At 53.1% G+C, this 57,671-nt stretch carries 24 protein-coding genes (2 of these 24 cut by a window edge); 7 read left to right on the forward strand and 17 right to left on the reverse strand.

The window, feature by feature from the left end:
- A protein-coding gene (locus P8N76_24060; GenBank protein MDG2384765.1) for a hypothetical protein crosses the window boundary here: on the forward strand, positions 1-45 show its 3' portion. 693 nt of this gene lie to the left of the window's left edge; 45 of the gene's 738 nt are visible here — the last part of the coding sequence; its start codon lies off the left edge, out of view; the stop codon is at positions 43-45.
- A 59-nt stretch (positions 46-104) separates the two neighbouring features.
- Here the strand turns inward: P8N76_24060 and P8N76_24065 are convergent, their stop codons facing one another.
- The 4 genes from P8N76_24065 to P8N76_24080 are packed head-to-tail and all read right to left on the reverse strand — an operon-like array spanning position 105 to position 1,655.
- Positions 105-482 carry a GMC family oxidoreductase gene (locus P8N76_24065; protein ID MDG2384766.1) on the reverse strand — a complete coding sequence of 126 codons (378 nt, stop codon included), beginning with the start codon at positions 480-482 and terminating at the stop codon, positions 105-107.
- Positions 483-490: 8 nt separating this feature from the next.
- A complete protein-coding gene (locus P8N76_24070) occupies positions 491-964 on the reverse strand; it encodes a GMC family oxidoreductase N-terminal domain-containing protein (protein ID MDG2384767.1) in 474 nt (157 codons plus the stop codon).
- Complete coding sequence (locus tag P8N76_24075; protein ID MDG2384768.1) at positions 955-1,344, reverse strand: GMC family oxidoreductase N-terminal domain-containing protein; 390 nt, start codon at positions 1,342-1,344, stop codon at positions 955-957. The genes P8N76_24070 and P8N76_24075 overlap by 10 nt, the downstream gene beginning before the upstream one ends.
- Complete coding sequence (locus P8N76_24080) at positions 1,344-1,655, reverse strand: GMC family oxidoreductase N-terminal domain-containing protein (GenBank protein MDG2384769.1); 312 nt, start codon at positions 1,653-1,655, stop codon at positions 1,344-1,346. The genes P8N76_24075 and P8N76_24080 overlap by 1 nt, the downstream gene beginning before the upstream one ends.
- Before the next feature lie 253 nt (positions 1,656-1,908).
- Between P8N76_24080 and P8N76_24085 the strand changes: the two genes are divergently transcribed.
- Complete coding sequence (locus tag P8N76_24085) at positions 1,909-3,780, forward strand: Xaa-Pro dipeptidyl-peptidase (GenBank protein ID MDG2384770.1); 1,872 nt, start codon at positions 1,909-1,911, stop codon at positions 3,778-3,780.
- A gap of 1,559 nt (positions 3,781-5,339) precedes the next feature.
- Positions 5,340-6,245 carry a DUF6174 domain-containing protein gene (locus P8N76_24090; protein ID MDG2384771.1) on the forward strand — a complete coding sequence of 302 codons (906 nt, stop codon included), beginning with the start codon at positions 5,340-5,342 and terminating at the stop codon, positions 6,243-6,245.
- 190 nt (positions 6,246-6,435) lie between these two features.
- Here P8N76_24090 and P8N76_24095 read toward each other — a convergent pair whose 3' ends face one another.
- From P8N76_24095 to P8N76_24105, 3 genes are all read right to left on the reverse strand, one after another.
- Complete coding sequence (locus P8N76_24095) at positions 6,436-7,956, reverse strand: hypothetical protein (GenBank protein MDG2384772.1); 1,521 nt, start codon at positions 7,954-7,956, stop codon at positions 6,436-6,438.
- Between the two features lie 345 nt (positions 7,957-8,301).
- Complete coding sequence (locus P8N76_24100; protein ID MDG2384773.1) at positions 8,302-9,324, reverse strand: PEP-CTERM sorting domain-containing protein; 1,023 nt, start codon at positions 9,322-9,324, stop codon at positions 8,302-8,304.
- A gap of 984 nt (positions 9,325-10,308) precedes the next feature.
- Complete coding sequence (locus P8N76_24105; GenBank protein ID MDG2384774.1) at positions 10,309-10,587, reverse strand: hypothetical protein; 279 nt, start codon at positions 10,585-10,587, stop codon at positions 10,309-10,311.
- A gap of 19 nt (positions 10,588-10,606) precedes the next feature.
- On the opposite strand from P8N76_24105, the gene P8N76_24110 reads away from it, so the two are divergent.
- Together P8N76_24110 and P8N76_24115 are read left to right on the forward strand one after the other, a co-directional pair.
- Entirely contained in the window at positions 10,607-35,959 is a 25,353-nt protein-coding gene (locus tag P8N76_24110; protein ID MDG2384775.1) for an SdrD B-like domain-containing protein, read from the forward strand.
- 259 nt (positions 35,960-36,218) lie between these two features.
- Complete coding sequence (locus tag P8N76_24115) at positions 36,219-38,258, forward strand: alginate lyase family protein (protein ID MDG2384776.1); 2,040 nt, start codon at positions 36,219-36,221, stop codon at positions 38,256-38,258.
- A 95-nt stretch (positions 38,259-38,353) separates the two neighbouring features.
- Here the strand turns inward: P8N76_24115 and P8N76_24120 are convergent, their stop codons facing one another.
- The 5 genes from P8N76_24120 to P8N76_24140 form a co-directional block, all read right to left on the reverse strand.
- Positions 38,354-39,706 carry a Gfo/Idh/MocA family oxidoreductase gene (locus P8N76_24120; protein ID MDG2384777.1) on the reverse strand — a complete coding sequence of 451 codons (1,353 nt, stop codon included), beginning with the start codon at positions 39,704-39,706 and terminating at the stop codon, positions 38,354-38,356.
- A gap of 179 nt (positions 39,707-39,885) precedes the next feature.
- Positions 39,886-41,058 (reverse strand): dockerin type I domain-containing protein, encoded by a 1,173-nt coding sequence (locus P8N76_24125; GenBank protein MDG2384778.1) that lies wholly within the window; start codon positions 41,056-41,058, stop codon positions 39,886-39,888.
- A gap of 2 nt (positions 41,059-41,060) precedes the next feature.
- Complete coding sequence (locus P8N76_24130) at positions 41,061-41,207, reverse strand: hypothetical protein (GenBank protein ID MDG2384779.1); 147 nt, start codon at positions 41,205-41,207, stop codon at positions 41,061-41,063.
- 439 nt (positions 41,208-41,646) lie between these two features.
- Positions 41,647-43,458, reverse strand: a complete 1,812-nt coding sequence (locus P8N76_24135) for a carbon-nitrogen hydrolase family protein (GenBank protein MDG2384780.1) — start codon at positions 43,456-43,458, stop codon at positions 41,647-41,649.
- Between the two features lie 136 nt (positions 43,459-43,594).
- Positions 43,595-44,899: a Gfo/Idh/MocA family oxidoreductase gene (locus tag P8N76_24140; protein ID MDG2384781.1), complete on the reverse strand. Its 1,305-nt coding sequence runs from the start codon at positions 44,897-44,899 to the stop codon at positions 43,595-43,597.
- Positions 44,900-45,578: 679 nt separating this feature from the next.
- On the opposite strand from P8N76_24140, the gene P8N76_24145 reads away from it, so the two are divergent.
- Entirely contained in the window at positions 45,579-46,706 is a 1,128-nt protein-coding gene (locus tag P8N76_24145; GenBank protein MDG2384782.1) for an FAD-dependent monooxygenase, read from the forward strand.
- 135 nt (positions 46,707-46,841) lie between these two features.
- Here P8N76_24145 and P8N76_24150 read toward each other — a convergent pair whose 3' ends face one another.
- The 5 genes from P8N76_24150 to P8N76_24170 all read right to left on the reverse strand — a co-directional run bounded on the left by P8N76_24150 (position 46,842) and on the right by P8N76_24170 (position 56,200).
- Positions 46,842-47,951: an arginine deiminase-related protein gene (locus tag P8N76_24150; GenBank protein ID MDG2384783.1), complete on the reverse strand. Its 1,110-nt coding sequence runs from the start codon at positions 47,949-47,951 to the stop codon at positions 46,842-46,844.
- Positions 47,952-48,431: 480 nt separating this feature from the next.
- Entirely contained in the window at positions 48,432-51,629 is a 3,198-nt protein-coding gene (locus tag P8N76_24155; protein MDG2384784.1) for an efflux RND transporter permease subunit, read from the reverse strand.
- A complete protein-coding gene (locus P8N76_24160) occupies positions 51,626-52,855 on the reverse strand; it encodes an efflux RND transporter periplasmic adaptor subunit (protein MDG2384785.1) in 1,230 nt (409 codons plus the stop codon). Before P8N76_24160 ends, P8N76_24155 begins: the two co-directional genes overlap by 4 nt.
- On the reverse strand, positions 52,848-54,413 hold the full coding sequence (locus P8N76_24165; GenBank protein ID MDG2384786.1) for a TolC family protein: 1,566 nt from the start codon (positions 54,411-54,413) through the stop codon (positions 52,848-52,850). Before P8N76_24165 ends, P8N76_24160 begins: the two co-directional genes overlap by 8 nt.
- Positions 54,414-55,015: 602 nt before the next feature.
- Entirely contained in the window at positions 55,016-56,200 is a 1,185-nt protein-coding gene (locus tag P8N76_24170) for a PEP-CTERM sorting domain-containing protein (protein ID MDG2384787.1), read from the reverse strand.
- Between the two features lie 486 nt (positions 56,201-56,686).
- Between P8N76_24170 and P8N76_24175 the strand changes: the two genes are divergently transcribed.
- On the forward strand, positions 56,687-57,671 hold the 5' portion of the coding sequence (locus P8N76_24175) for a DNA repair exonuclease (protein ID MDG2384788.1). The gene runs 353 nt beyond the window's last position; 985 of the gene's 1,338 nt are visible here — the first part of the coding sequence; its start codon is at positions 56,687-56,689; the stop codon falls past the right edge of the window.

A 57,671-nucleotide genomic window follows, 5' to 3' on the forward strand; every position in this document is an offset into this window, starting at 1 on the left:
GAAAACTCGCAGGTGTTGGATGCAGCGGCCAGCACTGAGATTTAGACGCCACTCGACTCGCTCGGAATCAAATCGCTCGCTCGTTCACCAATCATCAAAGCGAGTCACGCCGTGTGGCCTGGACTGATACTGGGAGCAATCGAGTTGTCAGCAACCCATAATCGCTCAACACCGTGAACCCGCAATCCAGCATCCACGACTGCCAGTTCATTCTTCCCCATACAACATCCTCCCACCGGATGGTTGAATGTCGTCCCAGTGGCGGAAATAAGTTCGTGATCGGATATCCCACTAATACGCTTTTCCCGCAGGGCAAAACGCTGCAGAGCAGGGCGTTGAGCGATGTCTCTTGCCCGTTGCGCCCCTTTCATCAAGTATTCCGCGTCAATCGATTTTGAAAGGTAATTCGAATCAATCCAAGGCGCTCCCCATGGATCTTTCGGATTTAAGCAAATCGAGCCACGGCTTTCAGGTTGAGACAAGACGCATATCAATTCCACAGCTCGGGATTGCATGATGTTTGAAACATCGCAATTATTTCAACGATCCCGTTCCGAGACGCTTTGTCGACAGAGATGAAACAGCCAGCCTCACCACAAGTCGACACCATCGGGCCATCGCGATTGCGCGCATATTGCCATGCGGCCGCTAACCAGCGAGATTTTTTGCCCGGAGTTGCCTGATCCGTCCGAAACACCAGCGGTACCCCCAGATGATCTTGAAAGTTCTTTCCAACGCCTGGCAGATCTACCAAAGATTTTATCCCTACTCGACTGAGCACTTCAGTTGGCCCAACTCCCGAGCAAAGCAGCAACTTGGGTGACATCAAGGCCCCTGCAGAAAGAACGACACCTTGGCTGGCACTCGCCTGAACTAGATTTCCCCCCTGAATAAATTCGACACCCGTTGCTTGGGAGTTCTTCAACAAGACACGCCGCGCACTGACTTTTGTGATCAGTCGCAAGCGAGGATCATTTTTTTTGAGGCAAGATAGGCCCGAGCGACACTTTCGAGTTTTCCATTGCGTTGATAAACAGGGAACCAACCACATGTCTCGACTGCGTCCCCATACATCAGAGCAGTTTGCTTCAGCCCTGACTCAACACAAGCCTCCAGAAAGCTCTTCGAGAAAGAAGCCCGATGCCGAGGTTCAGAGATCATCATTGGCGCAGTGTCGTCGGCAGAAGCCGCTCGTGCAAAGGCCTGCATCATCTCCGCGCCACTCCATCCCGATTCACCCCAGTTGTCAAAGGCTTCCCGCGGCCCGGGCACGCTGAGCATCGCATTTACCGACGAGCTGCCACTCACGACTCGGCCCATCGGATATTCGACAGAGCGTCCCATCAAATTCGATTGCTCAACCGTGCGAAACGACCAGGATCACCCCCGCGCAACCGCAATCCTGCCATCGGCACATCCAGAGGCAATCCCGGATGTGCCGCACCTGCCTCAATCAATAAAACGCTCACACCGGGCCGATCCAACAATCGTCGAGCGACAACGCATCCGCTGGTCCCGGCGTCAACAACGACGTAATCTGCATTTAACGGGGTCAACAGGTTACCCTCGAACACAACACGATTGCCACGTTTCGATTCCCCATTTAGTGAACCGGGACATTGAGCACCGCACATCGAATGTTGCGGTCGAAACACTCCCATTCAACAAAACAACTCACAAGTTTTGTCTGCTTGCCGACGATTCAGGCCACGCAATCACACCGACGTGCCTCCGGCAGATGGGCGCGAAATCCAACAATTCTTTCATCGACCGCAAAAATTCGTCTTCGCCACTTTCCTTATCAGCAGACAACAATTTTTACCCAGACAACGGTTGAAAGGGCAGAATTCCAGCACATCTGCAGTTAAGATGGAGGGCTCCCAATTCCATCTTGACTCTGGTTCCGCCATGAAACAACTCAAACATTTTTTTTTCCTAATCATTCTCCTGATCCGCTTTTCACCTGTCGCGTTGAGCGATGAGTCAACCGACGGCGCAACGGTTCCTATCTTTAAAGATGGCGAGGCCCAAGTCGTTGACGGGTTCAAGGATCCGGACTACTGGATCCGACAGGACCTTTGGGTGCAAACAGAATTCGACTCCGACAACGACGGCCGCCTTGATCGAATGCACGTAAGCGTGACAAGGCCACGTCAAACAGAAACCGAAGGATTAAAACTACCGGTGGTTTACGTTTCCAGCCCGTATTTTGCCGGCACAGGAACGGCGGGCTCGGAATACTTCTGGGACCCCCATCAAGAACTTGGCAAACAACCACCGCACCGCACCTTTCAGCCGCCGGTCAAGAGAACCGGCATGCGGCCCATCATTTCCAAGTCACACGCAAAGCAATGGGTACCGCGAGGATACGTCGTTGTCCATTCTTCGTCGCCGGGCACCGGTTTATCTCAAGGATGCCCCACCGTGGGAGGTGACAACGAATCCCTGGCACCCAAGGCCGTCATTGACTGGCTTTGCGGACGCGCCGATGGTTTCACGACGGCTGACGGCTTTGACCGCGTCTACGCTGGCTGGTCCACAAAACATGTGGGCATGACGGGAACCTCTTACAACGGAACGATCCCGTTGGCAGCAGCAACCACTGGCGTGGATGGACTAAAGGCCATCATTCCCATTGCCCCCAATACATCCTACTACCACTACTACCGATCAAATGGCCTCATACGACATCCATACGGATACATGGGCGAAGACATTGACTGTTTGTATGAGTTCATTCACAGCGGTCCAGACGAGACGCGAACATTGTGCGACCTCAATGTTCGCGATGAAACAATGCATAAAAACTTTGATCGCGTAACCGGCGACTACAACGACTTTTGGGCCGGAAGAGACTATTTGAATGATATGAAACCGATGAAAGCAGCCCTCCTAATGGCACATGCCTTCAACGATTGGAATGTGGTTCCTGAACACAGCGTCCGGATTTTGGAGGCCGCAAAAAAGAAGGGCCTTGACCACCAAGCATTCTTTCACCAGGGTGGTCACGGCGGTCCACCACCGATGAAACTGATGAATCGATGGTTCACCCGATATTTACATGGCGTGGAAAACGACGTCGAGAAAGACCCGCGTGCTTGGATTGTTCGCGAACGTGACGACCGTGAAAAGCCAACCGCGTATGAAGACTACCCCAACCCAAAGGCCAAATCCGTCGTTTTTCAGCTCCAGGGAGCATCGCCCCAACGTGGGGAATTGAAGATCAAGGTTCGAGAATCGCAAGATAACGAATCGCTCATCGACAACTACTCTTTTAATGGAGAAGCGTTGGCAAGAGCTGAATCGACGAAGCATCGCTTGATCTACGTGACCCCCAAACTCAAAACAGATGTCCACCTTTCCGGAACGCCGCGTATCAACATCTCGCTGGCATGCGACCGAGAAGCTGCCAATCTATCGGTCTGGCTCGTCTCACTCCCCTGGAATACGCGAAATAATGCCAAGATCACTGACAACATCATCACCCGAGGCTGGGCTGACCCTCAAAATCATCAGTCGATTTCAAAAAGCGAACCGCTGGTCCCCGGCGAGTTCTATCAACTCAGCTTCGATTTACAACCGGATGACCAGATCATTCCCAAGGGGCAACAAATTGCACTCATGATTTTCTCCAGTGACCAGGATTTCACGCTTTGGCCCACCCCCGGCACTGAGCTAACCATCAATGTTAATGAGACCTCGCTCGAACTACCCATCGTTGGCGGCAAGCGTGCCTGGAAAAAAGCGATCCGAGAAAAAAAGAAACAAACAGCCCCATGATAGTCGGATACCTACCAATATCCTTTGTCGCGGCTGCATCAAATCCGACAACTGAGGCTCCGCGAACCCCACCTGCTCGCCTTCCATCAGAAAGGTAATCACCGCGCCGCTGGCATCCTTGCCCCTGACATCCTTGCCAGTTTCGGCAGCGGTCATCACCTGGCTCTCGCTTGAAAGTCCAATGACGAAGTCTCCTACGAAGGGTCGAGCGCCATACCAAGCCTCAAGCCAAAACCAATCTTCGGGTCGAAACACCAGCTTCCGTTCGTGAATTCAGGAATGTGTCATCTCCTTCGACATCCCCTCACGTTCCGACCTCCACCCCATCATTCATACATTCCATGACCGCAGAAAAAATGTCGACAACCACATGTCAATTCGCCCGCTCTTGAGATGCCTCGCACTCCTTCCAGCAAGCGAGAAACCACGGAACAAGGCACGTCGTCGACAAATAAATCCTACAGCACTCATGAGCAACGCGGCACCAAGCAACCATCAACTGCATCGCAATCACTTCGGCCGGCCCCGCACAGAAAAAAACTGCCTCACAGCAACAATCACCGTGGAAACAATAGCACGATCTCCGTACAAGCCTGAATGTGGCATTTCCCCCCCCGGGAAATATCGTCTTCCCCCCAAGAATCAACAATGGCAAGCATCTCTTACCGTCGCTCTCACACATCCTTACAGAAATCGATCGTTTTGTCACGCGTATCTCCAAAACTTTTTTGGGTGATCGGGAGAATACCTTTCCGCTTCACTTTTGAGCAACCAACCCCTTCCTTCTTTTTGGGGTTGGTTAAAATAGGTCCGCTGGAATCCCGTTCCTAATCGGCAAGGCGACGCGGCCAGTTTTTACTGTGCCGATCGGTTGTTGCGTCTCGGACCTTCCATGTCGTGCGACACGCCACTCATTCCGCTAAAAGATTGCGCCCGACACAACCGAGACCGAAATTTCCCCGCCTCAAGCTTTAGCGAACACCTCGCCGATTTTCCATGAGAAAGCCGCATGCCCCACAACCGGTCGCTTGTGCGCAAATCACCGCTGACGAACCCGCCGGTGCAACCCCAAGGCTGGATAAATCCATCACAGGATCGATCTGGAGTCGTTACTCGCAGGCAACATCGCCCGAGAACACCGTCATTCAATTTACGGAGCCGTTTCGGATTACGAAATGCATTCAAGGCGTTCTGCGACCACGATCGCGACCAACCCCACAAGCCGATCTTGTGTCCCCTCACGTTCAACCCGCGAGGGAAACCCCATTAAGCTGTGCGCCCGATCAATATTTCCAATGCATGCCCCGACGACATTCAAAACTCTCGAGATTTAGCTAAGTTTACGGTACATCTTCCGAAGTCAATTAACCTGAGCCGAAATCAGGATCTCCGAGTGACGAGTAAGCCTTTTAAATCTGCAAAGAACGTCCTTTCTGTTAAACAAATTTGCTTGCGGAATTCTGTTACCAGGAAGTTTCGTTGATCGATGGAAGATTTTTTCGCAAAAGTTATACTGAATCACGGAACGTCTGAAACTGTTACGCCAAGAGGTCTGAACCATGTCGAGAGCCTTGCATTTGTTGAAGCTCACATTCATTCTCTGCATGCTATCCGCATCGCAAGCTCAGGCTCTTGAGCAAGGCGAACTCGATAACTGGCGATCACTCTGGGACAGCCAAGCGCTATCCGATTATGGATTTCGTTTCCAACGATCCTGCCATTGCTTTGGGGAATACATTCGAGAGGTCATCGTCCGAGTCGAAAACGACGTGGTGGTATCCGCCACTGACACCGAGACGCACCTTGCGTTTGACCCGTCAATGTTTCCTTCCGTGATTGACATGTTCGATCAATTGCAATCGTCGATTGATTACCCTGCGGCATTTATGCTGACAGAATTTGATCAAACACTCGGCTACCCAACAAAGATTTCGGTCGACCTGGACGAACGAATCGCCGACGAAGAAATTTACATGGACGCGGCTGACTTATCGACGGATTTAATTCTACCGGGCTGTGAACTCGAAACAGATCGAACTTGTGCAGCACCGGTCATTGATGCTTTCGCAACACCCAGTTGGAACGCTTCGTTCCTCGACTTTAATGAAGACTTTTCAGTTGATTCGGCAGATCGCGATTACCTAATCACCAACATTTTGAACACCACCTATGGTGACTCCAATCTGGATGGGTACTTCAATACCAGTGATCTGGTCGCTGTGTTCCAAGCAAATGAATTCGAAGATCGACTCGTCGGTAACTCAGGATGGTCAACGGGCGACTGGAATGGCGACATGGATTTCACATCAACGGATCTTGTGACGGCATTTCAGACAGGTTCTTACGAACGCACAGCGATTGGGGAGGCTCAAGTCGTGCCTGAACCGAGCGCCATCCTAAGCTCCCTGATGGGATTACTTTGTTTCTTCTTGCTTCGCGTAAAACCTTCGGTCAACCGGAGCTAGGGTCATCGAGTTGCCCTAGATAATAAAGAGGACTCAACCGCCACGACGCATATTTCACGGCCTCGGCCATCCCGCCGCAACCGATCATGCTGCAGAGGTCCCGTTTGGTACCGACTCGTCATTCTGAATAGAGCCCGCACGGGGCGGCCAAACAGATACCGCCAGTGACGAACCATCCATCGTGGGGGTCCTAGGCCACCCGCCTTCTTCGGGCAATTAGCAAGAAGCAGCTCCAACCTAACAGGCAAACCGCTGCCGGTTCAGGCACTGGAATGTATTCCACCACGAAGACCTGGGAGGACGCGATCGAATTCCCGCCAAAGCCGCCATCGGGGCTTCCAGACGCGATACCACCGTAGATGAAGCCAATAACCGTCCGCTCCGTGAGAGAATCCAAGTCGATGATATCTCCTTCGAGCAAAGCAACGTCGGCACTGGGGAAAAATTCCCCGTTAGCACCAAACAGCCACGGACCGTCGACCGGTCCTTGCAGGAAGGGAAAATCACCTACGTATTCCTGAGAATATTCACCCTCCGAGTCAATCGTGACAGCGGAGATTTGATTTGTGTAGGGAAACGACGACTTGTAGACAAGATTGCCGCTGGCAGGATCATCAACAAATTCATTCCCTGTAATGCCACCGAACAAGACCTCTGTCATCTCTCCAGTCGTGGTGGAATACAATCCCATTTTGGCAGATTCATAACCATTCATTGCCTGCTTGAAAACGGACGGATCAGAAGCTGGATTCACCATACTTGGCACGCCCATGGGACTGATTTCCACTGGAACGGTCCAGAGTCCGTTACCTTCAAAGAACACACCGGAAAGCGCCACGCCACTGAGTTCGTCCTCACCCGTCAGAACATCTTTTGATAGCACAGGAAACGTATTAAGATCGCGACGTCGAAATTGAGTAGGGTCACCACCTGCTGGATGGACCGTCGCATTGGAATACCCTAACGAACCTGTGGCGTGATCATAATCGACATCAAAAACGCGAATCTGAGATGTATATTTTTGGTAGGAACCATCGCCACCGTAGGGGCCATTGAAAATCTGCCCAAAAACCAACTGAGTCGTCCCATCGACCTCAAACATCCCGCCTCCGGTCACCTGAAAAAAACCATCGTCATAGTCCGTCCCGCTGCCAATGGCCCCCTCAGTTTGCAGAATGGCATTCGACGGCAATTGAGTCCCGGGCGTTTTCACCCATTCAATCAATTCCGGCAGATCGACTGCAGTGAGATCATTATAAGTCACAAAGTTATCAACCTGAGTTTCATAGACGTACCCGCCGCTTATAAACAGGGTCTGGCCGCGCTGATAACTCTGTGCATTACTCGACGATAAACTGTCAATCGCATGCTGACTCAGTCCGCTTTGTGGATCAGTCAGTTCACGTCCCCAAACACTTTTCGTCACCGGATTGATTACCCATGCCGAACGATTTCCAGATTCAAAGTCATGCTGCCCCCCCGTCTTGCCGGCCAGAATCACCCAGTGCTCGTCGTAAGCTCCTGCCACGAAAGATTGAAGGCCAGGCACGTCGGCGTCATTCATCGAATGGCTACTCACGCTGATTTGATAATCTCGATTCCATCGACTCACGGGCGAAAAGGTTTCCGTTTGGTTTTGAGCGTTTGCAGAACCGGTCAAAGTAATCAAAAAAATCCAGATGATTGTGTAAAGCGTTTTTCCTCGAATCATTTACGCTACCTCCGCCAATCTAAAACTCACTGAGATTGTCATACTAGCCACGACCAAGCATGAACTTTTCTTGCCGGTAGCCTTGATGGTAATCACCAACGTGGCCGCCCCAAAAGAGAACTGAACTTCAGCCGAGAATTCCGTTAAATCCCCGGAACATGAGGACGAGTTTTCCAATTTTATTGGACGCATTCATCGCATAGAAACCATTACCCACCGCGCATTCACAATCGAAAAAGAACGGTTAAACGGAATATCGAGAAGGCCAGGCCCACCCAAACCCATTCAGGCCCAGCCGGCGTTCGAAAGAACAAGGGGCGCTTGGGGCCCAAATTCGAACACGATTTAACGCCGGTGCCAGAACAGAAGTGCACCGATCGCCAGCAGCAGGACGCTGGACGGTTCCGGAACCGCCAGCGCATCAGCTCGCTTACCACTTTCGTAACCGCCACTTACGAAAGCGGAAACGAAATCACCACTATCGAAAAAACCGTCCGCGTTCCAATCGCCCTGGCTCCAGGTCGCGGGCAAACCCCGCTCGTACAGCCCCGCAACGAAAACGGTCACAAAATCGCCGCTCGCAAATTCCCCGTCCAGATTCGCGTCACCGATCCATGAATTCAGGAAAGTCGGGCCTTCCACAAACAACCGTAAATCCTCGAAGTCGACCCGACTATCATCGTTCAAATCGAACGTTGCTGCCTGCCCTCCCACTCCGACCGCATCCGCCAACAAATCAAGATCTTGCACATCCAAAACACCATCACCGTCAAAATCTCCGGGTTCGTCTGCCCCAGTCACGACCACCCGAGATGGCAAGAAGATGATTTGCGTATCCCGAGTGACACCACTACCGTCCACAAAAAAGTCCTCATTCGGCCCAAGATCACGACTGAAATCAAGCTCTAATGGGTAACTGTCGATCGCGCTTGCACGATTGGTGAGCACCACTTTTGCAAGTGGAGCCCCTTGATAAGCTACCGGAGGAGAATTGGATTGAGAGACATTTCCATGCAAAGAAACTTCGCCCGTTGACGTCAACTCGATCAAAGCCGGCGCTGAAAAACCGAAATAGTTCAGTTCACGTTGGATCGTTACATCCGCAACCGTTCCAATCTCCGCTTTCTCCCCATCGAACATCATGGTAATGCCGGCGCTAAATAACCCAGCAGAAATCGGCTGAAGACCTTCACGACTGGAGTCGCCATCGATGAGTACCTGAGCGACAACCGTTTCTCCCGGCCCGCTCACCTGATACACCTCTTGATCGAATCGAACGGTAATTCCCTCCGAACGACCAACTGTTACGGCAAAGGCGAAAACCACGAAGACGATCGTTGCACTGCCAACTCTTGATTGTTTCCACATGGCGTCTTCTCGTCTCAAAAAAAGGCTCGGCAACCACTACACAATTTCTATCGTTCTATCGCCAGTATCATCTGAATGTTGACAGACCAAGTATAACTGAAATTCAACCCGCCCGTTTTACTCGCGCCGAATACAATTTAATGACCTGATTGAAGCCGAACAGCGTGATCCGCAATAAACCCCTGCCGCGTCAGGAATCTGCAACAACTCAAACAAGCGACGTCTGCGTTGGTACTGTCGTCAAACGGCTTTTTTCAATGCGGTCGAGCTGCTATTTTCCTGGCTAATTTGCAGGTTCTATCAGCAACATGCACGGTAACGCTTTCCATGTTTTATGCAACGAAATGGCAACTATTTTCGTTGAATCGTTCCGTAACAGATAGGTCAACGATCGATCTTGTGCGCCAACAGGCGTGATAAATCGCCATGCAGCCTGCCATCTTGACCGATTTTGCTCGACTAGCGGCAGACCAACTGTTCAAGAGCCTTCACAAATTTAGCGGCATCCCGCCACGCTCGGCAATCGTCTTCGTCACCCGGTCAACTTGCCACAAACCAAGTTGGTGTCTGCTTAACTGGCAGAAAGTCTTTGCATTTTCCTTGCGTTTTCCTGATTAGTCAGTAGTTTGCAGGAAACGCAGCGGGCAAGTAATTTCCTGGGACAACACTATTTCTGAGTTCGTTTCTGGACAGGACTGTTCAAACCCTTGTTGCGGCTAATTCGCACCGGATGTCACCGTTTCAACCCAACCCAAAAACACACCACCGAGAATAAACTACCAACGATTTTTCAGCCGCTCCGCAGGTCGATTAGGCGCTTGGCAATTCCTGCGTTTCGCTTCCGATCAATCGATCCGGCCGACTGACATTTCCTCCACATTGTCAACATGAACTGCGAGACATCACCATGTGGAACATCACGAAGCCGCCGAACTTAACCCCCCAAACCACTTTCCTCCTTCGGCGGTTTTTAGTTGGCAACCCTCACTCGTCGAGAATCATTTCACCTGCCAGATGGGGCGAGGAGCAGTCAAGGGAAGCGTACAACCTATCGTTGACGACGCCTGCGAAAGTGGCGAGTTCATTCACTTCGATGGGCCGCAGACTGATCTCCTTATACGCACTTCCAACCAGATCGAGGTGTGAGCTACCATGCAGTTCGTCTCGGCCTGTTAAGATCCAACCCGGCAGCATTGGGTTACCAACACAAAACATTCTACCGAGTTGTCGAAAACCGCCAAAGAGTTCGACGCATCGGGCCATGCTTTAGGAGTTACAAACCATGGCAACATATTTCAGGAAAAGCGATTCTCCCAAAAACCGTAGTCGGCGCCGCTTGAGAAATAACGTGGCCGGGCAACACAGCCAAATCCGCAGCGACGCGATGCGCACCCAACTATTGCTTGAACCGCTTGAGGATCGCCGAATGCTGGCTGTCACGTCGGTACTTGACGACGATGCGGCTTGGACCGCTCAAGGACCGGCTCCGATCCTCAATGACGGTTCGGGCGAGGGAATTCCCGCCGAGCGGCCCGTTTCAGGTGCCATCCAGGCGGTCGCCACCCATCCGAGCAACGCCGGCATTATCTGGATCGGCGGCACGAACGGTGGCGTCTGGCGTTCAGAATCCCTGCTTTACGCAAATGACGGTCTCGACAACGATAATCAAAACGGAATTGATGACCCGAACGAAGTCTGGACGGCAACCTATGGTCAAGACTCGATTGACAACGATTTCGATGGCACGACGGATGAAGCAGACGAAGTTCATTGGCAACCGCTGACGGACGCGCAGGCTTCTCTCACGATCGGCGATCTCGTCCTCGACCCTTCGGACGCAACTCACAACACTCTCGTTGTCGGCATCGGGCGAGCCAGTTCGTCGGCTTTTCGAGGCGGACCGAATACCGGTGTCCTTCGAATCACGAATGCTTCGCAACCGGGCCCTGCCACGGTCGAAGAATTGGGCTTGAACGACGGCCGAAATATCTCCGGCGTGGCAGCAGGAATGACCGACGGTGGCGACAACGTGGTGTTGGTGGCGGCCAACTCGTATGGTGTCAATTCGGCGAGCCCGTCACTTGCTGGCCTGTATCAAATTGTCAATCCGGGCCAATTGAATGAGCAAGTAACGCTGATTTCAGGAAGCGGAAATCTTCCTGTCGGTCCGGCCTACGACGTCATCGTTGACCCATCCGATCACACTCGTTTTTATGCCGCTTTAGGCGGCCATAAAAACGCGGGTACATCAGGAGGATTATTCCGTACGGAGGATGGCGGAACGACCTGGACGAACGTAGGCGATAATCCGGTCATCAATATTGCTGTTTCGCCGCCTGCAACGCCCAATGATCTATCGATCTCGGCAAAGACGGGCTTAATCGAAATGGCGATCCACCATTCGGCTGCTGGAAATGTGCTTTACGCGGCGATCGTAAATGGTGAATCAGGAAACAATCGGTTGGATGCCATCTACTGGACGGATAACCAGGGCGCCAATTGGTCCGCGATGGATCTACCTCAAACAGTTGAGGATGGAACACCCTATGGCATCAACGTTGGCGGCCAGGGGAGCAGACATCTTTCTATTGCAGCTGACCCGACAGATCCAAACGTGATCTATATCGGTGGTGACCGACAGCCCGCGGGTATCGGCGAGGAAACGTCGTCTCCTCAGTTCCCGAATTCGATCGGGGCCACTACCTATGGGGGTCGTCTATTCCGTGGAAACATCGGCTGGCCACTTGGTAGCATCGCAGCCACCGGAAGCGTGTTGTCACCGCAATGGACTCATCTAACTCACACCAACACCACCAGCAACAGCGCTCCGCACGCCGATTCTCGCAATATGGATTTTTCTCCCGATGGGACATTAATTGAAGTCGACGATGGGGGCATCTATCGCCGTACCACGCCCACGCTCAATACGGGTGACTGGTTTTCGATCACCGGAAATTTACAGATTTCTGAAGTCTACTCGGTCGCATACGACTCCAACTCTCATACGATCATTGCCGGCTCCCAAGACAATGGTACGTCCGTACAAGACGGGGCTGGTCCGAACATGACCTGGCGCCAATTCTTTGGCGGAGATGGCGGCGATGTGGATGTTGACCCTTACACTTTAGCGAGTTCGAACCAATCCATCCGCTATTTCAGTGCACAAGGCCTGGGCGGCTTACAGCGGGGCGTCTACAACAGCTCCAATGCGCCTCAGTCATTCGAGGAGCTCTTCCCGACATCCAGCTTTCCTTTTGGTTTTAATGCCAAATTTGTTTCACCGCTGGAAGTCAACAAAGTTCCCCCGACCGATGCGGAACTAGCCGCGAATCAATCAACTCGTATCGCTATCGGTGGCACGAATGGCGTACTCGAGGCCAACGATGCAGGCACAGCAGTCGGTGGCGCCTCTTGGACACAGGTGCCAACCGATCCGAACTTTTCAGGAGTCAACAACTACGCGATGTCGTATGGAGGCGCTAAAAAAGGACTGGCTATTTTAGCTGCGACCAACACATCGCCAATCGTCATCACTTCTAATTCGCATGGTCTTTCCAACGGCGCGCAGGTGAAAATCAGCGACGTGCTAGGAAACACAGCTGCCAACGGCAGTTTCATTGTGTCCGCCGTGACTCCAAATACATTCACTTTGGACAACTCAACAGGAAATAGCGACTATGTGAGCGGCGGTTCCTGGCAGGAACTTAACCCAGACCTCCTTTACGTTGGCTCCGTAGAAATCGTTAACAAAGCATATGTCGGACAAGTATGGGTTCGCGATTCCTCAGGCGCTAATTTGTCACCCGGTGGCCCGCTGACCACCTCTTCCGGAGATGCTGCCGGAGTCATCCGAGACGTCATTGTCGACCCCGATGACTGGGAAACCGCCTATGCCGTGGACGAGGTGGGACATGTTTACAAGACCACCGATACGGGCGCTTCGTGGACCGATATCTCCGGCAATTTAAGAAGTTTACTCTCCAGCGCCACCATGCAAACGAGCGGTGTTGACGCGAACCTATGGGCGGCAGAAGTCCTGCAGAACATCGTCCTACCTGGCAGAGGAAGAACTCCGCAAAATGTGCCGGTCGTTGGAGGCGCTTTCGGTGTTTTCTACCTTTCCAATGATAAGACTCCTACCGGCGGATCCCTTTGGCGGCGTCTCGGAACCGAGATCCCCAACTCGATCGTCGTAGACCTCGATCAAGGAGTTGATCCAGATGGCAATGCCATTCTCGTCGCTTCCACGCTCGGACGAGGCGTCTTTTCCATCAACTTGCCAAAGGCATTTGGCCTGCGCCAGATGGTTGATCCCTTTAGTGAGGACGAATTGGATATTTGGATCACCGGCGCTACCATCATCACGCACGGCTTCGAGCCATTTGACGTGGCCGGAGACTCAATGCTGCCTCTCGCGACCGAAATCCGCAACGCGGCCGATGCCGGCAATGGCGCGTCTGGCGGCGCATGGTTACTCGATTTCGACGCAATAACGGGCGGATTCGACACGGTCGATTCCGTCTTACCCACCAGTAGCGACGCGGGCACGAGTGGCGAAATCGTCTTAATGTTTGACTGGAGTGAAGGCTCTCAGCACAACTCGACCGGTTGGACCGAAGCGGCAGGCGACGCGCTATTCGGAATGATTTCCGAACTCGGACTCATCGATCCGACTACAGGTAGCGGAGTCGATCTTCATTTCATCGGGCACGGTACGGGAGCAGTCGTGACCAGTGAAGCGGTCGAACGCCTGGCTTACTTCAACATCCCGGTGGATCACCTAACCTACTTGGACCCGCATGACTTCGATCAAGGTTTAGTCTTCGACGGAGCTCAGCAACTGGATACGCATGCCGCGATGGACCAGTACGGTGCAGCTGTCTGGAGCAATGTTGAGTTTGCCGATGTGTACTATCAATCCCGTGGTTCCAACGGATCATCCGTGGCCGAGGAAATCGTCCCATTAGGAAGACCCATCCCCGGTGCTGCCAATTATCAGATCAAAGCATCGACCTATCTGCCCAGTACGAATTATCAACCACTCAACGTATTTGGAGATCATCGTTATCTCTGGGAAGGTTTTTATCTTTCGACCATCAACGGCGAGACGCCGATTGACAATCAAATCGCAGGGCTGAGTAGCGACACCCCAAACCCTGCGACGCCAATTCCGATTAATGACATCGGATATGCCTACAGCCGAATCAAGAACAGCGAATCCAGGCCGAATGCCAATTTCTTCGCGACACCAGATCGAGGCAGCTGGACCGATGGCGAACTGTACAAGGAATTCGATCGCGTGGAATTCGGTGGAATGAATTACATTGCCACACGCACCCACACAGCCAAGGCCTCTGGGGTTACAGAACCCACAGCCAATCACCCCCCCGCCGCAGATTTCTGGCAGCTCACCACCCACCCCGTTCTGCCCCAAGATCATTCGCACACCCCGGAATACCTTGTCGACCCTCTCACCCAAGCACCGAACATGGGTGGCCTACTCGACAATCGACTCTCCGTCGACATGGTCACCAACGCCAAGCTTCGCCCGGAATGGAATCCACTCGAGATCACCAACGGCAACTTCGACGATGTCGGTGACCTGATTGGATTTAGCGACCGCCGGCTACCGGGCTGGAGCGACTTTTCCACGGCGCCAGAATTCGACCCCATCAACGTCGCAATCGACCTCAGTGCCAAGTATGTGACACTGGATGAGAATCAACCTGGCTTAACTCACAACTGGGTTTATGTTCCAGCGGAGGCCGAACGACTTGCAATCGATCTCAAAGTCACCCGTTTTAGCGGGAACGATCGTTTCGAACTCTTATTAGGTGACACCGTACTCGTCGAAGAAGCACCAGACACTGATGATCTGGACATGACATTTATCACCGCTGATTTTGAGACCCATCGGTTCGTCGTGCCCGCCTCACTGCGCGCCGGCGTGCATAATCTGACCGTACGACTGGAAGATGGTGGTGACAACGCATTCAATTCCGAACTGGCGATCGATAATCTGCGCTTTGAGGGATACTTGTTTGAAGCGTTGGCGGGTGACGTCACCCTGATCGATCTCGGAGCGATTGTCGCTGGCTCCGCCTTCAATCTGCTGGCGCCCTTGGTTCACGACGCCGGACAGGTCCATACGGCGGCAGATCTGGACCCGGTCGAGAGCCCCTTTGCCGATACCGGACGACTCTACTTGATGCCGGACTTTAACACGGACGGCAGCACGATCGTTTTCGATGATGATGACCTCACCCCCGGCAATGATGATTTCGCCACCATTCGATTCTCCGTCGATCTCGGCAGCGGCGCCGTTGAGAAATTCGCTCATGTCCGCGTTCTCGACGGTTACTCAACCTCGGGAGAAAACTCCGTCATTCTAGCAGGGTCGGTCGGGTCCTCGGGAATCAACAACGAACTCGAGGTCTACGAAGTTCAACAACGGCTTCGCTATTTCAACGCCCGGGGCAAGAACAACGCAGAAGTGATTGTGGACGGAATCGCTGGCACGATTACGAAAGATGCCATTCGTATCTTTCAAGCGCAAACCCAAGAGGATGGGCAGGGAGATCCGGCAGTCACCTCGTACTACGTGGACGGCCGCGTCGACGTCGGCTACCGAACCATCCGCTGGCTTAACTCGCCTCTCGCACCTTCGTGGGGCGAGGTCCGTACTCCTTTAATCAATCGAGTTGACTTTGCGGATGAAAGCTTTGCTGCGAGCTGGACGCGAGAAACAATGGAACGCGCCGTGACAGCCCGACCCGAATTAAAGCGAATCGGCGACTTCGAGGAATTCGGTGTCAACAATCTATCAGAATGGCCCGACAATGGTCCGAAATTCCATCCCTCGCCGTCCAACAAGGCGGGCAACACGATCGACTGGGAAATCGAACAAGATGCACTTCTGGGCACCGGCACCGGTACGGATCCCATCGATTTATCACTGCCTTTCGATATCAACCAACCGGCAATCACCCAAGCCGAACGAGATACCATCGAAGACGTATTAGCGTTCGTCGTCGCCGCCCAGGCCGCGGGTTCACAAGTAGATCGCGTGAACATTGGTGGAACGGGGGGCCAGCCTTCCTATCAACGAATCCGTTCCGTCCTGACGGCGTTAGGCGTACCGAATGTGACCAATTCCAGTGGTCGAAATAGCTATTTCTCGATCCACTTGTTGCCGCCCAACGGAGAATGGTTGCTACCGCAAGGCGTGCAAGACGGCCTGCTTTCCGTGCTCAACTCGCTTCGCGACAATTTAGCTTCTGCTTTCCTGAGTCAAGAGCTGCTACAAACCACACTTCCACTGGTCGATATGAGCATTGCCGACTCAATCGACCTGGCCACGGCCATTGGTGGGGGAATCGTCGATCCGATCACCGATCTGTTCAATACCGTCCCGGGGCTGCACATCCATCACCTCCAAGAGTTGCTCTCCGGCCACTCCTACGAACAGGACAACCTGCGTGCGGAGCTGCACAACGTGCATGTCGACATCGATTCGTCTGGATCGACCGATCATTTCCTGTTGCGTTTTGACCTACGGGCTGTCCAACTGAACGATGTCAATGCGGGCGGTGATTTACCACAGAACAGTGGCAGCGGACCGCAAAACATCCTTGATCCCACCGCGGCAGCCACTAACTTTTCCGTCGACATGAGGCTACCGATCCAAATTCGGCTGCCGGTCGACTTCGATCCATTATCGGACCCCGAATCGGACATCCTGCTCACTCCGGATGAGGTCACGATTAATGTGGCCTCGGTGAATATCCGCGATTTTGAGGCAAGTGTTGGCGTGATGCCTGTTCAGGTCCATCATGATCCCGTCGCCATGCTGGGGCAACTCGCGATCAGCTTTGCAGAAGCAGACGCCAACGGTCAGATCACTCTGGAACAATTGAATGACCCGTTTCTGAACGACGCGATCGCAACGTCGCCCGTCAGCAGTATGCTCGAGGGCGTCTTGCCATTAGAGCACACCTTCTGCAACCTCCTGACTCCGGGTGCAGCTCCGGAACTAACCATCTCGGCAGCCGATATTTTCACTGGCGTGCCCGCAGAGTTCGTCGGCAATGCTGATTATTCGCCGCTCATGATTTTCGAGAATCTGACGAATGTCGACATCGTCAGTTTCCTCAGCTCACTTTCAACCACGTTGTCGCGAATTTCCGCATTGACCGATTCCGGCGACGGATTGCTACAAAACATTCCCTTCGTGAGTCAGAGCTTGACGTCGATTATCGACGCAGGCGCGATGATCACCGATTTAATCGATGACTTGACCAACGGATCAGAGATCTTTTTCGAGAACTTCAATCAACTGGCAGAACGACTGCAAGAGGCGTTGGGAACAACGGCCGAAGCCTTAAACGTGCGTTGCGATACAAGCACGAATTCGGTTCTCATGGATCTCAATTTGGATCGTGAATATTCGCTTCCAGTGCCCCTAGATTTTGGCGAAAGCATCGGCCCACTTGATGTCGCAGCTGACTTCAACGCAGAATTGTACGCTCTAATCAGCGCCAATCTGACGATCGGATTCGATTTCAATTCGAGCGACGTTACTCCGACCGAATTCCTCAACACACCACTTGACGAACTGAATGGCGACACGGGTATCGACACCGTCGTCGGCCCAGACCTAGAAATCGTCCTCCCCAATTCTGTCTTCTCGTTTAACGATGTTGTCGGCGGGCTCTATACGACGGTTGTACCCGACACGCTTGCCACCGATCTTTACAAGGAAGAGCTTGACAACGACGTGCTATCCGTCGGACTGCTGGCCGAATTCAGCACCGCCGGTCATGCACTCACCGGCGGGGCCACCATTGACGTGGTGGATTATGGCGATCGTTGGACCATCCAAGACGGTAGCCACGTTTACGAACTGGTGGCCAATGGCCCCACGGCCATCGACGTCACGGTGTCATCGATGATCGTCGTTGATCTCGACTCGTTGGCAGCCAATGCAACCGTGGAAGATGCTTTTAACCTAATCAATAGCGCCACCGGCGGCCAAGTCAGTCACACCGTAGTTGCCGACCCCGACAGCGGTTTGGCTGCCGGTTATCGACTGGATTACGCTGGAATTCCCGTCGGCGCAGAACCCGTTTATTCGATCCTCCCAACCGATGGCTCCGAAGCCGCTGGCGATCTCGGCGTTTTCAGCCAAGACACAAGCGGAACGGGTGTCGTGACGGGTACCATCCGCACACGAGCTCTGGCCGATCGCTTCTTTATCACGGAGGACAGCGGCGTCTCATTGAGCGCCGGTCTGCTGGCTGACGATATGGAAGTGTCCGCTTCCTTTGGCGGACTGGGCTTAGCCATCGTCAACGGCGATTTGAACGTAGCGGTCGACAGCTCCATCTCGTTAATCGACCCAGGCACGGGAGTCAACGACAACGGACGACTCACACTAACCGAGATTTTTGATAATTCGCTCGGCGACATGATTGATTTCCAGATCCCCACCATCACCGGCAGTGGCCGCCTACCGCTAATTGGCCAATCTGAAGGCTTTGACATCAACGGAGTTTTGGGCATCGACCCGAATCATCCCTACACCGAAGCCGAGGACATCATACAACCTATTTTGATTGAAGATGGACCTGAAGTTCATATCTCCATCACCAGTAACCCACTGAACATCAACGTCACAACCAATCAACAATTCGATGATATTATCGACGGCTTTCAACACTTCAGCGTCGATTCAGTCTGCGACGGCATCCAGCAATTAATCAGCCTGATTCGCGATGCCGACATCGACGTGTTGAACAAGGACTTGCCACTCATCAACAAAAGCGTCAATGATCTGATTGAGGTTGACGGAATCCTTCAATCAATTGTCGACGTACTTTGTGCCGATCCCGAACAGCTCAAAACCCAAGTTCAGACGATTGTCGACGAGGAACTCGACAAGGCGGATGCGCCTCTGGGGGCCATTCCCAACATTTTCAACGACTTGGATGCCGATCAACAAGCCACCATCACCGAACTTCACAATGCATTGATGTCGGCACTGGGCCAAGCGAATCTCTCCGATATTCCCTCGCTCCTCGCGGGTGTCGTCAGCGGATTCAACAGCTTTATTGAGAGCCTGCCACCGGAAGTTGATTCCAGCCAACTGTCAGCGGTCATTTCCAACATCGACAATTTGCTGCCGTCCGCCGATGGTATCGAAGCCACCGTGGAAGATCTACTTGGACTAGCCCCTGGTGATTTCCTCATCGAGTTCATCGACGCCGACGGCGATTTATTGACCCCCGGCTTGGCAGCCGTCGCTCGACTCACACTGGGCGTCAACCACTCCGAGACGCTACCGCTTGATTTCGACTTTGGTGACGATATCCCCGTCGACATCGAAACCGGAGGTGATCTATTGGTCGAGTTGGGTGGCGAACTGCAACTTGATTTTGGCGTTGATCTTACCGAAGGTTTGGATGCAGCCGATCGCGGATTCCTGCTTGCGTATGACAATATGACGACGCAAGGAACCGCGGCCAAGCTAACGGCCAAAGTGGAAGCCACCGGACTGAACATGGATATCGTCGTGGGTGGTATCGGCGGAGCCAACATCGTGTCAGGCGGGCGAGTTGAACTGAAAGATCTCCACACATCGACCACCACCCCCACCAATGCGAACGGCGCAACAACGAATTTCACCATCCCAACACCCGTTCCCGGTCCCGCCCAGGATTTGGCCTTCGTCAGTGTGGATGGCGTCGTTCAACGTAGCGACGCCTACACGCTCAATGTGGCGGGAAACCAAATCACCTTTACCAGCGCTCCTGCCGCCGGCCCCGTCATTGTCCACTATCCTGATGCCAGCAACGCTGCTTCCTTGCGATTGGATCTGGTGGATGCCGCAAGTCCAGGTGACAGCCTGAAAATGGTTCCCTTCAGCGAGCTATTCGATGCGGGTGACGGTTTATCCGTCGGTGATTTCCTCGATTTCTCTGGGATCGACGGCATGCTTGGCGCTCACCTCCCATTCAATATTCCTCTCGTCAACCCATTTGATGTACGTGGCTTTATCAACCTCAGCGACCTAGGGGATTCCAATAGTTTCTTCTTGGAATTCCCCACAGATCTTTCGTCATCGCTGTCAACCGCCGGCAGTGCTGACTGCGATGTTCCGGGAATGGTATCAGGGATCCAAACCTTCCTCGACGTACTTGACGTGAGTCTTCAAAGCGAGGTCATGCAACAACTGCCAATCGTCGGAGACATCACTGCACCTGGAGGTTTCTTTAGTGACGTACGCGACGTGATCGATACCATGCTGCTGGCACTTGCCGACACAGACAGCTTGCGAAACTTCCTCTTCGAAAACCTGGGCGAGGGAACTCCCGCCGGTACGGGTGCGAAGCTAGACATTCTCCGCGATGCAAATGGAATGTCAGTCAACACACTCGCCGAAATTGGTGACTTTTCGGATCCGGCTCTCGCCAATCAAGCGGTTTTGCCCAGCTCCGGAAGCTCTTGTGCAGCCGTCAAGCTGCGAATTGGCGACTCGATTACACTTCCCGTCCAATTTGATCTGGGACTGGACTCTTTTGTCTTCGATGTGGAAGCCAGCGGCGGACTCGACCTGACGTTGGATTATGATATCGAAATTGGATTAGGGATCGACAAGGCCAAGGGCATCTATTTCATTCTCAATGATGATCCGGCTGATCCCGAAATCGAAATCAGCCCGTCGGTCACGTTACAAGACGGCACCTCGCTCACAGTCGACCTGTTTTTCCTTCGCGTTTCGGCCGAGGAAAACCCGAACGGTGATCCGTCAATTAAGACCGGGCTGACCGGATCGATTGATTTAAACATCAACGGCTCCACCGGTACTCCGTCCGAGCTACCGTTGGGCGACATCACTTCGACACCGTTTGCCGACTTGTTCGATCTCGATCTGAACGTCAATGCCATCGTCGATCTGCAACTCGAAGGAGGGACGACTGACCCGAATCTGCCTTCGGTCAAGGTGAACTTCTTCTTGGACTGGCAATTCGATGCCAATTTCGGCGATCCAGATCCGTTTGAAGGAACGCTAAACAGTTTTGGCTTCGATGATTTCCGGATCGACCTGGGAGGCTACGTCGCACAGGTGCTGCAGCCGATCGTCGCACAAATTGACGAATACCTGCAACCGCTTGATCCATTGCTGGAATTCATCGGGCTTGAGCTTCCGATCATCTCCCAAGTTTCCGAACTGCTTGGTCAAGGCCCTGTGACGGTAATCGACGTAATCAGCCTCTTCGGCGAGGGCGCGGATTCCGTCGCCGAGGCACTCGATATCGTGCTCACGATTCGAGAAATGATTGATCGCATTGGCAATTCCCCCTCCGACTCCTTTGAAATCAGTTTCGGTAACTTCGACATTTTGTCCACCGGAAAAGATCCACGTGATGAAAATGCCGATATCTCACCCAGCGAAGATGGCGGCACGATTACTGGCGAAGAAGACTTGGACGACAAAATTGCCGACGCCGAGGGCGACAACTCAGCTGAAGGGTTCTTTGCGGGGATCCTCAGTACGCTGCGTGAAATCGGCATTGAGTTCCCGCTTCTAGATGATCCTTTTCAGGCTTTCAATCTGCTGATGGGTCAACCCGTCGACTTAGTGACTTATGACTTGCTGGGCACCGAGGAACATGACCGACTGGAAGCCGGCTTCGATTGGGGCATCAGCCTCGGCATTTTGACTCCGCCTGTGCCGCTTTACGCCAACATCTTTGCGGGCTTCGACGTCTTCTTCGACCTTAAAGTGGGCTATGACACTTATGGGCTTCAGACCACGGGCAAGGCCATCGACGGATTCTATTTTGGTGACGACCGCCCGTTATTTGGTATTTCGGCTGAATTTGGTGCCGGGGCGGAGCTGAATGCAGGTCTCATTTGGGCCGGGGTTCAAGGCAAGTTGGCTGCCGATGTGGGCGCGGGCTGGAACGAGGTCGTTGAAGACGACAAAATGCGTTTCGAAGAGATTGCCCAGCGACTCGGTCAAGGAATTGAATGCTTATTCGAGTTACGCGGCAGCATGGACGCAGTGATTGAAGCCTATGCAGGTATGGGCATCAACATCTTTGGCGCGAAAATAACGATCTTTGAAATCTTCATTGATATCTTCCGGGCGACGGTATTCGAATTCACCGCCGGATGTCCTCCTTTGCCGCCACCCGAACCCGCTCGCATGGTTGGCAACGAGTTGACCTTGAACATTGGACCGGACGCACCGTACCGACAAGCGGGCGCCGAAGACGGCGATGAGGCAGTCTCCGTGGAATACGATGCGGACGTTGACCAATACATCGTGAGCGGATTTGGTGTCATCCAAGAATTTGCGGGTGCCTCCGTCTCGTCGATTTCCGGCGACGGTGGAATCGGTATCGACGAAATTACGATTGACGCCTCTGTCGTCATCCCCGTCATCCTATCTGGCGGTAGCGAAGACGATGTCCTGGTCGGCGGTTCTGGACCGAATGTATTGCAGGGTGGCCCGGGTGTCGACCGACTTACCGGACGAGAAGACAACGACACGCTTTACGGCGATGACGGCGACGACACCCTCCTGGGTGGCGGCGGTGATGACCTCATCGAAGGGGGTGAAGGAAACGACCAGATTCGAGGCGACGATGGAAACGATACGCTGCTCGGTGGAGATGGTGACGATGATCTTTCCGGCGGCCAAGGAATGGACACGATCAGCGGTAACGATGGCGACGACCATCTTTCGGGTGGTCCCGAAGGCGATTCTCACTCCAACACCTTAAGCGGCAATGATGGCAATGATGCGATCGAAGCCGGTGGCTTGGGAGACACCATCTTCGGCGACGCAGGCGACGATGTGATCAACGGCAACAGCGGCCCGGATATCATCCACGCCGGAACCGGCAACGACATCGTTCTTGCCAATGGCGGTGCCGATCAGATTTGGGGGGACGACGGCAATGACGACATGGACAGCGGCCTAGGCGATGACATCTTCTTCTTCGATACGGTTGGCGGCGCGTTCGAAGTAGACCGCGTGCAAGACCTTACCAACGGTGGACTCGATCGGCTTGACTTCTCCCCGTTAACCGCCAGCGATCCCGTGTCCGTTAATCTACTCAATGGCAAAGCCTCCCACACCAATCGTCGTGTCGAAATCTCGGTGCCATTCGATTTCGAAGACGCCACCGGCGGTGCCGCGGATGACACATTTTATGACAATCGTCGCAACAACACCTTCCAGGGCAATGACGGCAGCGACAAGTACTTCTTCCATCGGGCCGACGGGCTTAGCAACGCCACGCACATCGACACTATCAACGAACAGAATGACCCAACAGGTTTGCATGACGAGATCAACTTTGCCGATCTGCCCGTAAGCGATCCACTCGTGGCCGACGTTTCTGCGGCTGAAACAGAACTGGCGGGAGTCACGATTGCCGTCCACACGACGCGGACCCTCGTGACCGCCTCGAATGGACAGCGTGCATTCATCGAAGACATCACTGGTGGCGCTGCCGATGATCTGATTCACGGCAACGACGCCGACAACCTTTTAGTCGGCAATGCGGGAAGCGACGAAATTTTTGGAAACCCCGGTGGCGATGAGATCTATGGCAACGCTGGTAGTGACACGATCGAGGGTGATGCGGGTGCTGATGTCATTTTTGCCGGAACGGGTGATGACATTGCGTATGGCAATGGCGGTACAGATGAAATCCATGGCGGTCCAGGCATTGATTACATCGAAGGAAATAGCGGCAGCGATACGATCTACGGCGACGCCGGCGATGACGACCTGTTTGGCAACATTGGGGCGGACAATATCTATGGCGGCACCGGCAATGATTTTGTCTTTGCCGGTAGCGGGGATGATCATGCCGAAGGCAACGCCGGCTTCGACACCATCTTCGGTGAAAATGGCAAAGACACGATCCTGGGCGGCACAGGCGAGGATCGTCTGTTCGGGATGGCTGACGATGATACGATCGAGGGTGGACCCAGTCGTGATTTTATCCTGGGTGACACGGGCAACGACACTCTACTTGGCGGATCCGGTGACGACTTCATCAGCGGTGGCGGTGACAGCGGCAACCAGTCGCTCGATCCGTTGGCATTGACACTCAATGACAACGATTTTGGTGACCGCATTTTCGGCGGCGACGGACACGACTTCATCGTTGGCGGCTGGCCAGTCGGATACAGCGCCTTGCAGGAGCTCGTCGGCAATCTTTTTGTCGACATGTTTGCCGAAGCAAACGCACCACCGCGCCCGATGATTTTCACGCCATTCGATTCGCCGCTGAATTTCATCGATCTGTTTCTCACTCCCGGAACGTTTACATTCCCTCGTATCCCCGGTGGCGACAGCACGGTTACCTTTCAGTCAGGCCCCATCGCCGGATCGGACCAGGATGATTTGATTCACGGTGATTTTGGCAACGATCTGTTGGTTGGCGACGAGGGTGACGACTATCTCTACGGAGATTGGGGAAATGACGTGATGTTCGCCTATCAAATTAGCGCCACGGAAGCGACGCTTCCCAATACGACCGACCGCCTTGAAGGTGGCCCGGACAACGATTCGCCCATGTGCGGCACCAACGGAGAGAACCTGTTTATCGGCGGCAGCTCCGAACAAAATCTCGACTATATCCTCACTCATCCCGGCGCGCCGTTCGCGAGTCCGATCTCGGGTGGATACACGTTCGAAACGTGCTTCGACGAAACTCCGGAACTACTCGACAATTTACCGGTCGAAATCCACGGCCAAAAATATCGCGACAACGACGGCGATGGCGTTCAGGGCCCGGAGGAAAATGGCATGGACGGCTGGACCATCGAACTTCGCGATATCGATGGCAATTTGCTCGCCAGCACGGTAACCACAAGTGTGGATTTGAATGAGGATGGAGCCATTGACCCCTTCACCGAATCGGGACTTTATTGGTTCACGGATCTGGAGGAAGAAGAAGACGGCAATGTCGAATCCATGTTGGCAGGCATTTATCTCGTTTCTGAAGTCTTACCCATTGGCTGGAACCAAACGCAACCTGTCCCTGGATATGAATTAGCCTTGGACTCAGGCGACGTGGCTCAAGCGGTTGAATACAACTTTGGGGGAGATCCCATCCTGGCTTACACGTTGGCCCTCGATTCAGGACTCTTTCCTGAAGATGTTGAAATTGCCACCGAGGTCAACTTTGGAAACATCGAGTTATCCACGATTATCGGATTCAAATGGGAAGATCTCGACGGAGACGGTATTCGAGATCCTGAGGACCCCGGTCTTCCGGGTTGGGAAATCACTCTCCTGAAAAACGACCTTAGTTTCAGCGAAACCGTCACCACTGACGCGGATGGTCAATTCCGTTTTAACAACGTCGAGCCCAATGAGTTGCCCGTTGAATGGGCTCTGCTCGAGAATCTCCAAGCGGGATGGCAACCCACAGCACCTGCAAGCGGACTCCATGTTTTCGACGTCGGTGTTGCCGAGACAATCGACGAATACAATTTCGGAAACGTCCAACTGGGGGCAATCAGCGGAACCAAATGGCACGATCTTGACGCTGACGGAATCTTCGACGAAGACGAAATCGGGATCGCAGGATTTGAAATCTATCTTGACGTAAATCTCAATCGACAATTTGACGCTGGAGAACCGGAAACGACAACCGATGGAGATGGCAACTACACCTTCTCATTACCAACGTTCGACATCCTACCTGGCATTTATGTGGTTGCGGAAAAACCGAGCGCCGGCTGGTATCAGACCTACCCCGGCGAAGCCGAACTGGGTCTGCATATGGTCGAAGTCACCTCGGGATCAGTCTTCACCGACCTGAATTTCGGCAACTATTCCAAAGGAACGATTTCCGGTGTTAAATCCTCGGACCCGAATGGCGATGGCGATCTGAGTGATGGAGCTCCCCTGCCAGGATGGACAATCTTCCTTGATGAAAATGACAATGGAATTTTGGACGATGATGAATCATGGCAGATCACGGACATCAACGGATTCTTTTCGTTTCCCGACTTAGAACCGGGTGACTACATAATCGCCGAAGTGCCCCAAGATGGTTGGGCACCCACTTATCCGGAACCGCACGTAGATTCCGGGCGGCGAGAATATCGAGCCGAACTCAAATCGGCATCACTGTTCCTCGCTATTTTCGGCAACGCTCCGTCGATCGACATCGAGGGATTCAAATGGCACGATTTGAACGCAGACGGCATTCGCGACGCGGACGAACCCGGCCTGGCCAATTGGACGGTCTACCTCGATCTGAATCTCAACGGTGAACTTGATTTCAATGAGTTCAATCAGCCCGACGAACCGACAGCGGTAACTCGTTTCGACGATCCGTCCACGGAACAGATTGACGAAACGGGCCAATACTCCTTTAACGATCTTCCGGTGGGCACCTATGTGGTCGGTGAAGTGCAGCAGGACGGCTGGCAGCAAACGTATCCCGCTCCACCTAATGGAACTCATCTGATCTCCGATAATTCCGAACCGCCATACCAACTTGACTTTGGCAACGTGCGCACGGCCAGCATCTCAGGTTCCAAATGGAGCGACGTGGATGGTGACGGTGAACGCCAATATTACGACAACATCCCGAACAGGCCTCAGGGTGACGTCGGCTTGGCCGATTGGGTCATCTACCTTGACCTGAACGAAAATGGAATTTTGGATGCCAACAACGAGCCATTCACCACAACAGCCAACGATAATCCGGACACCGAGGAAGATGAAACAGGACGATACACGTTCGACGATCTTCTCCCCGGATCCTACGTGGTCAGGGAAGTGTCTCAGTCGGGATGGATCCAATCGTATCCTGGCAAAATCACCAACAAGCCGCACCAAATTTCACTCGAGCCTGGCGAAGCTTTAACGGAACTCGATTTTGCCAATGTTGAGTCGGCTGATATCGTTGGACGCAAATGGCTCGATGCGAATGCGAGTGGTCGCCAAGAACAGGGTGAGCCGGGCCTTCCACGCTGGACGATTTACCTTGATCTCAATCTAAATGGGCAATTGGACATCAACCCGTTTAATCAAACACCCACCGAACCGTACCAGTTGACCGATGACAATGGAGACTACCGCTTCACCCATCTTTTGCCGGGCACCTATGTGGTCGCCGAGGTCCCCGGGGCGCATCCCTGGCATCAAACCTATCCAGACGCCGCTAACCTCAACCGTCATGTCATTCAACTAACAGCCGGCGAAACGATCCGAGCCGTTGACTTCGGCAACCGTCGATTTGGGGATTGTGACAATGACGGACGGGTTCACCAGCGTGAACTGGTGCAATTTGCGGAGGCATTTCACTCGGAAGTTGGCGATCCCAATTTCGGCAAGCCGGGCATTGGTCAATACAACATCTGCTTCGATTACGAATTGGATGGTGATGTCGACTTTGCCGATCTCTACCAATTCCGCCTGGCATTATCGCCGGCGCTACCCGCCACGATCGCCGCCCAAGTGCCTGCCCCCCCCGAACCAACGCCACCGACACCCTTCGCCGATTCGGATGGGCCGGTTGTCAAGCCGACTTGGGACGACGTCCCTGTACCACTCGCAGCGTTGAGCGATCCTTGCGAGACCGATCTCTGCCTCACACCTCCCGGAGAACCGGGACAAGGGGAAATCCATGGCTTCAAATGGCTTGACTTGAATGGCGATTCACGCAGAAATGACAACGAGCCGCCACTGGCAGGCATCACCGTTTACCTCGACCTGAACAACAATGGTCGACGTGATCGACTGCCGTTTAATGGTGCCCTCGCCTGGGAGCCCTACGATATCACCGACCCAGCGGGAGCCTATGACTTCTACGAACTGCCGGCCAATGATTACGTCGTTCGTGAAGTGATAAGCGACAGCCTCATTCAAACCTACCCCACCCATCACCAGCTTGTGTCGACCTACAACCCGTCGACCATTTTTCAGTACGATCCGGACACGGAACGGGCTGACCTGTTCGCCACCGTCAATATCGACCAATCGCTGGCAGGATTATCCTACTCAACGGCAGATGAGCGGGTTTACGGCATTACCGATGATGGTCAATTAAACGTCATCGAGGAACTCCGTGGCGTCTCGCGCACGATCGGCCAAATTGGTTTTAGCCGGCGTGAATTCATCCCCGTATCCGTTGGCGAGGGTGATGTCGCCATCGACGGTAATTCCTTCAGCCTACCGAATGCAGACTATACCGCGACAACCTATTTTGTCGTTGGCGCCGACCAACCCTTGGAAAACCACATTTTTCGTGCGCAACTGGACTACACCGGATGCCACGACGATCCAAACGCACTCCTGTCATGTCTTCCTGCTTTATCGATTGGCCAAGACTTGGGGCGACTGTTCGACCAACTGGAACTCCATGACCTATCTGGCGCGACCGTCGATGGAAAAGGCAACCTGTTTGTACTTGCCTTCCAACGAAACAATCTTCCCGCCGTGGCTGGCGTGAATGTAGATACCGGACAATACGTAGGTCCTTACACGATTCCCGTCGAAGACAATCAACTCCAACTGGGTGGTATCGATTTTGACCCCGTCACGAAGCATATGCATGGCGTGATCAGCGGCTCCGACAACAATTGGTATTTCACCATCGAGCCAGGAGGACGACTCCCTGAAATCACGGTCCGCCCCGTGCAACAAGACGATCAATCTGACCTGCAATTCATCCGCACCGACGCACATCGACTCTTTTTGGATGCAGACGACGTGGTGGACGGCGCTGACTTCGGCAATTTCGCCGAAGCCTCAGGATCAATCCATGGTATCAAATGGGAGGACATCGATGGCGACGGGCGGCGTGGCCCCAACGAACCGCTTCTGCCTGGCTGGACGATCTACCTCGACTTGAACAACAACGGAGTGGCGGATCGGGGCGAACCGTCCCACGTCACCAACGACGACCCCGACACTCGCACTGACGAAACCGGCTTGTATTGGTTTACGGATCTGCCAGCGGGAGAATACACCGTGGCCGAGGTTCCGCAAGATGGATGGATGCAAAGCTACCCGTCCAATCAAAATTACTGGAACTTTGAGAATTACGAAGCCGGGACTCGATTTGAATCCGGCGATACCTTTGAAACCTCAGCGGATGACGGCCAGGTAACCACGGTGGCGGTACAACCGTTTGTGTTCCAAAACGGCGAGCAATTCGCAGGTACCGTCGTGTTCGACAGCCAGGGAACTGCCGGCGGAACGGGCAGCGACATTAGTCTGAATTCTGCCAATCTTTTGTTTGATTTTGCCCCAACAGTCAGCGGAGCGTCACTGCTGTTCGGCGATTTTGGTGGCAACAGCAATCTTTCCATCAACGGTGAATTCGCTTTCGCAGAAGAGCTGAGCGATCTGCACAACACGACCCTTGGTGGCGTTTCCGTCTCCGTGCAATACTTCGACAACACACACGGCATTCTGCAACTGAACGGCAACGTCGATTCCTTCGCAATCGGCGGCCAAGAACTATGGATTGACCGCTTGTGCGCACGCCTGGCACACACGGACGATACACCTGACGCCACCCATGTGATCGATCTTTCTTTTGGCGAACGGATCGACAACGTCAATTTCGGCAACATGAAATTGGGCGAGATACATGGCCGCAAATGGCATGACCGCAACGGCAATTCAGAACCTGACGAGGGAGAATATCTCGAAGGCTGGACGATCTATCTCGATTTAAATGGCAACCATCGCTACGACGATGGCGAACCGTCGACGGTCACCGATGCCCAAGGCCGCTACTGGTTCACCGGTTTAAAGGACAACACGTACACAGTCGGTGAAGTCGTACAACCAGGCTGGGAACAAACCTATCCCGCCTCACACCCCGGCAAGGATCTCTTCCAATTTGAGGATGTCGCCCCAGCAGCGAACTACACGTTCGGCCAGAAATTCAATATTTTCGCTGCCGCAGGTAGTGCAGCGTCTGTCACCGTCGGACCATTCGTCAACTCGGGGGGCAACACGACAACAAATGGCACCATCAGCGTCTTGGAACAAGGAGTCCCCGTCAACCAAGCGTTGAGCATCAATAATGCCACCGCCGATTTCCAATTCGGCGAAACACTGACCGGAATCACGTTGTTGTTCAGCGACCTGGGAGGTAACGTCAATCTCCGAATCAACGGCCAGCTAGAAAACCCGGGCAGCATGGCGAGTCTGAACAACACGCTCGTCGGTGGATCGCTGGTACAAGTCAACCAACTGACCGACAACATTGGCGTGCTAAACATCAGCGGAGAAATCACCAGCTTCGCCGTTGGCGGACAAGAGTTCTGGATCGACAATCTGATCATTTGCGGCCAACCTATCCCCGGAACAGGCGTGCATACCGTACCTGTCAGGGGTGACATCCACCGAGAAATCGATTTCGGCAATCGTCGACGCCCCGCCAAGATTCACGGCACAAAATTCCACGACCTAGATGGGGATGGGGTTCGCGGTCCCAACGACCGAGGAATCCTGAACTGGCAAATCTATCTGGACAACAACAACAACGGTCAATATGACGAAGGCGAACCTCTTGAAACCACCAATCAAAATGGCGAATATTGGTTCATGAATTTAGAGCCGGGCCAATACATGGTTCGTGAAGTGGAACAGGATGGCTGGACCCGAACGGCACCTCGAGTCACCTTCACCGACAGCCAACATTCGGCAGGACAACTACCGATCGCTTTGGCCTCTGGCGACCTTGATGGCGACGGCACGGTGGATCTTGTCGTCGCAGATCCAGGTACGGAAAGCATCCAGATTCTGACTGGCCAGGGCGATGGCACTTTCTCTGCTCCGACAACGATCGGCACTCCCACCCTTCCATCGGACCTGACATTAGTCGATCTCGACGATGACGAAGACCTTGATATCGTCGCCGTGTTGCCGACCAGCAATGAGTTGTTCACCCTCTTTAACGCGGGCGATGGTTCCTTCGCCACCAGTCACTCGATGGACACCGAGGCGTTCCCGATGACCATCATCTCTGGCGATTTTGATGGTATCAACGGGGCGGACATTGCAGTTGGACATGGTGCCAGCGATACCACCACCGTTTACCTAAACAACGGCTCAGGCAGTTTCGAAGATAGCTTGAACCTCATCACCGACGCACCATCTCTGGATTTGGCCGCCGCTGATTTCAACCACGACGGACGACTTGATCTGGCGATACTTGGTCAAGCAAATCGTCGCATTTCAGTCTATGTCAACGAATACGATGTGGAAAACGCGGCCTTGTCATTCGGCCTTGGTGCACAACTGACCGTCTTCCCCAACGACACACGACTTGCCGTTGACGACTTTGATCAGGATGGAAATCTCGACTTTGCCACGACCAGTTTCTCAGAGGGTTTAACCAGCGTATTCTTTGGCCTCAGTTCGGCGGCAGAACTCACTTACGGCCCGGGATTCTCCTTAGCCGGAAGCATTGCCCCGATCGGAATTTCCACGGGCGACCTCGATGGAGACGGCCTGCCTGATCTGGTCACCACGGACCGAGGCAGTGATGACTTACGGATTTTCTTTAGTCACGGCAACCGCAGCTTCAGCGCCTCGCTCAGTTATGACGTGGCCAAACAGGCCCAATTCGTTTCTTTAACCGACCTCAACAACGATGGATTCCTGGACATTGTCAGCGCTGATACAAATTTGACACAACCCGGTGTGACGACACTGCTCCAGGGTCCCCGCGACGGATACCTAGTCGACATCAACTACGAAACACCCGTTCACATGGACCTGGACTTCGGGAACTTCCGTAACGGCCGCATCACGGGTCGTAAAATCCACGATCTAGACTGCAACGGCACGCTGATCGGGACGGAACCTGGACTCGATGGATTCACCATCTACATCGACCTTGATGACGACGGCCTTCACGATTCGGATGAGCCATTCGGCATTTCCAACCTGAATGGAGATTATCAGATCACGAACATTCCACCCGGAACCTATAGCGTCCGCGAAGCATTGTTCGACGACTGGGTACAAAGCACACCCGTGACGGGGCGGCACATCGTCACGATCTCACAAAGCGGTCAGACCATCGCCGACGTAGACTTCGGCAATTTCCAATACACTCCGCTTCCCGATGGCAAGGATTGGATGTACGGTTTTGACGCAAATGACGTCATGTTCGGCGACAACAACGTTGCGAACCCCTGCATCCTAAGCCTCGGTGATAACGACCACCTCTTCGGCAATCGAGGCGACGATATCCTCCACGGCCAGTTGCGGAATGACACCTACTATTTCGAGTCAGCCATTGACACCAGTGTGGAGACAGATGTCATCGAGGAACTCGATGACGGCGGCACCAACGAACGTTGGGATGAAGGCATTTTCGATCAACTCCACTTCGATGGCGTTCCCGAAAAGTTATTCGACGGCGTCGGCGGCAACGAACCGATCATGATCGACATTTCCGGTGCTTCGCCTGTATTGTTAATTCCGAACCAGATTGCTGAACACACGAGCCCCGCCGGCGGTATCCACGTTGTGGTCACCCAACAAGCTGGCCAGTTCGATTTCATCGAACAGATGGTAGGAGGTCAAAGTGATGACACCCTCGTGGGCAACTCACGCGACAATCTCCTCGATGGCCGTTCGGGTTCGGACATCGAACAGGGTGCTGCGGGAGACGACACTTACGTCTTCGTTCCCGGAAATCCAGGTGACAATGATCAACTGATTGAAACAATCGGTAGCGACACCATCGACTTCAGCCGAATCCCGGATGCCGTCACCGTTGACCTTGGTACGCCACCCAGCTTCACGGTGGCACCGGTAATCGCCCAATGGGGGTTGCCACAACAAACGGTCGAAAGCCCGGTCCCAGGACTTTACGAAAATGTGATCGGCACCGTCGAGTCCGACATCATCCGCGGCAGCGATGCCAACAACCGTCTATTTGGCGGCGGCAACAACGACAGTCTCTATGGACTGGCTGGCGACGACGAATTAATAGGCGGCAACGATGACGACCAGTATCTGTTCGTGGACGGATTCGGCACCGATCTGGTTATCGAATTAGTTGGCGGCGGCACCAATGACATCATGGATTTCACCGCCGTAACAACTCCCCTCACGTTTACGATCGGCTCCGACATCAGCGTCACTGACGGTATCAACACGGCCACGCACGACGCGTTAGAAGTAGAAACCGTGCTTGGAGGCCTGAGCTTGACCGACACGCTTATCAGTGGCGATGGAGACAATTTCTGGATTATCGACGGAGTCGACACCGGCACGTTAAATGGCGTCGTATTCTCGGGAATTGAAAACCTTGAGGGCGGAATCGGCAACGATATCTTCCAGTTCCTCCCCGGAGGGCAACTCACCGGTGGCATCAACAGTGGCGACGGCAACGACACGTTTGACTTCAGCCTGGGCGGCAGCGTCGGCGGATTGGTCGAAGGCGGTCTCGCCAACGACACGATTCTCGGTAATGACGACAACCGACTCTGGACAATCACCGGACTCGACGCAGGTACAGCCACCGGCATCGGCAGCTTCACCAGCATTGAAAACCTCACCGGCCGGACTGGCGTCGACACCTTCACCCTGAGCGGGGGAACCTTAACGGGGACCGTTGACGGCGGTGACAATGACGACATTTTGAATGCCGACAACACAGCCAATCTTTTTACGCTCAACGGCCCCAATCAAGGCAGTGCGACCGGCATAGGAACCTTCTTATCCGTCGAACATCTGGTGGGCAACGATTCGTCCGATCATTTCGACATGGGAACTGGAAGCCTCTCAGGATCAATTGATGGTGGCCTGGGCGCTAACACACTGACTGCCAGCGATTCCCCGACCACCTTTACGGTCAACGCCCCCGACGCAGGCTCCTCAACAGACGTTCCAACCTTCAGCAACATCGGAAACCTTACCGGTGGCGTCCACTCAGATACCTACCAGCTCGACGGTGGAACGCTTTCCGGACTCATCGACGGTCAGGGCGGAACCGACAACTTGGTCGCCGACAATGTCGCTAATACCTTCACTTTGACCGGCACCGATACAGGAACCGCAACAGGAGTCGCCCTGGGATTCACCCACGTCGAAAACCTCACCGGCGGCAACCTCAACGACACCCTGATCATTACCGGCGGTTCCATTGCAGGTACCTTCCGGGGCGAAGCTGGAATTGACCTGCTCCGTGCCGACAATCTTGCGAACGTGTTCGGTACCATCGGCCCGAACACGGGCTTCGTCAACGGCGTCGGACTATTTGTCGGCGTGGAAACCCTCCATGGTGGCAGCATGCCTGACCGCTTCGTTCTTTACAACGGACCTTTCCAAGGTGAGATCGATGGCCAGGCCGACAGTGACTCAATCGTCGCTTTCAACCTCCCCACCATTTTCAACCTTACCGGAACGGATGCGGGAGACGTGGGCGGCAGCACAACCTTCTCCAATATCGAACATCTTCGAGGCGGGACCAACGACGACGAATTCCACGTTTTAGGTGGGACGCTAACAGGCGATTTAGACGGCGGCGATGGAGTTGACACCCTGTTCGCCGATGACACGCCCAATACATTCGAAATCACTGGCATCGATGCGGGTACCCTTAACGGTCTCCCCTTCGACAACATCGAGAATCTCCAAGGCGGAACCGACACCGACCAATTCGTCGTGAATGGGGGAACTCTCTCTGGCACAGCCGATGGCGGCGGCAGCACCAACTCCTTGACCGCAGACAATACGTCCAACCTATTTATTATCGACTCCGCGAATGGCGGTACGGTTGGATCCGTCAACCGCTTTGCGAACATCGAAGCACTGACAGGCAATGCTTCAACCGATTATTTCTGGCTTTCGGGAGGAACGCTTTCCGGCAACGTCGATGGCGTTTCGGGCACCAACTGGTTGCTCGGAGATAACATCCCCAGCGAATACACCATCGATGGTCCAAACGCGGGACAGGCAACGGGAATCACCAATGGATTTGCAAACATCTCCAACATTTACGCTGGAACCGATCCAGACACCATTACCCTAACCGAGACGGGAACTCTTTCCGGAAGCGTCAACTCCTCAGACGGCGATGACACCTTCGAAATCACCCCCGCATTGGGCATCCTACTGACAGTTGCCGGCGGCAACGGACTCGATGAAATGACGGTTGATGCTGGAGCCGGGACTCCAAGCATTTCCGCAACAGCCGTAACCGTCGCACCTGGTGGCGCGACGGTCAATTACAGCGACATCGAAACGGTTGCTGCCACCTGCGACGCCTGTATCCCGCCGTTACCGGCCTTGGTCGCCGACCCGACCACCGTGCCTGCTCAGCAGGTCACCGGCGACTCGAATCACGATGGCGTGTTCGACTCTTCCGATCTGGTCACGGTATTCTTATCCGGGGAATACGAAAACGATATCGCTCATGATTCGACATTTGAAGAGGGCGATTGGAATGGCGACATGGATTTCGATTCTGCGGATCTTGTTGCCGCATTCCAACGTGGAGCTTACCGCACACCGGTTGACGCACAACGTGACGACATCGCTGCCGCGGTAGACTTCTTCTTCGCGGACGAGGACGAAAAAGAAAAGAAGAAACCGCATGTCTTCCTCCCCTAAGAGACAAATTCGACCTTCAGCTCAGTAACCATCCGGACTCCGCATCCCGGGCGCGTCACCGCGGCTGGTTTCATCACCTGGCAGCCACAAATCCGTTACACTAAAGTAGGGGCCCTGTTGGCTTAACAACAAGGGCCGAATGGCTCGACGGTTCGGCAGCCTGCTGATTCCTTCCAACTCCAGCCACCTAGACCACGCCCTCGTTGCAACCCTTGATCGTGGCCAGGATCACGAGCACCTGAAATCGCGGAAACGAGTGATGAAAACAATCTTGCATGAGATATCCACCAAACCACTAACCAGGTTGGCAATCAGCATCGCCGTTCTGTTGGCAATCCTTCCACGCATCCCCTTGGCCGCCGACTTTGCCCACCCAGGCTTGCTCCACACGCAACGCGACTTCGACCGCATACGAGTTGCCGTAGCCAACCAACAAGAGCCGATTTACTCAGCGTTCAAGCTGCTTGTCGCAAGCCCACGCGCAAGCTCCGACTACAACTTAAGGGGCCCATTTCCCGAATGGGGACGAGCACCAAACATCCGTACCGGCGAAACGGTCAGCGATGCAGAGGCCGCCTACCACAACGCACTCATGTGGGCCATTACGGGAAAACAAGCACATGCGGACAAATCAATTCAGATTATCAATGCCTGGATGAGGTCCCTCAAAAAGGTAAGCGGAATCGACGGCGTTTTGGCTTCGGGTCTGCAAGGGTTTAAGTTTGCGAATGCTGCCGAAATCCTTCGACACTCAGATTCCGGCTGGTCCGATTCGGATGCAAAGCGTTGCGAGCAATGGCTGATGGAAGTTTGGCACCCAACAATCGAGCACTACGCTTACTTTGCCAACGCCAATTGGGAAAGTGCTGCCCTGCAAACCAAAATAGCAATCGCCGTCTACTGCAACGACCGGAAACTGTTCGAAGAAACGGTCCGCTATGCCGTAAATGGCGCGGGGAACGGCAGTATCCCTCACACGATTGTCTATCCTTCGGGCCAATGCCAGGAAACCACTCGTGCCCAACATTACGCTCAACTTGGACTCGGCTTACTCGTGAATGCGGCCGAGGTGGCTTGGAACCAAGGTGTCGATCTTTACGGATGGGACAACAATCGCATCCTGCAAGGATTTGAATACACAGCGAAATACGGATTAGGAGAGGACGTTCCCTACCAACATTACCTGGACCGGACGGGTAAATACGGCTTCGGCGGCCGCAACAATCAGTACGATCAAATCTCGACCATTAGTCGGGGTAACTTCTATCCGATTTTTGAACGTCCCTTGAACCATTACGTCAAACGAAGAGGGTTAAGCGTTCCCTACACAACTCGTGTTGTTGCCAGCAAACGGCCCGAAGGCTTCAATCACGACCACCTGGGCCTCGGCACCTTGACCCATTGGCGATCCCCAGCGCCCACCACCCAACCCGAGCGTCCTCCTGCCGTACCTGCCGGCCTCGTCGCTAGAACGACAGCCCAGGGTATCCGGCTTAGCTGGGTGGGTTCGGTAGAACCAATCAGCGGAACCGACGCCACCAGCTATCTCATTAAACGATCTAACACACCCGCCCCCCCATACGAAACACAAACTCAAACAACGAATCAGCACTTTGTCGACACGACCGTTGAACCAGGCAAGCTTTATCACTACATCGTCTCTGCAATTAACAACGTAGGACAGAGTGATGGCTCGTACCCATTGGCGACCACTGCGGGACTCCCCCTTCGTTGGTCAAATTCTGACGTGGGGAAAGTATCCGTTCCTGGATACGCTGAGCACAACGGAGAGACTTTTTCCCTGGAAGGGCAGGGGGCCGACATTGCCGGAAGACATGACTCCTTCCATTTCGTTCACACCCGCATGCGAGGGGACGGCTCGATTACCGCTCGTATCATCTTGCCGATGAGTTCCCAATGGACCAAACCGGGAGTCATCATGCGAGAAAGCCTCGATGCGGGCTCCGCTCACGCATCGGTTTTGCTGTTACCCCACTGGAAAGGCGCAGTCGTCAGCCGTTCGAACACCGATGGTGAAACAAGCACGACCGATCCAATTCCGATTGGCAAAGCGCACGTCATCAAAAAAAACCGGCTCATGACGCCGTATTGGGTCCGACTTGTACGAGCCGGAAATCGATTCACCGGCTACATGGGAAGCGACGAAAAAAACTGGCAACGATTAGGCTCCGTAGAAATCTCTGTAGGTAAAGACGTCTATGTCGGATTACCCGCCTGCTCCCAACTGAAAAATGTCACCACCACAGTCACTTACGATAACGTAAACGTGCCTGAATGAAGCCGATGGGACAGGGAACGCTCGAACCGATGCGGGGACATCCGTTTCAATAGCCGCAACCTTAATTGACTCGCGCCGAGCTATTTCAGCCTAAATCACAGCTCCCAACCTTTTCGGTAATCACGACGCAAATATTCATTCGCGCCATCATGATTTGTAAAGGCAAGTTGGTCGGAATCCCAAAGAAGTTTTTTCCGCGTGAGATCCTCCCGCAACTGCGATCGCAAGGCAACGTTACCCAACAGTACGGTTTCTGTCATCGGACCGGCCCAATTGAAGTTAGAGCCGGCAGCCGAACCGCCCTTGCAGGCAAGCAACCATTCCTCGTGATGCCCCGGTGATCGAGCCAACTTTTTGGGCGGCACACCGTACTGCTTCGAACGCTCATCCGGCAGCAGTCGCCAGGGTGTGAACCAGTCAGTCAGCAGAGCCCCATCCGTGCCAACCAGCAATATTCCATTGGTACCCATGACATCGCCTTCTTTCACGATATCTGGACGCGGCGGTCGTAAACCACCGTCGTACCAAGTCAGCCGTACAGGGTCCATTTCTTCGCGTGCCGGAAAGTCATACGTAATCATCGAACCCAATGGAAACGTTTCTCCATTCACGCGAGTTGAGCTCGCTTCGACGCTGGTCGGCGCCCCCAGTTTCAACGCTCGAAAAACGGGATCGAAAAAATGACAAGCAATATCACCCAACGCTCCCGTCCCAAAATCCCACCATCCGCGCCATTTCGTCGGGAGGTACGCTGAATGATAGGAACGAGCAGGTGCCGGCCCCAACCACAAATCCCAATCAAGCGTATCAGGCACGGGCGGTGTGGCCGCTGGGCGGTCAACTCCCTGGGGCCAGTACTCATCGAATAACCCGCGCGACGGTCGATCCGTCCAGATATGCACGGACTCAACTTGACCGATCGCATTGTCCAGCACGTATTCCTGCACAATCCGGGTGTTGTCAGACGCCTGCGCCTGATTCCCCATTTGCGTGGCAACACCAGCCTCTTCGGCTGCCTTGGTGAGTGTGCGCGCTTCCCAGATCGAGTGCGTCAACGGTTTTTCACAATAAACATGTTTCCCGAGTCGAATAGCTGCCATCGACGCATGAAAATGATGATGATCGGGTGTCGCCACAATCACCGCGTCAATTTCGGATTCCATTTCAGGCAGCATTTTCCGATAGTCTTGAAACCGTTTTGCTTTTGGATACCTGTTGAAGGAGCCCGCCGCACGCGCCGAATCAACGTCACACAATGCAACGATGTTTTGGGATTCGACCGCGCGTATATCACCGCCAGCCTGCCCTCCCGCACCAACAGCTGCGATGTTCAGTTTTTCGTTGGCGGTATAAGCACGAGCTGAGCCCGCCTTCAAAATCGTAAAAGCAGCTGCCGAGGCACTCGCGGTTTTAAGAAAGCTTCGACGATTAGTCGATCTCGCCATCATTCATGCTCCATTGGTTCTGGAAAGATTGATCAGTTCTTTCGGTAACGGGCAAGATTTGGTGATTGGCCATCCTCTGGCCGTTCAAACACTGACCGTTCCCAGCCGACATCATGATCATTAAACCGCTCGCAAGGGGAACTGCCAAGCGGTAGATTTTTCTAATCAATATCGAGTGAATCTTAAGATCGCCTGCGGAAGATCGCACCAAGCCAGACCATGCCGATGCCAATCAGCAGGAGACTATTTGGCTCCGGCACGAGCTGAGCAGCCGGTCGAACTCCCACTTCGAAGCCACCATCCTGGAACGCGACAACAAAGTCACTACTGTTGAATTCAGCGTCGCCATTCCAGTCGCCCTCGGCCCATCCTGAATTCTCGTCTTCAAGGTCTTCATATTCACCCACCTGAAACACGATGACAAAATCACTTGAATTGAATTCGCCATTGAGGTCGGCATCGCCCAGCCAAGTGTTTTTGATATCGCTTATCATAAAGCGATGGTCGGCCGTGTTAACAGAACCGTCCGAGTTGAGATCAAACCTGGGAGAACTTTCCCCACCGCGAATAGCCGCCGCCAACAAATCAATATCAGTAGCGTCAACTACACCGTCACCATTAAGATCGCCCGAATTTGGATTCAGCAGAGCAGCAACACCATTTTCAGCAATTTTCTTAATCGCACCGGAATCTAGTGCCTCATCCCAAAGCGCAACGTCATCAATAAAACCATCGAAACCTTCGACATGGTTGTGACGATTACCGATGTGCATGTAGCCGGATGGCGCAACAAACCATCCCTCATTAGATTCCCAACTGAGCTCTCCGTCCACATAGATTGACATCATCTCTTCTTCGACATCTGCGACATACGCCACGTGCTGCCATTCGTCGATTGCTGCAATCTCATCTCCCCACTGCCAACCACCGCCGGCCCTTGCGTAATAGGAATATTCACCCTGTCCGCCGAAGGGCCCATGTACGTTAAGGGCTGTCTCGAAGGTGTCACCTTCACGACTGGTAAGCCGCTCCATGGCGCCTTCTTGTCCCCGATCATAAATAAACATGGAGAGCGTGAATTCTTCCGAATCCAGGTCACCGTTCTCGTTTTCGATGAAGACATGATCCGTATCGAATTCAAACTCAAGAGACTTGCCAAATCCTATCGACTCTGGCACGTTGCTCGAATAGACAGCATCGATTAATTCACCATCGTTTCCGAATTCAGATTGATCGTCTACATTGTCGTCAAAGTTCCAATAGCCGACTAAATCAGCCCGGAGAGACGCTGAACAAACCACTAAGATAAATCCCGCAAGAGCACCCTTGAACGTATTCCGTAGTAGAAATGACATGGTTATGTCTCCATATTTACTTGATTCGCAACCGCATCCACCGTGACAAAGACCAGGCCGACACTCGCGTTAAACGTCGAAAACATTTGATTGGTCGCAATTATGATGGATCCCATCCAAAGATCAAGGATTTCCAGCCCGTCATTCATGACCTTGAGCGGATTTCCAGAAAAAGGCCGCTGCCACGCCTCACGCCGGCGCTAGCCGTGCTCTTTTTCCTGAACAGCGGCGTCAACGCCGACGAAGTAACGAGCGGTAACGCGCCACGCAGCTCGAATAGCTTTCACCACGCAAAAGATAAGATTAAACGGCAGAATGCCCCTTTACGGCACCCACAAGGCGAAAATCGATCAGCGATCGCCTGCCGATACACTTTCGTGACAAACCTTAAATCGCATGCAGGACCATGAAACCCGGCAAACTGAACGCCGTGGTGGTGGTCACGACCACATGCACCCTATACATCAGAGCGGCAATCTCTGAGCTCAGTTGCTTCGTCGGCCCCGTCCATAAAGCGATTGCCAAATCCACTCGCCACTGCGATAAACACCGCGCGACGGGCGGAGGTTTCCAAATACTAGATTCGGTTCACTGCGAGCTTTCATTCGCAACACCATAGAATTGACGAATCTCGTTCAGAACGTCATTTCGCCCATCCCATTTCTTGTAGATCAATCGCCCCACCAATTCATATTCCCGCCCAGCCACCGGTTGGGGGATAATCAATTGAACATCCCATGCTGGATTTGTATCGTCACCCTTGGAACTGGTACCACCACCGGAGGGCGAATGGGTGAAACGCAAATTAGGATTGGGGCGAAACAGATAGATCAGGACCATATCCCGAAACCGCCCATAGAAACAAGGTACCGCATAGCGTAGCGGGGACACGCTGGCAAACAGGGTATCGCGTTCTTCAAAATCAAGCACAGTAGAATTCTTTTCACTACAGACCGTGCTATCTCGATTGTGCTGTTGCGTACACAACTGTCGCCATAACGGTTTCACAAGCGTTGATTCCCCATCGATAAAATACATACTCTTGTTAAGTGGACCATTGATATAGGACGCCCAAAACACCCCCAAGAATCCGCCTACATAATCGCTTCGATGCGGAACACAACGGAAAGAGAAATCGATAGCGTTCGGCTCCCTCACCGTAAATCGACTCCAGCTTTCCACCTGAAATACCGGGGTAGGCCGCTGATAGAGTTCAACGGCCGCTTCACTGATTTGCTTGAGTGCCATTGGGGCGTAGCGAGGCTCGAAAAAGACTTCACGTTCTTCACGCCGTCGAGAGTCAAAGTAATGCTCAAGGTTCATGCCCGCATACGCGGGTACGAACGGATTGTCGGGCTCAGCCGTCGACGCCAGAGAAAAGATCCCATTGTAACCAGGTCGGTGGCTCACTCCATTTAGCTCTAGCGATCGATTCGTCCCCACAATCACTTTCAACTGTGCGGTCTCCAAGGTCGCCACGTCTTGGTCTCTGGCCGCCCCCCTTGGATCAACATTTTGCAAAAAACGAATCAGACGTTCAGGCATTTCACGTGACCGCCATTGCAAAAAATCAGCCTCACTTTGATCACGAGCGCGTTCATTTTTCGCGCGGGTTGGTGGCACCACAATCTCACCAAAGGTAATCGCCTCGCGTTTACGCTCCACAGCGACAATGCTTTCCTGACTCACGATCAGTGATACGCCAACGTTAGCCTCCACAATCGGAATCTTGTTTTCAGTCGAACGGTCAAGCACCGCCAGATCTTGTTGATTCGATGTTGACCCATATGCGGGGATCACGAGAAATTGCGCACCGTCCAAGGCCGGAATTTTGGCAAGCAGAGGATTCCAACGATCATTACAAATCAGAATTCCACAACGACCGTAGGGCGTATCGAAGGCGCGACTCCGCTTCCCTAATCGATTAAACCACCAACTGGGATCGTATCCTTCGTGAAACTGCATCTTCTGATATTTGCCGCAGATTTCACCGCTGTTATCAATAAAGACTGCCGTGTTGAAGACATCCTCATTAAGCTGCTCGGCAAATCCAAATACCAGGCAGAGATTTAGCTCGCGAGCCAGTGATTGGAATCGCCGAATCACAGGCGAATCGATCGCCACAGCAACATCCCTCATCTTCGATGCTGCCATCTCTTTTGCGATGATTTCGTTAACAATATATCCATCAAGACTACCTTCCGGTGCAACAGCGATTTTGGCCCCGCCGTTGGCTGCCTTGCGAAACCACGCCTCGAGCTGATCGGCATTACCCGCCAAATCCAGTTTCACGGGTTCAAAAGATATCGAAGCAACTCGCAGCGTTCTGGGGAGCTCTTCACAGCGAGACAACGAAGCAGGAAAAAACAGCAAGAGAACAACAAGTGTGCATAAACGCATCTTCGATCTTTCACGAAAAAGGGATGACCCTGCGACGTGGGTTCGGTATCCAATCAAGTTCAGATCAGCAAGAACCCAAATACGCACCTCGTTTTCCAAAGCGGTCGAGCGGCGAAAACCAGCGATTCGCCTACCCTCAAACATCCGGTAATCCCCAAGGTTCACGCCGCTCATAATCCAGCCAGGTGTTGGCTTCTTGATCCTCGCCACAGTTCCAATTTTTCGGATCCCATTGGAAACTTCGACCGTACCAATACGCCAAATTCCCCAAGTGGCAGATTGCCGCACTGCGAGCTCCAATCTCAACGTCAGCGACAGGGCGACGTCGATCTCGAATCGCATTTAACCAATCACGGTGATGGCCAGGCGATTGATACAAATGCACTTCCTTTTCAGCGAGCGGCTCTCGCGTGGCATCTTTTGGATCAGAGCTAAGATGCCCACGATCAACGCGCAAAACCCCCTCTGTGCCATGAAAGGTAATCCCACTCGGCCCACCGTGTATCATCTCGATCCCGTTTTCATAAACAAAACGAACCCCTGTCCCTGTAGACGGATCATCGGGAGGAATAATTTCCACCGGCCCCGATTGATCCATCCCCAAAGCCCACTGGGCGATGTCATAGTGATGAGCACCAATATCCGTGTGCCCCCCCCCGGAGTATTCGCGATACTGACGCCACTGTCCCCATGGCTTTGAAATTCCACCTCGAGCGCTTAACGCCGAATGATAAGCTCGCTTGGGAGCCGGCCCCAGCCACAAATCCCAATCCAAACCAGGTTCCAATTCCTCGGCGGGCAGATCACACCATCGGCTCGGGCCCCCAACACCGACCGTCACTTTCTGAACCTTTCCGATCCGACCGCTCCGTACGAACTCACAGGCCTGCCGAAATGGACCGAAAACATTACTTCGTTGCTGACTGCCCGTTTGCAAAACTCTTTCATGTTTTCGCACCGCGTCGATACATCGCTTTGCTTCCAGCAACGTGAGCGTGAGAGGTTTCTCGCAATAGACATCTTTCCCCGCCTGACACGCCTCAATAATCGGAATTGCATGCCAGTGATCCGGTGTGGCAATCAACACCGCATCGATATCGTCCCGCGCAATAACATCTCGAAAATCATTATAGGTTTTAAAGCCAGCATCGTGGGCACCATCCCCGTACTTTGCCAAGACTCGTTGCTTAGCCAATTGCCGCCGATTGGAATCCACATCACAAACTGCTGCAATTTGCACATCGCCAAACCCCAACAACGTATTCAGATGGTAACCGCTACACATCTTTCCTGTACCAATGATTCCCACAGAAAGACGCTCACTGGCCGCCGCGCGACCCGGCGCATTACCCAGTGCACTCGCAGGTACAATCATCGGCGCGGCGAACAGGGCTGAGTGCTTTAAAAATGACCGGCGACTTGTCTTGAGGCGATTTTTCATAAGACCATCTCAATTGGAAATGACGGGACTCGAAATCGTGAAGAGCACATTTTACTCAAATCATCACAGCACCTATGATCACCTTCCACCTGCGCTGATGCAACCACGATTCAATGAGGTACCCGCAGGAATTCTTCAGCTCAGATCTTCGCCCGATGCAACGCCGTCTCCCAAAATTCCTCCATCGCAAGCAAGCAAACGGTGTTTCGCTTTGTCCCCAAGAAATGGAACACGAGAGATCGCGATTGTCGCTTGCAGACAAATCCGATGCAAAATCGGCATGGCGACCCTGCTCAGGAGAGCAGCAAGGCCGACCGCTCAATAAGCTGGCTGGCGATCCGACGCGGAGGCGTTAAAAAATCAAATGTTGCCGCGTAAATTCACCTACGTAGCTTTACTGCGACACAATGCTACCATTGCTCCAATCACGACAGAATCGGTATCGCGTGGGGTGGATGCCGCAATACTTACTTTTTAGCTCCTTCTTTCCGCGAAACGATCCACAACCCTATAAATACAGTCAGCATGCACTTGCGGGGTAACCGATTAATGGTTCTACCGGAAGTGTTGGACATATTCCGCTCGAAAGCCCGGTTGATGACAAAACAGCAGGGATCTGCGACACCGTTCCTGGTCGCGTCCATCAATCTTGCGAATCGTTTCTGGCAGGAGAAAACCAATGAAAAAGGTCGTGATCATCGGCGGCGGTATGGGTGGCCTAACGTTAGCCATTGCCCTCAAGAAAAAAGGAATCACAGTTACCGTTCATGAAAAATACGATCACTACCAAAGCCAACGCACAGGGTTTCTGATCTGGAATTACGCGATCAAGATCCTGCAAGAGCTTGAAGTGCCTATCGATGAGGCAGGTGCGCCGCTAGAAATATTTGAAGTACACGGACGCGAAGGGCAGGTTATCTGCGAAATGCCTATCGGGGCGATCTCCCGCGAAAATGGCGCTGACAGCTATGAAATGAACCGATTGCGACTGACCCAAATCATGTCGGCAATGGTCGGCGATGATTTAAAACGAGGCCATGAATGCATTTCCGCGACAACATCCGGCGACAAGGCAATCGCAACGTTTGCGGATGGAAGCACCGATGAAGGCGATATCTTGATTGGATGCGATGGGGCCCACAGCGTCGTACGAAATTCAATCCACGATGGAGTCGAACTCAATATGATGAATTCCGGCGGATGGATCGCGGTTATCGACCAACACCCTCCAGCGCTTCAGGAAAATCGACATATGGACTTCTGGCAACCGGGCACCAAAGCCGGTGTGGCAGATCTCGGCCATGGTGAAGCCCGCTGGTACGTTGCGTTTAGCGATTACATTCCCGACGACAAGGCGCCCAAAAAAGATCAGATCACCAAAGGGATGAAGCAGGTCCCAGAAGTAATCCGCCAGTGCATGGAGATCACCGACGAGCGTCAAATGGTCCTTACCAAAGCCGGCGATCTGCTTGCGCTTGCCCCCTGGTACAAAGACCGCATCCTCATGATCGGTGATGCCGCACACGCAACCAGTCCTTATGCGGGCATGGGAGCTTGTGCTGCCATCGCCGATGCTCACTTGCTGGCCCAATTACTTGGTTCAGACACTCCGATCCAAGACACATTTCAACAATTCCAGGATACTCGCAAACCGATCGCGGATGCGATCATTGAGGAGTCGCGCCACGGACTCGACATGTCAACCTGCCGATCAAGATTACGAAACTGGATTCGTGACTGGGGACTCAGCCATATCCCAGAGAAACAGCTACATCAAGTCGTCGCCGACATGGTTACGGGCCACTAAACGATCCACGAACTCAGTGGCCGGCCCAAAGCGCCCAGAGACATACCCTGGAGCACCAGATATCTCGTCGGTGCAACTTTTCATTCGCCTGTTCCTCCAACCCGCGTCGGGATCTTCTACCGACAAAGTCGAATCCTACAACTTGCTTTCGCGCAAAAGTGGGTGATGCCAGCAACGAAATCCGCCGCCTTGCCAGGACATCGCATCGATCGGCGTGGTGATGACTTCGACACCTTCGGAGCGAAGTTCCTTGGCAAGTTCAGGCATATCTGCCCCGACAACCATCGTCTTCTCATCGAGCACGAGACCGTTGCAACCCAGTTTTTCTTCTGCGTCAGCAGCAGAAACATCGATTAGCTTCCAGCCCGACAGAAATTCCGGTATCCCGTCGACAAATGCGTCCCGACAAATGACAGCCAAACCTGGCCGTGGCGTGGCAAGTACGCAATCGAGATGCAGGAAATGACTACTGATGGGCACTTCATGAACTCGGTAATCGCTCCCCAAGAAATTCTGCAACCATTTCATCCCGGCCCGATTCGACGCATTCCCGGAGTGCCCCACATAGATATCATGACCCAACAGAAAGACATCGCCCCCCTCCAAAAATGGACCTGGACCATATCCACCGTTGTTGTCAGCAGGGAAAGGCTGTGGCTGTGGCATCGATAGCATCATCGCATCACTGTTACTAATCCGCTCACCCACAGTGCGCCGCACCGCGAAGCGTTCCTTCCGTCGATTGGGTTCATACATCGCCGTTTCGATAAAATTGGAACCGATGACCAGCATGGGATCGCGTGGAAAGGTCTGAAATACAGCATCATTGAGCCGCGCCAAGAACGCCTCTTCCGACGGAAGAAACTTCTTCACTTGATGCACGACAATGCCGCGATCTTTCAAAATCTTAATGATCGCATTGATCTGGGCGATGAACTTTTCATTTAACTCCGGATCAATTTGCTCGAGGCTTTTACCAGCGTGTTTTTCCAAAAACTCAATCGACGACTGCGGAAGAAACTTTTTGGGTGCTTCCGCTAGTTTCGTCGGCAAACGGACATTGGGAAATCCAACCACGACTTCCTTGAGTGCACCCCATTCGTGATTCACCCTAATTGATTTTTTGGACACAGGTTGCCCCTGCTGAGCAAATGCTGAAGAAACACCTCCGCCTAACGTCGCACCAACAGCGACCGCCGACGAGGCTTGAAGAAAACTACGACGCGACGAGATCATTTTGTTCATTTTTTATTCAATTTACAAATCAGAGCTTCATTTTCCAGGGAAGCAGTCCCTACTCACCGTTATCTACTGTGATTATTCCATAACGACTGCAACACAGCCCTACTATTTTCACTATCAGAAAGACTTAGAGACCGAAACGCCCATTGCGATCCATTTCCGTTTTCTCAGATTCGAAAACTTTTGGCCAAGTCGCTCCACCGTTATCAAGATCCACACCCCGATTATCCTCAAAAAACTTCCACCCCAGAAACCTCATCGCCCCAAACGATCATTGCCACGATAAACATGCTTTACAAGCTTTCAGTCTTTTGACAGCAAGATTCAATTCAAGTGAGCCGCACGTTTCCACCATTGCGACCAAGGGCTCTATTTCCGAGGCCGAAAAATCCGCTGCCTCGGAAGGCCTGCGAAATTTGGGGCATTTTTTATTGCGCCACCCTTGACGACAGCCCCGCGACTGCGGAATGGGTAACTAATGAATTAGTACAGATCGCCATGACGGCTTGGTGGAGCAGTCGCACTGCTCGCTCCCACGGCATGACCGCCTTGACCGGCAACTTGCGACGAGATCGCATCCGATTGTGAGACGCCAAACCCGCGCTGGACATCCTCGAGAATCAAATACAGGGACGGAATCAACAGCAGAATAATGGCCGTTGCAAATACGATTCCAAATCCGAGTGAGATGGCCATCGGAATAATGTACTGAGCTTGCAACGAGTCTTCAAAAATAATCGGCATCAATCCACCAAAGGTCGTCATAGTCGTCAGCATGATAGGACGAAATCTCCCAACTCCTGCTTGCGAGATGGCCTCGAACGCCGACTGATCCTTGCGGTAGCGATTCGCATAGTCGATCATGATCAAGGCGTCGTTGATCACCACTCCGGAGAGCGCAATGATACCCATCACGCTCACGATCGACAGGTCATAGCCAAGCAGGATATGGCCCAAAACGGCGCCAACAATGCCGAAAGGGATGGCAGTCAGCACAATGATCGGTTGAATATAGTTCCGGAAGGCGATGGCCAACAACGAATAAATAACAGCCATCGCGAGGGCAAAGTATCCCCACATCGATGACATCGCATTACGTCTTTCGGCGTTGCTTCCCTCGAATGTCCAGGTGACTCCTGGAAAGTCATCCCGCAACAGGGGCAGCTCTCTGTTTTCCAACGCATCCACAACCTGATTGATTGCGCGTTTGGGTTCGATATCCATGGAAACGCTAATCGACCTGCGCCCATCTCGCCGGTTAATGGCAGTGAATGCGACGTCTTTTTTTACGTCAGCCACATCTAAAAGCGGAACCTCCGTTCCGCCAGGAGTGCGAACGACCAGGTCTTCCAGGTGATGAATATCTTCTCGCTGTTCTTCAGGCAGCTTGACTCGAACCTCATTTTCGTTGGTTCCTCGCAGCAGCCGCAGCGCTAGTGAACCGAAAAACGCACCCCGCAGTTGCTCGCCCAGCCCTTCGTCCGTCAAGCCCAAAGCGCGTCCTTCCGGACGCAGACTAAAATCGTATTGGGCCTTACCTTTCCGGTAGTTGTCACTCACGTCGCTAACGTTGGCAAACCGTTTGGCTTTTTCGAGAAATACCATCGCAGCCTTTTCGAGAACTTCGATATCGCTATGACTGAGAGAAACAGTGATATCTCGTCGATAACCGCCAGGGCCTCGTTCGGCTTCAAAGGTAACTTGATCCACACCTGGTAGGTCACCGATCGATTCTCGCCACAATTCGATCACTTCATTCGCCGTCATATCGCGTTGATCGGGAGGCTTCATCACGATTTCAACATCGATAAAATCTTGGCCTCTGACATTGGTTTTGATGCCCTCGGCGACCTCGTAAAGATTATGTTCCTCGAACATTCGCACGCTCGCTTCGGTCACAACACGTGCAATCTCGGCGGATTGATCCTGCGTGGTTCCGACTGGCATCCGCACACCTGCCTCGATTTCATCGGCTGACACTTCGGGCATAAAGATCCAACCCATTCGCGCACTCGTGGCATAGGCCCCAACGATCAGCAGCAGAGCGAAAGCCAGGCAAGTGGTGACGTAGCGATATCGCAAAGCACAATGCAGCAACGGCTTATAGAGGCGGTCCACAAGTCGACTAAAACCGCGACTGAATGCTTGTTGGCCGTCATGAAAGCGTCCGCCCAGTCCTTGCTGCTGATGCCCAGCTTTCCGGACATGAGCGAGGTGGGCCGGCAGAATCAGAAGCGATTCAATCAGCGAGAGGGAAAGCACAATAATGACGACATAGGGCAGGGGGCCCCAAAATTTCCCCGTTTCACCGCTAATAAACATCAGCGGAATAAAAGCGACGATATTCGTCAAAATGCTGAAAATAACCGGTGAAGCGACTTCTCGCGCTCCCTGGATCGCGGCAACCTGAAAGTCACTTTCGGATTGACGCTTATTGTAGATATTCTCGCCGACGACCACTGCATCATCGACGACAATGCCCAGCACGACTAGAAAGCCAAACAGAGAAATCATATTGATACTAATTCCCACCACAGGCAAGAACAGAAGGCCCCCAACGAAAGAGACCACCATTCCCATCATCACCCAAAACGCAAGGCGTAATTCGAGGAAGAGAGCCAGGATCAGGAAGACGATCACCACTGCCATCACGGCATTTTTGAGTACTAGATTCAATCGGCGGCGAAATTCTTCGGCATTATTTCGGTCGATGCGCCACTTGACTCCGGGAGGCAACACCGACTCAAAATCTCGCATCGTATCTTCGACAGCATTCGCGATGTCCATTGGCGACTGCGAGCCAACACGGAAGATATCAAGTTCAACCGAAGGGGTTTGGCTGAACTGCGAATGAAAGCCCACTTCTTCGAAGCCATCGCGAATCGCAGCAATGTCACCGAGTGTGACCAAGGGACCGTCACGACCTGCCACGATCTCGATTTGTGCAAATTCATCCGCCCATTGCTTACGCGCTTTGACTCGGAGTAGAACCTCGCCAGCGTTGGTCTGTACGGAACCAGCCGCAACGTCCTGGCTGGATTCACGGATGATATTCGCAATCGCCGGTAACGTGAGTTTGTATTCACGCAACCGTTCTCGAGGGATTTCGATATGAGTGACATACTGCGGTACGCGGCTCAGTTCGACCTGCGTAATTTGATCGTGAGATTGCAGCGTGTCCCGCAATTGTTCAGCTAGTTTCCGCAACGTCCAGATATCGACTGGACCGTAAATCGCGACTTGCACAGCTTCACGCTGTTCGGATTGCAGGCGGACTTCCGGCTGCTCGATCTGGTCAGGAAACGTACGAATACGGCTGATGGCCTGATCAATTTCCTGAAAGGCCTTCATCCGATCTTCACCGGCAACCAGCTCGATCGTCACGTATCCGCGACCCTCACGAGCTTGACTTAAAATCCTCTGTATGCCCTCGACACTGCGCACTGCGTTTTCGATTGGGCGCAAAATGCCTTGCTCTACTTCAGCAGGCGCGGATCCAGGGTAGCTCACCCTGACGTCAACGATATCTAATTGGGTCTCTGGAAAAACTTCTTTCTGCACCATGACGGCGGCCCAAATCCCGCCTCCAAGCAGAATCGCCATCAATAGATTAGCTGCAATGGGGTTCCGAACCATCCAAGCGATAGGGCCCGCTCGTTGAGTATCCTGCTGCTGGCTCAATCCGTTGCCTCCTCAAGCGAGGCATCGCCCGACTTCGAGAGAGGATCAACTTTTCGGAGACCTACACCATTCGCGACCGTCGCCAGAGTGGTCGTAACCACCTCGTCCCCGTCGACCAGTCCCTTTCGAATATAAGCGTGCTCGGAATCTTTAAACACAATCGTGGTCTCGCGAATCTCCAACTTACCATCCTTCATGACCCATACCGATCCACGATCGCGAACATAGTCGCGGTTCAGCCGAACGACATCCTCAATGGGTCTTCCCTCGATCTGAGCTTCGATCAAAGTATCGAGTATCAAGACGGGCAATCCCGTATCTTTCCCCAATGGATCAGCGACGGTAATCAAGACTCTTGCCAACCGGGTCTGTTCGTCCAATGCACCAATCATCCGCGTCACGCGAGCAGGCCGTGTTTCAATTCCCCAGATGTCAGGATCACTCAACGTGACAGCTGCCCCTTCTTGTCCGGCGTCAGGAAATTGCACCCACCGCAGACTCCGCACCGGAATCGCAGCAATCACCCAATACTCATCAATCCCCACTAGTTTCGCCAAGGCATCACCCGGGGTCACTTGGGAGCCAACATTGACCGAACGATCCATGATTTGCGCATCAAATGGTGCAACCACCTTTGCCCGTTCCAGATCTAACTTGGCTCGTTGCATTGCAGCCTCGGCCGCCTTGACCTCTGCTTTGATGGATGCAAACTGAGGCTCGCGCAAGACCAATGCCCTGTTGGTCTCACTAATTGACTCCTCCAATAAAGCCAATTCTTGTTCCGCCAAGCTAACTCTCCCCTCCTCAATCTTCAGCGAGGCTTCCGCTTGCTCGAGTTCACTTTCTCGAATCAATAAGGCATTTTGGAAATCAGCGGGGTCGATGGTCAGCAGCAGATCACCTTGACGAACCATACCACCTGGAACAAATTCGGATGACAATTCGATCACCTGACCGCCAACGCGGGGACTGAGCGAGACATCTTGAGCGGGTTCGACCGTTCCTAGCACGACGAGGCGGGGCGAAAATGTGCCCTTGTGAACAGTCACCGTTTCAACCAACGCCGCCGACTTACGGACGGTATTGATCTGCTCAGCCTTCGGTTCACTAACCTTGATTCCATAACTCACAACAAAAGCAGCGGCGAGGATCAACACGCACAATACCACGTTAAACAGGATGCTTAGCCAGCTTCGCTTGCGGCTTGATTTCCCGGCTTCATTCATCAAGATTGGTCTCTGGCACAGGCCTTACAGGTGGGGGAGAAGGATGCTGCAGTGCAGGCAGGCGATCGTCAGGCAGGGGTAATCTTTCCAAAACGGGCTCTGATTCGTTGGTATCCGAATCCGATTCCAGCATTTCAAGCTCTGGAACATCGGTATCCGAAGACGAATCGACAAAACCATGCGGCGGAATCTCAATCCCACCGGCCAAGGCCAAGTACAGGCTGATCCTAATCAGTATCAAATCAAGCTTGGCTGTCAGTATATCACGCTGTATGCGTTGTTGAGACTGAATCTGACTCAGTACATCGAGGTAGTCGGCATCACCGATAAGATATTCCTGAACGAGTTGCCGGGAAGATTGTTTCGCCAGGCGGTCCTGCGAATTCAGAAGCTTCAGTCGCTCCAACTGGCGTCTTTCGAGTGTCAGGCTATTTTCAACCTCTTGAAATGCAACCAACAACGTCCCCTGATACACATCAAATCGCTCCTGGGTCACCGCGGCGGTGCGATCCACTTCAGCCCGACGTTGGCCTCCATCAATCAGCGGTGCGATCAGCTGGCTGCCAAGGAAAACGAACCAGTTGCGAAAGGCCAGCTCCGGTGTCTCGGCCGTATTGAGCAACGCACCGGTCAGGTTGAGTCGAGGATATTGAGCGCTGACTGCCGAAGCCAGATCACGATCAGCCGCCAGAAACGCCAGAAAGTCGCGGCGAACGTCTGGACGCCTTTGCAGCAACTCGGAAGGCAATCCCGTATCAGGCAAAGGAGTAAGATTTGGTAGCTCTGCTCCCGAATTGTAACGGGCCGATTGGGGTAACTCGCCCAACAAAACAGCCAGCTGGTGTTCCAGAACTTCGATTCGCCCTCGCACAACGACAGCCTGCTCTAACGTCGCTTCCACTAATTGCCTTTGTCGAAGGACATCTGGACTGCGAACAAATCCACGGCCAAAGCGCAACTCTTGCGTCTTCAAGCCCGTTCGATTGGTGTCAACTTGTTCTTCCAATAGCTTAAGCTGAGCGCGGGCTTCGATCAAAGCAAACCATGTTCGACAAACCTCTGCGGACAACGCCAACGCCACAGCCTGATAGTCTTCCTCCGTCGCATTGGCTCGCAGTTCAGCCGCTTCGACTCGTGATTGAATCTGTCCCCACAAATCCACTTGATAAGATGCATCAAGCCCCCAGCCAATAACCGTTCGATCGCGTCCGGTGCCCAGCGCGCTATCCGTGGTGAGCAAGCCGTTGACGTCGGGGAATAGGTCCGAGGCTTCTCGTCGAGCAACTGCTCGGGAGGCGCGAAGCTTCTGCAAGGCAACTGCCAAATTGAAGTTTGCACCCAGAGCTTGATTGACGTGGAGATCCAGGGTCGGATCGCTGAAGGTTGTCCACCAGTCTTCCGACATCTCGACTTGTCCACTCTCAGAAAAGGGAGCAAGCGGGCGATCCGGAAAGTGTCGAGCGGGCTGATGAGCACACCCAATCAACAGGATGGGCAACAGCGCAGCCGCTCGCCAGAGTTGAGATTGTTTTCCGACCAGGCGAAAATAATTGTGCATGGTCTATCTTTTGTCATGAAGCCGATAGATCGATCAATCCGTTTTGCTAAAGATCCAACCGCTAAAGATCGCTGCATTCAGCACAAAAAGTATAGCAGTCGACTGCTCTCGGAAAAATTTGGATCACTTGCCATTCAAGGGGATTTGCGATGCTAAATCACCCCAATTCGTAGATCGACCATCGTGACGCAATGGGTTTAGTGCATATTAGCCCATTACGAAAAGTCACCGCCACCCGTAGCAATGCTGCCTCTACTAGCAGACCGCGCCCCTTGCGAGGAAGGAGTGGAAACCTCACTGAAGAACTGCCACTTTAGCGGACGGCGGCAACAAAGATTCGTTCGTAGCTGGACGGTTGCAGACTCGTCGGCGGACCTCACGCGGGTCTTGGCAGGCTCGCAGTAACACTCCCTCGAAGCATGGAGCGCCGATCATTGCTAGGCTCTGGGTTACGGTAGCGCATCGTGCGACCCGCTATGTCGCAATGTCCGCGGATCGATTCATGAACATCTGGCTGGCCAATCCCTCCATTTCCGCCCAGCATTTGCGCTGAGCGAAAATGGAAGTCTTAAAACTACCACTGAAATCAAATGCAAATGATTTCAGATGTTTTTCGGCGACCGGCGAACTGCCAGACTGACGAGAGCCGCGACTAGCAACAACGCCCAAGTCGATGGTTCGGGAACTGCTATCGCCCTCGGACCTTGTTCATATCCACCAGCCGAGAACACGGTCACGAAATCAGTGCTATCAAATTGCGAATCGCCGTTCCAATCGCCCTCGGAGTAAGTGGCAGTCGGACCCTGTTCGTATTTACCGGAGGTAAAGACGGTGACAAAGTCACCACTGTTGAATTCCCCGTCGAAATTCGAATCACCAACCCATGAACCCTGTAGATCCTTCACCCAGGCAAGTCTGTCGGCCAAATTCGTCGACCCGTCGCCGTTGACATCACCGGCTGGGTCACCGCTGCGTACGTACTCAGCGTGGACATCGAGATCTCCCGCATCCAAATCGCCGCTACCGTTATAATCGCCTGTGGGCCCGGCAGTGAGTCGTCCTGATGCGTAGCCAAACGCGGCTTTAAACAAGGCAACACCGTCTTCCGTCAGCCGATCCCAGCGATTATTTGTTCCATCGCCACCAAAATCCTCTGAGACGACATTCTGCCCAAGAAACACCCCGATCCTCATGCCAGGAGTGACAAATTCCTCGGCAAGCGCATCACCCTGATCGTAAACAAATAGGGTGGCGTATTCGGGCTGCCCGGGTATCGTCGCAATCACATCTACATCGGTCCCCATTTCGGGAACATATCCGTAATTGTATCCGTATGGGTCCGTATAGACACTCACAGCACCGCTCAACCCTGCGGCCATGGGATGATTCGGATTGACAATATCAAGTTCGGTAAATGCCCCTAAGACAGATTCTTCAACAGCCTGAAACGTGTCACCGAAATCTTCATAGATGAGTCGTCCAGTCAACTGCGCTTCGTCCCACATGTAAGCTTCTTGCGCAATCACAGGTACGGGGCTTTCCTTGAGATAAATATCGACGCCATCATGGACCGATGTGGAGCCCAAGGAGTCGGCTATATAGACGACGTCGAACTCCTCGGCTAAGTCAGCCTGTTCTTCGCCGGGCACTTCGTCAACAGCTTGCACCGTGACATCATACCCATCAGCTTCCAGTAGGTCGGCAAGCTCAAGATCGACATCGACGTGCCAACCTGCTCCTGGAGCAACCAACATCAATACGGATTGTGCCGAAGCGGTATTTATCATGAGTCCGACGATTACTACAAAACATAGCTGCCATATCAAACTTGATCTAATCATCTGACACATCACCTCCAAACGCGTAGGTCACTGACAAAACCTCGCAAAATGTAACAAGGACGGCCTAAACCAACTGTCACACCAAGTTCCTGCACATTAAAGTCTCATCGCAAAAACTTGAACTTGCACAAGAGACAATGTAAGCGATTAGCGAGCCAGATTGCAAAAAAAAAACAAAAACTCGATGACCAATACAAATAAATAATCACAACCTTGCCTCGACGCCTTCTACAAATCGAATTCGCAATTCATTCCGCTGTCAACGTTTGCTCGGAACACCTTGACGAATCGTTGTATTTCCCCGAAAAACTTGTCACGGAGATCGATCGTCAACTCCTTGCAGAATTGAGCCGACTTGATGTTCAACCAGGCGTTTCAGACCCGTGGAAATCCTGAAATGTTGAAACGGAAGACGATGGAGCCGATTACAGCGTGACCGAGCCAATCGCTGTGATCAACACGAGCAGCGAGCCCGGATTCGCTGGCAAGCAACGAAAGAGTGAATTCACGATGTTCAAATTCATCCACGCTGCCGACATTCATCTCGACAGTCCATTACGAGGGCTGGAGCAATACGAAGGCGCTCCCATCCAACAGATCCGCGACGCTGTTCGCCGGGCCCTGTCGAACCTCGTGGACACGGCAATCGACCAACAAGTGGCTTTCGTACTGATCTCGGGCGATATCTACGATGGCGATTGGAGAGACTACAACACTGGCATGTATTTCGTTGAACAAGCCAGGCGTCTTCGCGACGCTCAGATCCCACTCTACTTAATATCCGGGAATCACGACGCGGCCAATCGAATCACACGCAATTTAAAACTTCCTGAAAACGTAACTTTCTTCTCCGCCGATCAGCCGGAAACAGCGTTGATTCCGGAACTCGATGTCGCCATACACGGCCAAAGTTTTGCCACGGCTGCAGTTCATGATGATCTGTCCGTGGCCTACCCACCTGCCAAATCCGGCTACCTCAATATTGGTATGCTTCATACGTGCGCTACAGGACGTGAAGGCCACGACCGCTACGCACCATGCTCGATCGAAGGACTGCAAGCCAAAGGATATGACTATTGGGCACTCGGTCACATTCACATCCGCGAAATACTTTCCGACCAACCTCTCATTGCTTTTTCGGGCAACATCCAGGGTCGCCACATACGCGAGACGGGTCCAAAGGGCTGTTTGATTGTTTCGGTTCATGATGATCGATCCTTGCAAGTAGATTTTCAAGCGATGGATGTTTTGCGTTGGGAACTCGCCAGCGTTGACCTTCAAGAAGCGCAGACGATTGACGAGGTACTGGATCTGGTAGCGAGTCAGATCGAGACATGCCATGTTCAAGCCGCTGGCCGCTTACTCGCGTTACGAATTGAATTGACCGGGAACACGCCAGTCCACCGCAGCTTGCATG

Source organism: Pirellulaceae bacterium, assembly GCA_029243025.1.
Classification (GTDB): domain Bacteria; phylum Planctomycetota; class Planctomycetia; order Pirellulales; family Pirellulaceae.

Coding starts and splice junctions, on each gene's coding strand:
- P8N76_24085 (MDG2384770.1), top strand. CDS start 1,909: ATGAAACAACTCAAACATTTTTTTTTCCTAATCATTCTCCTGATCCGC.
- P8N76_24095 (MDG2384772.1), bottom strand. CDS start 7,956: ATGATTCGAGGAAAAACGCTTTACACAATCATCTGGATTTTTTTGATT.
- P8N76_24125 (MDG2384778.1), bottom strand. CDS start 41,058: ATGTCATTTCTACTACGGAATACGTTCAAGGGTGCTCTTGCGGGATTT.
- P8N76_24140 (MDG2384781.1), bottom strand. CDS start 44,899: ATGAAAAATCGCCTCAAGACAAGTCGCCGGTCATTTTTAAAGCACTCA.
- P8N76_24075 (MDG2384768.1), bottom strand. CDS start 1,344: ATGGGACGCTCTGTCGAATATCCGATGGGCCGAGTCGTGAGTGGCAGC.
- P8N76_24130 (MDG2384779.1), bottom strand. CDS start 41,207: ATGAATGACGGGCTGGAAATCCTTGATCTTTGGATGGGATCCATCATA.
- P8N76_24145 (MDG2384782.1), top strand. CDS start 45,579: ATGAAAAAGGTCGTGATCATCGGCGGCGGTATGGGTGGCCTAACGTTA.
- P8N76_24105 (MDG2384774.1), bottom strand. CDS start 10,587: ATGGCCCGATGCGTCGAACTCTTTGGCGGTTTTCGACAACTCGGTAGA.
- P8N76_24160 (MDG2384785.1), bottom strand. CDS start 52,855: ATGAATGAAGCCGGGAAATCAAGCCGCAAGCGAAGCTGGCTAAGCATC.
- P8N76_24150 (MDG2384783.1), bottom strand. CDS start 47,951: ATGAACAAAATGATCTCGTCGCGTCGTAGTTTTCTTCAAGCCTCGTCG.
- P8N76_24165 (MDG2384786.1), bottom strand. CDS start 54,413: ATGCACAATTATTTTCGCCTGGTCGGAAAACAATCTCAACTCTGGCGA.
- P8N76_24110 (MDG2384775.1), top strand. CDS start 10,607: ATGGCAACATATTTCAGGAAAAGCGATTCTCCCAAAAACCGTAGTCGG.
- P8N76_24115 (MDG2384776.1), top strand. CDS start 36,219: ATGAAAACAATCTTGCATGAGATATCCACCAAACCACTAACCAGGTTG.
- P8N76_24100 (MDG2384773.1), bottom strand. CDS start 9,324: ATGTGGAAACAATCAAGAGTTGGCAGTGCAACGATCGTCTTCGTGGTT.
- P8N76_24135 (MDG2384780.1), bottom strand. CDS start 43,458: ATGCGTTTATGCACACTTGTTGTTCTCTTGCTGTTTTTTCCTGCTTCG.
- P8N76_24090 (MDG2384771.1), top strand. CDS start 5,340: ATGTCGAGAGCCTTGCATTTGTTGAAGCTCACATTCATTCTCTGCATG.
- P8N76_24170 (MDG2384787.1), bottom strand. CDS start 56,200: ATGATAAATACCGCTTCGGCACAATCCGTATTGATGTTGGTTGCTCCA.
- P8N76_24120 (MDG2384777.1), bottom strand. CDS start 39,706: ATGATGGCGAGATCGACTAATCGTCGAAGCTTTCTTAAAACCGCGAGT.